Origin of the sequence: Zoogloea sp. (assembly GCF_028689785.1) — a bacterium.
Taxonomy (GTDB): Bacteria; Pseudomonadota; Gammaproteobacteria; order Burkholderiales; family Rhodocyclaceae; genus Zoogloea.
The window spans coordinates 1-56,011 of the sequence record NZ_JAQVCN010000017.1; the positions used below are offsets into that span (position 1 = coordinate 1).

Here is a 56,011-nt window from a genome sequence, read left to right on the forward strand (position 1 = left end):
GGAAGCTGGTGCCTGCCCTGGCCCTGGCCTTCCACCTGGCGGACGGCCACCACGGCCCGGTGGGCTTCGCCTCCACCCTGCGGGCGCTGCATTGGAGCGTGTATCTGCAGACGCACGCCCGGCGCTGCTACGGGGTGGCCCAGTCGGGCGAGGTGGATACGGCCCGGCGGATACTGGAGCGGGTGAGGAAGGGGGATCTGGCTCGGGAGGGGTTCGGGAGCCGGGACGTGTGGCGCCCGGGGTGGTCCGGCCTGGCCGATCAGAAGCGTGTGACCGAAGGGCTTGGGCTGCTGGTGGAGCTGGGACACCTGGAGGAGTGGCAGGAGCCCTCCAGGACGAAGCCCCGCACCCTGTACGTGGTCAATCCCAAGTTGGTGCCGGTGCGGCACTGAGAGGAATTTCTGCCCATGTGCGCCCGGACCGTACTGCCAAAACTGTCTTTTCTTAATTTGGCAGTTTTGGCAGTGACCCCGCGGGGGTGCATCGGGGGATTTCGAGGGGCAGCCTCCCTGCACCGCTATGCTATGGTTCAAGCCATGCACTCACACCGCTTTGACCGCCCGATCATCTTGACCCGTCATGCCCGCCTGCGCATGGACGAACGCAATATCAGCGAAGCCGAATTGCTGTCGGTAATCGATACCGGCGAAACACGCTACAAGGATGCTGTCCACCTGTGGGCTTTCAAGCACATCGCCGAACGTGCCGACAATCTGGTCTGTGCCGTGCTGGTGCTTGAAGACGCGGTAGTGGTCAAGACCGTGATGCATCATTTCAGCCTGGAGGTTTAGCCATGCGAACCACGTATTACGACGACGACGATATTCTTGTGATCCGCCTGAGTGACAAGCCCATTGCCCGCGAGGTGTCGCAAGACTGGAACACCCATGTCAGCTACGCCGCCGACGGCACCGCCGTTGAGGTGGTCGTTCTGGATGCCCGCGCAAGCGGTGCCCTACCGGTTGAGGTTGCGCACGGCCGGGCCGCTTGAAGGCGGCTCACGCTTCTTGTACAGGGCGTAAAGGAAGTGGCCGGCTGATTGCCACCCTTCAGGAGGTGGAGCGATGAACAAACGGACATTGACGGTCACGATCAATCCCGACTGGCGGGCTGCCCTGCGTGCTGCTGGCCGTGGTGCTTTCGCTGCCGATGGCTACCAGGGCGAAACCCTCAACTTCGAAACCCCGGCTGCGTTCTTCTCGCGTCTGACCGAGAAGCGGTGGGCCATGCTTCACGCCCTGCAGGGGGCGGGGGAACTGGCGGTAAGGGAACTAGCCCGCCGGCTGGAACGGGACGTGAAGCGCGTCCATGAGGATGCAGGGTCATTGGTGGAACTGGGGCTGATCGAGCGCACTGAACGGGGCGGCCTGGTGTGCCCCTTTGACGATATTCACGTGGACATGCACTTGAAGCGGGCGGCGTAGCCGAAGCCGTTCTTCAAGACCAGCGCCGGGCATGACCTGGCGTTGTTCTTTCTGGCCGGTGTGAGCTTTCTGAATGGATCAAAACCCTTACCTTTTGAGCCACCCACAGACACCAGGCGGGAGCCTGGCTCAAAAACGTTGATTCTTATTTTGAGCCAGGCTATTCTATGAGCCATATATTTTGAGCCACATAGAGGCCTGCCATGTCTGCCGTCGTTGCCTACACCCGCGTCTCCACCGACGATCAAACTTGTGAGAACCAACGCCGGACCATCTCGGCCCGCTACTCTGTGGGCAAGTGGTTCTCCGACGATGGCGTCTCCGGCACGGTGGCTGCGACACAGCGGGCGGGGCTGGGCGCCCTCCTCGCCTATGTCCGAGAAGGTGATGTCGTTGTGGTGGCGGCCATTGATCGACTCGGGCGGAACACCCTGGACGTGCTGAATACCGTCGAGGCCCTGAAGGCAAAGGGTGTGTCCGTCGTGTCCATGCGGGAAGGCTTCGACCTGGCCACACCAGCGGGCAAGCTGATGCTCACCATGCTGGCCGCGGTGGCCGAGCTGGAGCGGGAGAACATCAAGGCCCGTCAGCTCGCCGGGCTTGAGCGGGCCAAAGCCGAAGGCAAGCACCTCGGGCGGTCGAAGAGCATTGACGACACTGCCGTAGCCGCCTGGCGTGCCGAAAACGCCTCCAGCATCAAGGCAACGGCCGAACACTTCGGAATATCGCAGGCCAGCGTGAAACGTGCCTGCGCGAAGCGGTAGTCCCGAAGGCTGGCGAAAAAGCAGTACCCGCCACATCAAGCAACTAAGCACTGGCTACAATGGAAGCTGAAGGTATAGCTCTGTGTAGCTAGGCGTGTAGCCAGACACACACAAAGCCACCAAACCCCGCGCCGTACAAGGCTCGAAGCACAACAAAGAACAATCCATCCATAAATTCAAATGACCGACACCCCCTTCGCTCGCCCCAGTGGCCGCACGCCCGCTCAACTCCGCCCCGTCCGCATCACCCGCAGCTTTACCCGCCACGCCGAAGGCTCGGTGCTCATCGAATTCGGCGACACGCGGGTGCTGTGCACTGCCAGCGTCGAAGAGAGCGTGCCTCCCTTCCTGCGCGGCAAGGGCCAGGGCTGGTTGACCGCCGAGTACGGCATGCTGCCCCGCTCCACCCACACCCGCAGTGCCCGCGAGGCGGCCAAAGGAAAGCAGAGCGGCCGTACCCAGGAGATCCAGCGCCTGATCGGCCGCAGCCTGCGTGCAGTGGTGGACATGACCGCGCTGGGCGAGCGCCAGATCACCATCGACTGCGACGTGCTGCAGGCCGACGGCGGCACCCGCACCGCCTCCATCACTGGCGCCTGCATTGCTGTCCATGAAGCCCTTGATGGTCTGGTCAAGGCTGGCAAGCTGCCCGCCAACCCGATGCGCGACTTTGTCGCGGCCATCTCCGTGGGCATCTACAAGGGCGTTCCCGTTCTCGACCTCGACTACCCGGAAGACTCCGACTGCGAAACGGACATGAACGTGGTGATGACCGGATCGGGCGGTTTTGTCGAGATCCAGGGCACCGCCGAAGGCGCCCCCTTCTCCCGCACAGAACTGGACAGCCTTCTGGAACTGGCCGGCGCCGGCATTGCCGAACTCGTCGTGGAACAGAAGAAGGCCCTCGGCATTCCAGCCTGAGTGCCACGAAAGCGAGGCCCCCCATGAAACAACTCGTACTGGCCAGCGGCAACGCCGGCAAGCTCAAGGAACTCTCCGCCCTGCTCGCCCCTCTCGGCATCGAAGTGCTGCCCCAGTCGGCCTTCAATGTCACCGAAGCCGAGGAGCCCCACCCGAGCTTCATCGAAAACGCCATCGCCAAAGCCCGCCATGCCGCCCGCAGCACCGGTCTCCCGGCGCTGGCCGATGACTCCGGCCTATGTGTCGAGGCACTTGGCGGCGCACCGGGCGTGATCTCGGCGCGCTTTGCCGGCGAACCCAAATCAGATCAACGCAACAACGCCCTGCTGCTTGAGAAACTCACCGGTCAGGCCGACCGCCGGGCGCGCTTCTACTGCGCGCTGGCCCTCGTCCGCCATCCCGACGACCCACAACCGCTGATCGCCTGCGGCGAATGGCATGGCGAAATCCTTGACGCCCCTCGCGGCACGGCCGGCTTTGGATACGATCCCCTGTTCCTCGTCAGCGAGCTGGAGCAGACCGCCGCCGAGATCCCCGCTGAGCTCAAGAACGTCCTGTCCCACCGGGGCAACGCCTTCCGGCAACTGCTCGACAAGCTTCGCGCCGAACCCGTGTAACCCCCGGCGCCAACCCTGGCGCCGTCAAGCCCCTGCCCCGATGTCCGAACCCCGCATCATCCCGATTGCCCCCCGGGCCAGCCTGCCCCCGACTGCAGCTGGCCAGTGGGAGTCGAAACTCACGACTTCGCCCCCCCTGTCCCTTTACGTCCACTTCCCCTGGTGCGTAAAGAAGTGCCCCTACTGCGACTTCAATTCCCACGGCGTGCGCGATGAAGGCATCCCAGAAGCCGCCTACATCGAGGCTCTGATCGCCGATCTGGAAGGGGCGCTACCTCAGGTGTGGGGCCGGCGCGTGCACAGCATCTTCATCGGCGGAGGTACCCCCAGCCTGATGAGTCCGGACGGGCTGGATGCACTGCTTACCGCCATCCGCATGCGTGTGCAGCTCGACCCCATGGCCGAGATCACCCTCGAGGCCAACCCGGGCACCGTCGATGCGGGCCGTTTCCGGGGCTTCCGGCAAGCCGGCATCAATCGGCTGTCGGTGGGCATCCAGAGTTTCAACGAAGGGCATCTCCAGGCCCTCGGACGCATCCATGGCCGCGCCGATGCCATTGCCGCCGCCGAAGCCGCCCTCACCCACTTCGAGGCCGTCAACCTCGACCTGATGTACGCGCTACCCAACCAGAGCCTGGCCGAAGCCGCGGCCGACCTGGACATGGCCATCGCCCTAGGCCCCCAGCATCTTTCCTGCTATCACCTGACCCTGGAACCGAACACAGCCTTCGCTGCCAACCCGCCGGCCATCCCCGATCCGGACGCCTCGGCCGACATGCAGGACCAAGTGGAGGCACGCCTGGCCGAGGCCGGCTATGGTCATTACGAAACCTCCGCCTTTGCCCGCCCCAACCGGCAATGCCGACACAACCTCAACTACTGGACCTTCGGCGATTACCTGGGGATAGGCGCCGGTGCCCATGGCAAGCTCTCGTCCCATGAGGGCATCCTGCGGGAAACCCGCCCCAAACACCCGGCAGCCTACCTGGCCGCGCGGGAGAGCGGCGCCTTTGTCCAGGAGCGGCGTACCATCGGCAGTGCCGAACTGCCTTTTGAGTTCATGATGAATGCCCTGCGCCTCAACCAGGGCTTCCCGCGCCGGCTCTTTGCCGAGCGCACCGGCCTGCCCTTCGAGGCGGCCGAAGCCGGGCTGCTCAAGGCCACCCGCCAGGGATTGGTCGAAGCCGACGGCGAGATCCTGCGCCCCACCAGGCAGGGACGCCATTTCCTGAACGAACTGCTGATGCTATTTCTACCCGCCTGAACACTCAGCGCAAGGCGAGCGCCCCCATCCCGGCAGGACGCCGGGACGCAAAGGCCCGCCTGCGTTCCCCGGCAAGCCCTCTGAGCAACAGGCGATTGAACAGGCTTGGCCGCAGATCCACAAGCACCGCGCTACGCAGCACCCCATTCGCGAACTGGCGCTTGAGTTCGCCATTTCCGGGGCGATAGTCCAGATAGCGGCAGGTCTGCTCGGCAAAGAGGCGGCGGATCACCTGCAGGTGCAGGATGGTCGCCAGCACGTCGCCACGAAACGCCTCCGCCTCGCCAGCCCCGCCATAGAGGTAGGCATCCCCTGCCACCTGCAGACGCATCCAGGCCACCGGCTGATCCACCGCGAACAGCACGTAGCCCCGGGTCTCGGCAGTGGGCCTGCGGCGCTCCGCGGCCCGGTCAGCACACATCGGGCCGACGCCCTCCACCTGGTCGATCAGGCGCAGGAATTCCGGAAGGGCATCCGCACCCCGATACTCACGCAGATCCAGTGCGCCACCGCAGCGCTCGGCAAACCGGGCCTCGTCCCGCGCAAAGGACTCGCGGCTCTTTATGGAATACCGGCTGGCCAGGAAATCCTCGTAGCTGCCGACCAGCGACAGGTAATGCCAACTATCACGCACCAGCACGCAGGTCACCCGATCATCCCAAACGGAGTATGTCCGCCACCCCGGGTCGGGAACATGGCACCGCACGCGACCAGCACTGCTTGCAGGCAACGTCCGCAGGGGCGCAAGCTCCCGGCCCATCAGGGCATCAGCCAAGGACAGTTCGTGGACGGTAAGCGGCAGACGGACGGAAAACAGGCGTTTCCCGAGTACACAGAAAGGCAAGGCGAGCAGGCGCTCGGATGAGTGGGAAGACATGTCGGGCTTTCGATGATGTACGGCCGCCGGCCCCGGAGTGGCTACGGCGTTTTGAGCAAACTTCAAGCTCAAATGGATATTCTATCCCCAATACATAATACGGATGCGGCATGGCACCCCCATGACAGCGCCGTGCCGCAAAGCCGCCCCCGGAGCCGCCGCCCCAACGCCTCCCTGCTGCGGCATAATCCGGCCACTTTCCGCCCCGCCCGCACCATGCTCCCAGCCCCCGACGTCGCCCCCCCAGCATTGCCGGATCTCACCGCCCTCGGGCAGGTCTTTACCCCAGAACGTGTAGTGCGGGCCATGCTGCGCCTACGCCACAATGCGGGTCGCGTGCTGGAACCCTCCTGTGGCGACGGCGCCTTCCTGCAGCACCTGCACCACGCCGTCGGCATCGAACTGGACCCCCGCCAGTGCCCGCCAGGCGGCAACAACATGGATTTCTTCGCCTACCCGGAAAGCGAGAAGTTCGACACCGTCATCGGCAATCCACCCTATGTGCGCTATCAGGATATTGCCCCGAGCACCCGGGCCCTGCTCCGCCAGGACGGTTTCGACGGCCGCAGCAACCTGTACCTCTTTTTCATCGAGAAATGCGTCCGGCACCTGGCGCCGGGGGGCGAACTGATCTTCATCACCCCGCGGGACTTCCTCAAATCCACCAGTGCCCGCAGCCTCAACCGCTGGCTCCATGAGCGCGGGACCATCACCCACGCCATCGAACTGGGTGACGCCCGGGTCTTCGACGACGCACTACCCAACTGCCTGATCTGGCGCTACGAACTCGACAATCTCTCCCACAACACCGCCTGGGCCCAGATCCGCCAGGGCGATGACCTTAGCCATGGGCTGGACCATCCCCACTGGCAATACCGGCACTTCTCCGAATGCGCGGGGCACCTGCTGTTCAGCCGCGGCGAGTACAGCCTGAGCCTGGCCGCCGTAGCCACGGTGAAAGTTGGTGCCGTATCGGGGGCCGACCAGATCTATACCAGCGATCTTCACGGCAACCAGGATTTCGTCAGCTCGGGCACCATCGGCAGCGGCCAGACCCGCCGCATGATCTGGTGCGGGCCCGGCGAGCCTCCTCCTCCCGCCCTGCTCCCCTACCGGGATCGCCTGCTGGCCCGGCGCATTCGCCCCTTCGACGAAAGCAACTGGTGGCAATGGGGCCGCGGCTATCCGCAAACCGACGCACCCCGGGTCTATGTGAACACCAAGACGCGCCGGCCCCAGCCCTTCTTCATTCACCCCTGCCCGAATTTCGACGGTGCAGTGCTCGGGGTGTTTCCGCATTGGACAGGCGTGGATCTGGCCGCTTTCAGGGATGCACTGAACGCCGTCGACTGGGCCGACCTGGGCTTCGTCTGCGATGGCCGCTACCTGTTCACCCAACGCAGCCTTGAAAACGCGCCCTTGCCCGCCTCCTTTGGGGCATTCCTTCCCCCAGAAGCGTGACGGCGCACCGTCAAGGGGCGTAAACGGCAGATGGTGTAACATCCCGCGAACAATCACAGGCCGCGCAGGTCCACGACGCACTCCCTTCCGTCGTCACCCAACGCAACGCCCACCCGAGAACAGTTCGCGAGGTCCCATGGTTCCCCATCTCACCACCGCGCTCACCGGCCCTTTGCTGGAGCTGGAGCGGCATTTTCTCGACAACGCCTGTGCCATCGAGCGCTGGATGCGCACCCAGTGGCAAGAGCACCTTCCGCCCTTCTACGGCTCCACCGACCTGCGCAACTCCGGCTTCAAGCTGGCCCCGGTCGACCTCAATCTGTTCCCAGGTGGTTTCAACAATCTCAACGACGCCTTCATGCCCCTGTGCGTGCAGGCAGCCCAGGCCGCCATCGAACGCATCTGCGTAGGCGCCGGCTCCATCCTGCTGATCCCCGAGAACCACACCCGCAACCAGTTCTATCTGCAGAACGTGGCCAAGCTGGTGTCCATCCTGCGCCTGACCGGCCTCGAAGTACGTCTCGGCAGCCTGCTGCCCGAGATCACCGAACCGACCGTCGTCGAACTCGCCAACGGCAGCAGCCTGACCCTCGAACCCCTTGAGCGCCACGGCAGCCGCCTTGGCCTGAAGGATTTCAACCCCTGTGCCGTGCTGCTCAACAACGACCTGTCCGCCGGCGTTCCCGACATCCTGCAGAACCTCCACGACCAGTGGGTCATTCCGCCAGTCCATGCCGGCTGGCATTCCCGGCGCAAATCCAACCACGCCGCCGCCTACGACCGCGTGGCCCAGGACTTCGGCACGGCTATCGGCATCGACCCCTGGCGCATCAACCCGGCCTGGGACACCTGTGGCGGCCTGGACTTCCACGCCCGCGCCGGCGAACAGGAGTTGGCCGACAAGGTTGCCGCGATGCTCGACAACATTCGCGCCAAATACAAGGAATACGAAGTCACCGATGAACCCTTCGTAGTGGTCAAGGCCGACGCCGGCACCTACGGCATGGGCGTCATGACGGTCAAGGACGCCGCCGAACTGATCGGCCTGAACCGCAAGCAGCGCAACAAGATGAGCGTGGTGAAGGAAGGCCTGGAGGTCCACGACGTGATCATCCAGGAAGGCGTGCACACCTTCGAAACGGTGAACAACGCCGTGGCCGAACCCGTGGCCTACATGATGGATCACTACGTCGTCGGCGGTTTCTACCGGGTGCACACCCAGCGTGGCCGTGACGAGAACCTCAACGCGCCAGGCATGCACTTCGAACCCCTGGCCTTCGAGGCACCGTGCAGCCTGCCTGACTGCAACCAGGGGCCCGATGCACCGCCCAACCGCTTCTACGCCTACGGCGTGGTGGCGCGCCTGGCCCTGCTTGCCGCAGCCGTTGAGATCGAGGCCACCGAACCGACCGCAGCCCTCGAAGAAGCCGCCGCCTGAGCCCCGCCATGAAACTCGCCTTCATTCTCGACCCCCTCGACCAGCTCAAGGCCTACAAAGACTCCAGCATCGCCATGATGCGGGCCGCCGCCCGCCGGGGGCACCAGATCTTCGCCATCCGTCGGGAAGCCCTGATCTGGGAAGGGGGCGTGGTCTCCGCACGGGCCCTCGCTCTCACCCCCACCGACGACGACCACGCCTGGTACGTGGCCGGCGAGGAGAGCGTGCAGGCCCTCACCGCCTTCGATGCAGTACTGATGCGCCAGGACCCGCCCTTCGACTTCGAATACGTCACGGCCACCTGGCTGCTCGAACGGGCCGGGCAGGCCGGCGCCCGGATCTTCAATCACCCGCGCTCAATCCGGGATCACTCCGAAAAGCTCGCCATCACCGAATTTCCCCAGTTCGCCCCGGCCACCCTGGTGGCCCGCGCCGCCACCGACATCAACGCTTTCATCGACGCCCACGGCGACACCATTCTCAAACCCCTCGACGGCATGGGCGGCAGCCAGATCTTCCGGGTACGAGCCGACGACCCCAACCGCAACGTCATCATCGAGACTCTCACTCAGGACGAGCGCCGCACCATCATGGCCCAGGCCTACCTGCCGGCCATCTCCGGCGGCGACAAGCGGGTGCTGATCATCGGCGGCAAGGTCATCCCTTACTCCCTGGCCCGCATCCCCATGGCCGGAGAAACCCGCGGCAATCTGGCCGCCGGCGGGCGTGGTGTGGCCATGCCCCTGACCGAGGGTGAGCACGCCATCGCCACCCACCTGGCCCCCATTCTGTGGGCCCGGGGGTTGCTCATTGTCGGCCTCGACATGATCGGCGACCGCCTTACCGAAATTAATGTCACCAGCCCCACCTGCATGGTCGAGATCACCGCCCAGATGGGGTTCGACGTGCCCGGTGCGGTGATCGATGCCCTCGAGGAGGCCTGCACCTGAAACACCCCGCGGTCGCCTGGCTGCTTGCAGCCTGCCTCGCCCTGCTGCTTGCCGGCTGCCAGCGGGAACAGCTCCACCAACAGGAATCCTATGTGTTCGGCACCCGGGTGGAGGTGATCACCTGGGGCGCCTCCGAACAGGAAGCCCGCACCGCCACCGCTGCGGTGCTGCAGGAATTCGACCGCCTGCACCGGGCTTACCACGCCTGGGAGCCCTCCGAGCTCACCGCTCTCAACACCGCCATCGCCACCGGTACGCCGCAGATCCCGGTGTCCGCCGAGCTGGCTGCCATGCTCACCGATGCCCGGGCCATCGCCCTCACCGGCGACGAGCTCTTCAACCCGGCCCTCGGCCAGCTGATCGCCCTGTGGGGCTTCCACAGCGACACCTTCACGCCCGCGCGCCCAGCCGCCGACGCCCTTGCCGCGGCCATCGCAGCCCGCCCCCGCATGGCCGACCTGACAATCAACGGCACCACCGTGAGCAGCCGCAACCGGGCTGTCCAGCTCGACCTGGGGGGTTACGCCAAAGGCTATGCCCTCGACCGGGCCGCCACCCTCCTCCGGGAAAGGGGCATCAACAATGCCCTGATCAACATCGGTGGCAACCTCATGGCCCTGGGCAGCAAGGGCGAACACCCCTGGCGGGTCGGCATCCAGCACCCCCGGGAGCCGCGCCCCCTGGCCAGCCTGCCCCTGCGCGACGGCGAGGCCATCGGCACCTCCGGCGACTACCAACGCTTCTTCGAGCTGGATGGCGAGCGCTACTGCCACCTGCTCGACCCCCGCAACGGCATGCCTGCCCGGGGCACCCAGGCCGTCACCCTTCTTGTCACCCCTCGCCCCCATGCCGGCACCCTGTCGGACGCAGCCAGCAAACCCGCCTACCTGGCCGGCGAACGCTGGCGGGAGTACACCCGGCGCTTCGGCATCGAGCACGCCTTGCGGGTAGACGCCCAAGGCCGGATAGAAGTCACCCGAGCCCTGCACAGCCGCCTCCAGTTCGACACCGGCATCACCCCCACCAGCGTTATAGACTGAAGGCATCGACCCGCCTGTTTCCGGGTTTTTCCGGCTTGCCGAGGCAGCCCCATCGGATAGAATGCCCGCCATGATCGGCATCCTCCTCATCACCCACGGCAGCCTCGGCGAATCGCTGATCCAGTGCGCCTGCCACGTGATGAATCGCCGCCCGCCCCAGATCCTGCAGATGGGCGTTTCCGGTCAGGACGACCCCCTTGATGCCCTGCCCCTGGCGCGTCAGCTCCTCGGCCTGGTAGACAGCGGTGACGGCGTGCTGATCCTTACCGACATCCTGGGTGCCACCCCCGCCAACATCGCCGCCAAGCTCCTCGAGCCCGGGCGCATCGAGGGCGTGGCAGGGGCCAACCTGCCCATGTTGCTGCGAACCATCACTTACCGAGAACGCAGCATGGACATTCTGGTCAAGAAAGCAGTAGCCGGCGCCTGCGAAGGCGTCGTGCATATGAAGTAGCAGTACAGGCACGTACGCAGGCGATCACCGGCAAACACCACAAGAACCGGGCTACGCCACAAGCACATCGAGGAAGACAGGAAGAACCGAACCATGCCGCGTCAAGAAGCAGAAATCATCAACAAGCTGGGCCTTCATGCCCGCGCCTCCGCCAAATTGACCCAGACCGCCAGCGCCTACCAGAGCGAGGTCTGGCTGGAGCGCAACGGCAAGCGAGTCAACGCCAAAAGCATAATGGGTGTCATGATGCTGGCCGCCGCCAAGGGCAGCACCATTACCATCGACACCAGCGGAAACGACGCGGACGAAGCCATGAGCGCCCTGGTCGCGCTGATCGCCGACAAGTTCGGGGAAGGGGAATGACCCGGCCGCCCCGCCCGATGGCACGGGAGGGCGAGCGATGAGCTTCACCGTACACGGCCTCGCCGTGTCCCAGGGCATTGCCATCGGCCATGCCCACCTGGTCTCCCACGCCCTGCTCGAAGTTGCCCACTTCACGATCGCCCCCAAGCACGTGGAGGCCGAAGTCGTACGCCTGCACAATGCCGTCACCCGGGTGAAGGCCGAGCTTGCGGGGCTCAAGGCGGCCACCGGCGCCGGCGCGGCCCCCTCCGAGGTGGATGCCTTCGTCGGCATGCACATCATGTTCCTCGAAGATCCAATGCTGGTGGACGCCGCCGAGCAGGTCATCCGCACACGACGGGCCAACGCCGAGTGGGCACTGGTCCAGCAGATGGAGCAGCTGGTCGAGCAGTTCGAAGCCATCGAAGACGCCTACCTGCGCGAACGCAAATCCGATGTGGTGCAGGTGGTCGAGCGGGTCGTCAAGGTTCTCCTCGGCCACCCTGGTCACCTCCCACCCAAGCGCAAGGACGGCCTAGGCACCATCGTCGTCGCCCACGACCTCTCACCCACCGACACCATCGGCTTCAAGGATCACGCCGTCGCCGGCTTCATCACCGACGTGGGCGGCCCCACCGGCCACACCGCCATCGTCGCCCGCAGCCTATCGATCCCAGCTGTCGTCGCCCTGCGCCACATCCGCCATGTGGTGAAGGACGACGAACTGGTCATCATCGACGGCACCCGCGGCGTCGTCATCGTTGATCCGGACGAGCGCGTCCTTGAGGAATACCGCCTGCGCAAGGCGGCCGTGGAACTCGAACGCTCCAAGCTCAAGCGCCTCAAGTCCACCCGGGCCGCCACCCTGGACGGAGAGGAGGTGCAGATCCTCGCCAACATCGAACTCCCCCCCGACGCAGTGCAAGCCAAGGGGGTGGAGGCCGACGGTGTCGGCCTGTTCCGCACCGAGTTTCTGTTCATGAGCCGCGACACCTGGCCCGACGAGGACGAACAGTTCGAGGCCTACAAGTCGGTGGTCAAGACCATGGCCGGCAAGACGGTCACAGTGCGCACCCTCGACGTTGGCGCCGACAAGGAGCTCGACGGCGCCTCCCGGGCCGAGGACAACCCGGCTCTCGGCCTGCGCGCCATCCGCTTCTGCCTGGCCGAGCCCAAGATGTTCCTGACCCAGCTGCGGGCACTGCTGCGGGCCAGCCACTTCGGCAAGCTCAAGATCCTGATCCCCATGCTGGCCAGCAGCAACGAGATCGACCAGACCCTGATTCTCCTCGACAAGGCCAAAGCCCAGTTGCGCGAACGCAAAATCAAGTTCGACGAGGCCGTGCCAGTGGGTGGCATGATCGAAGTCCCTGCTGCAGCCCTGTGCCTGGGCGCCTTCACCCGGCGTCTGCAGTTCCTGTCCATTGGCACCAACGACCTGATCCAGTACACCCTGGCCATCGACCGGGGCAACGAAGCCGTCGCCCACCTCTACAACCCGCTGCACCCCGCCGTGCTGCGCCTGATCCACCAGACCATCCAGGCCGGCATCAAGGCCGGCATTCCAGTGTCGGTGTGTGGCGAGATGGCAGGTGATCCGGAGTGCGCGCGCCTGCTCATCGGCATGGGCCTGCGCCAGTTCTCCATGCACCCGGCACAGATCCTGGAGGTCAAGCAGGCTATCCTGCGGGCCGATGCCTCCGACCTGGCCCCAAAAGTGCAGCGCCTCCTCAAACTGGACGACCCGGACCGGGTGCGCGAAGCGGTGGAAAAACTATAGGCGTCCTTTCCCGCAGAGTTTGACTTGCCACCAAGCCTCGCGCTAATCTTTGGGCTCAGCGCCGATTTGAACCCTTCAGCTTGCGGGCGCTTTACAAGTACGGCTAAAGCGACGGCAGCCCAGTCCGCGACCGTTCGCCGGCTGGGTTTTTCGTTTTCGGGACGAAACTGAGATGAAAGAACAACAATCCGTCGGAATCGTGGTGCCGCAAACGGCCCACTTCAGTGATCCGCTCCCCCTCAAGAGCGGTGGCGTGCTGCCCCAGTACGATCTGGTCTACGAGACCTACGGCACCCTCAACGCCGCCCGCAGCAACGCCGTGCTGGTGTGCCATGCCCTGTCCGGCTCCCACCACGTAGCCGGCAGGTATGCCGAAGGCGGTGGCGAAGGGTGGTGGGACAACCTGGTCGGTCCCGGCAAGCCCCTCGACACCCGGCGCTTCTTCGTCATCGGGGTCAACAACCTGGGCGGCTGTTATGGCAGTTCCGGGCCCAACTGCATCAATCCCGCCACCGGCAAGCCCTGGGGCGCCGACTTCCCCTTCGTCACAGTCGAAGACTGGGTCGACGCCCAGGCCCGACTGGCCGACCGGCTCGGCATCGAGCGCTTTGCCGCCGTGGTGGGCGGCAGCCTGGGTGGCATGCAGGCCCTGTCATGGACACTGCAATACCCCGACCGGGTCGCCCATGCTCTGGTGATCGCCTCGGCCCCCAAGCTCACAGCCCAGAACATTGCCTTCAACGAAGTGGCCCGTCAGGCCATCCTGAAAGACCCGGAATTTCACGGCGGCCACTACTACGAACACGGCGTGGTGCCCACTCGCGGCCTCGCCCTGGCGCGGATGATCGGCCATATCACCTACCTGTCCGACGACGCCATGGGCCAGAAATTCGGCCGCACCCTCCGCCACGACAAGCCGGTGTTCAGCTACGACGTCGAGTTCGAGATCGAGTCCTACCTGCGCTACCAGGGTGACAAGTTCGCCGGCTTTTTCGACGCCAACACCTACCTGCTCATCACCAAGGCTCTGGACTACTACGACCCGGCTTTCGACTATGACGGTGATCTGGTGGCCGCCCTCGGCCGGGCCAAGGCGGACTACCTGGTGGTGTCCTTCAGCACCGACTGGCGCTTTGCCCCGTCGCGCAGCCGGGAGATCGTCTACGCCCTGATGCACAGCGACCGCCGGGTAAGCTACACCGAGATCGACTGCCCCGCCGGCCACGACTCCTTCCTGCTCGACGACCCCCAATACCACGGCGTCCTGCGGGCCTACATCGACAACATCCGGCTGTAAGGGGCCTGCCATGAGCTTCCAGCGCTACGACTACGACGTGATCGCCAACTGGATCGAACCGGGCGAGCGCATCCTCGACCTGGGCTGCGGTGACGGCAGCCTGCTGCGTTATCTCGCCGACGTCCGCCAAGTGCGCGGTTACGGCGTCGAGAAGGACCCCGAGCGGGTCCTGGCCTGCACCCGCAATGGTATCAACGTGATCCAGATCGACATGGAAGAGGGCCTCGCCGGCTTCGACGACGGCTTCTTCGACCACGTCATCATGAGCCTGTCCCTGCAGGCCATGCACAACACCCAGGGCATTCTGAAGGAGATGCTGCGGGTCGGCCGCGAGGCCGTGGTGAGCTTCCCCAACTTTGCCTACTGGCGCCATCGCCAGGCCATCCTCAACGGCCACATGCCGGTGTCGAAGAACCTGCCGCACCAGTGGTACAACACACCCAACATCCGCTTTTTCACCATCGCCGACTTCGACGACCTGTGCGCCCAGGAAGGCATCGCCATTCGCGAGCGGCTGGCCTTTGACGAAGACAAGGTGATTACCGACGAGCCCAACTTTCTGGCCAGCGTCGCCCTCTACCGCCTCGGCCGGAGCGAGACGCCAGCTGGCTGACGGCCACGCGGGGATTGCCCTATCATCTCCGCCGAAGCTTCCACTTTTCCGGAGAGTGTCATGAGTACCCCTCAAGCCGGCATCCTGCTGCCCCTGCCCCCCCTCGCCCGTTACCTCGCCTTCAATCTCGAACCCGGCACCGACGTGGCCGCCGGGTTCGCCGCTCTGCAGCGCATCGTTGATGGAGAGCACACCGTCGCCGGCATCGGCATGGCCCCCCTCGGCGCCCTCGGCCGCAAGGTCACCGGCCTCAAGCCCTTTCCGCCCCTGTCCGGCCCCGGCGTGGATATTCCCTCCACGCCTTTCGCCCTGTGGCTGTGGCTGCGCGGTGACGACCGCGGCGAGCTCCTGCACCGGGCCCGACACATCGAGACGGCGCTGGCCCCGGCATTCACCCTGGCAGACTCTTGGGATGCCTTCAAGCACGACGGCGGGCGCGATCTGAGCGGCTACGAGGACGGCACCGAGAACCCGGAAGGCGACGACGCCACCGCCGCCGCCATCGCCGCAGACGGCTCCAGCTTTGTCGCCGTCCAGCGCTGGACCCACAACTTCAGCCATCTCGAAGCCATGCAGCCCGAAGAGCGCGACCACTGCATCGGCCGCCGTCGCAGCGACAACGAAGAGCTCGACGATGCCCCCGAATCCGCCCACGTCAAACGCACAGCCCAAGAGAGCTTCACCCCCGAAGCCTTCCTCGTCCGCCGCTCCATGCCTTGGGCCGAAGGCCGCAGCGCCGGCCTGATGTTCGTCGCCTTCGGCCACAGCGTCGACGCCTTCCAGGCCCAGATGCGACGCATGCTGGGCCTGGAAGATGGCATTGTGGATGCGCTGTTTCGCTTCACCCGGCCGGTGTCTGGCGCGTACTTCTGGTGCCCGCCGATGGTGGAAGGAAAGCTGCAGTTACCGCGCTAAGGGCCCTTCGAACGGGCGCTGATGGCATTCCCGCCATGTGGCGCCCCACGCTCCCTCATCGCAAGCCTCCTAGCCGACACGCATTTTTCTCGCCCCTGATGCACGGCTGAAGGCTTCAATTGAAGGGTTTGCCGCGCGGAAATCAAAACAATGCCCGACGCGATACCCCAAACCCACCACACGGAGTGGCACATCTGGTTCGACGGGTCCGCCTGCCCAAACCCTGGCCGGATTGGTCTGGGGGTGCTCCTGGTCGCTCCGGATGGGCAGCGCAAGGAGTACTCGTGCATAACGGCCCAGAGCGGCTGTAATAACGAGGCGGAACTGCTGGCGCTGGGCATGGCCCTCGAGATCGCCCGGGAGTCCGGAGCCCGCCGCGTCCTGGTGCAGGGTGACAGCGACTTTGCGGTGCGCCATGTCAATGGGCTGGACACGACGGAAGTCATCCGGCTGCGCGAGATCATCCTGCGCACCCGGGGCCTGATGAGCTGCTTTACCGAATGCCGTCTGGCGTGGATCCCGCGACATCGCAACCAGGACGCCGACCGCCTGTCGCGGGCAGCCCTCGGCCTGCCCGTAAAGCCGGGCCTACACCCCGGCCTGCTGCGGCGCCGGCGCTGACGCCTCCTGAAGCAACCGCGCCGCGATCAGCCCGTTGACCAGCCCGAACGATGTGGCGGCCAGAGCGAAGACCGGGACCAGGTAGAACACCCCATCATGGGGAACGAGCCAGGCCCGTGCCACCAGAAGCTGCCCGCCGATATGGGCGAAGGCGGCCAGGACGCTCTGGCTGACCGGCCCGAAGGCCCGCCCGGGCAGGTGCATGGCGAAGCCCAGCACCGCCAGGCTGGCCAGGCTGCCGGTCAAGCTCAGGAAAAAGCCCGGCGCCAGGAACTGCCCCAGGAGCAGACTGCTAACCAACACCCGCAGCAGCGCCACCCACACGGCCTCGCGCCAGCCCCAGCGAGCCAGCACCACCAGGATGATGATGTTGGCGAGGCCAGGCTTGACCCCGGGCAGGGGCAGCGGAATCGCCGCTTCGGCAACCGTCAGAACGATGGCCGCTGCCGCGTGGCGAGCCACTCGATGGTCTTCAGCCGTCGGCGTGAGGACGATCTCAGTAGTTGATGGAGTCATAATCGGCACGGCGGCCCGAAAGGGCCAGACTGACCTGGTTGGGAGCACAGATCGCCACCGCACCGGCACTGCTCAACCAGCCCTGGCGCACACAGTACTGGCGTGGCCCGGGATCGGCGGCAACCCGGGCGCGGCCAGGCTGGATCTCGATGCGGGTGGCTCCGAGGGGGCCTGGCACCTCGAGGATGCGGGCGGTGTTCAGATCCACCTCGGCAAACACCCGGCCGCCAGCCTTGATGATCGCCTTGTCCGGGCGCCCCCCTTGCCACAGGGCTACGGCCGAGAAGCCGCATGCTGCCAGCGCGCCCGCCAACACAAGCACATCGCCCCATTTAAGATGGGCGGCCCAGGCCGCCAGCCAGCCTCCCAGGGCAGGCCCGGGGATCATTTCAAGGAGCGGTGCCGGACGTGAACCCGGGCTGTTTCGCGAAAGTGCTCGGCGAGTTTTTCGGCAACATACACCGAGCGGTGCTGCCCGCCGGTACAGCCGATGCCGATGGTCAGGTAGCTGCGGTTGTCATTGACATAGGCCGGCAGCCAGGAGGCCACGAAACCGTAGATGTCCTCGACCATCTGCCCCACCTCGGGCAGCTTGGCGAGAAAGTCGATGACCGGACCGTCCTTGCCGGTAAGGGGGCGCAACACAGGATCATAGTGGGGGTTGGGCAGGCAACGCACATCAAACACCAGATCGGCATCCAGCGGAATCCCATGCTTGAAACCGAAGGACTCGAACAGCACCGTGATCTGGCTCCCCGCCTCCAGCCCCATGAAGTCCTTGACCCAATTGCGGAGAGTGTTGGCGGACATGTCGCTGGTATCGATGCGCTGCCCCAGCTCGGCAATCAACGCCAAAGCCTCCCGCTCACGGGCGATGGCCTCGCCCAGGGTGCTGCATTCGTCCCCCAGGGGGTGCTTGCGCCGGGTTTCGGAGAAACGTGCAATCAGGGTGTCGTCACGGGCATCGAGAAACAGGATGCGCAGGTCGTTGACCATGCCGCGCAAGGCTTCGACCTGTCGGGGCAGAGCTGCAATGCTGGCGCCGGAGCGCACGTCCACCGCCACAGCAATACGCTGGTAGCCCGCCCCCCGCAGATGGGAGACGAGTTGTGGCAGCAGGGCCGAGGGCAGGTTATCGACCACGTAGTGGCCACAATCCTCCATGACATTGAGGGCGACGCTCTTTCCGGAACCGGACAGACCGCTGATCAGAACGAGTTGCATGACGTTACCTGTTGAGAGGAAAGCGGCTGATCTACGTGTCAGCCTGCCATCGGAAAGTGACAAATTGTCACCTTCCTCTGAAACAGCATAAACAACTTCCTCGAACCTGGCAGCCTCGTTTTTCATGGAAACCAATACTTTTGTTAATTTATGTCACAACCAACAGACACCCCCTCCGCCGAGCCACACCGGCCCGCTCCAACTCGCTCACCAGCCAGCTCGCCAGGGCATCGGGGCTCAGGCCCAGGAAGCGGCGGTTCGCCTCCCGATACAGGGGCACCTCGGCCAGGTAGGCCGGCAGGGCGTCCAGATCGATGCTCCGCTGCTCAAGCAACGTGAAGGTGACGCACGCACGGATGGCATTGCGGGCCATCCGTGCGCCATCCTGCTCGAAGGCCCGCAGTCGCGAGAAGGCTGCACGCAAGGCGCCATCCACGTCGACGAAGGGCGCCCCATGACCAGGAATGACCAGATCCACCGCCAGGCGGGCGATGGCCTCAAGGGTTTCACGCACGGCCTCGATGCCGCCCCCCGCACCGATGACCTCGGCAAACAGGATGCCAAAACCGTTCTGCCACAGAGCATCGCCGGAGATCAGCAGGCGTGCGTCAGGAGCGTGGAAGATCAGCGCATCCATGTCGTGCCCGGGCGCCGGCAAGACCTGCCACTCGCGCTCTCCCATGACCAGACGTTCGCCGGGAGCAAGCGTGAAGTCGGCCCGGAAGGGCTCGCCCTGCTGGGCTGCAACGCTCAGTAGCAGAGCTTCCTCATCCCAGCGCGCCACCGCGTCGGCCATGCCCTCGGGGACACCGATGCGGCAGCCAAAGGCACGCTGCACGGCGGCGTTGCAGCCGATGTGATCAGAATGGGAGTGGGTGTTGATAAGCCGAGCCAGACGCCGGCCGGCAAGCACTTCCCCCACCAACGCGACGGTCTGGGCCGCATGACTCACATAGCCGCTGTCCACCAGGGTGGCCTCGGGGCCGTCGAACAGCAGCACATTGTTGGCCGACAGCCAGCCCCGCTCGATGACCTCAATGCCGGGCGGAAGCGTCACTGCCCCATGGGCACTCACGGGTCCGGCCTCAATCCGAGGACTCGACCTGCTCGCCAGGCAGGGGATGGATATGGTCCCTCCCTGCCTCACTATCATCGCCTCCCGCCGAATCCGTCTCGCCAAAAATGACCTCGGCGCTACGTCCGCAACCTATGCAGTAGCCGTCCTCGATCTCGCAGATGCCGATGCAGGGGTTATCGTCACTCATCGTCGCCCCTCAATCCTTCACGCACTCGCCGCGCGAACCCAGTTCGACAAGATCGGCAGCCGCCCGGCGCGTGGCCACCTCACCCAGGATGGCCTGCTTGCGGGCGTCGCTGGCACGGCTCCATTCGGTGATTTCGGGGATGCTGCGATAACAGCCTTCGCAGTAAGCGCTGGCTTCGTTCATGCGGCAGACATTGATGCACGGGGACGGAATACTCATGGGAACTCTCGGGGAAAGCGTGCCTGCCGCTACGTGGCGACGGGTCGTGAATGGGAATACCTTAATCCGGTTATCGCAGACCCCGGCCCCTATGGCAAGGGCCGGGCGCTGCGTGGTGCGAACAGGCGCCGCACGAAACGCCACAACACCACGATCAACAGAACGGCAAGAACGCAGAACACGGCCAGGGCAGCCAGGAAGAGCAGGGGTTGATGGATCAGCGTCCACATACCGCCGGCAAACAGTGCGTCTTCCCCCAGGGAGGCCGCCACGTTGCTGACCGGCTCCGGGGAGGTGTTGATTGCCGCCCGGGCCCCCGCTTTGGCCAGGTGCGTGCCCGCGGCCAATGTTCCGCCAAGGAGGCCCATGGCGAGCTGCAGGGCGCCGCCCTGATCGCCCACCACCGCAGCAGCAAGCGCCGCCCCTGCCGGGATGCGGATGAAGGTATGCAGCGCATCCCAGATGGAGTCCAGCCAGGGCAGCTTGTCGGCAAAGAACTCCACCAGCAGGAGCAGACCCGACACCCCGAGGACCAAGGGGTGGGCAAGCATGCCCAGCCCGCCCGGCAGCTGCACGCCGGCAAAGCGCTCCAGCGCACCGAGCACGAACACCAGGGCATACAGACGCAGGCCGCTAGCCCACCCCAGACCCGCGGCCAACGCAGCCAGGGACGCCAGATCCACGGGCACATTGCGCCAGTCGAGCAGCGGCTTGACGCTCCCGGCCAGGGCCTGCAGATCGGCACTGGCGAGCTCCATGAGCTCAGGCCTTCAGGTAGCGGGCGTGGTGGACCAAGTGGTCCGCCATGAAGCTGGAGATGAAGTAGTAGCCGTGGTCATAGCCCTCATGACGACGCAGAGTGAGCGGCTGACCATCGGCACACACCTGCTCGAAGCGATCGGGGTTGAGCTGGCCAGCCAGAAACTGGTCGGCCATGCCTTGATCGATCAGGATGGGCGGGCAACGCCGGCCATCCTCCACCAGGGTGCTGGCATCGTGCTCGCGCCACACCTGGCGGTCTGCCCCCAGGTAGCCGCCAAACGCCTTTTCACCCCACGGGCACAGACTGGGTGCGGCGATGGGTGCGAAGGCCGATACCGAACGGTACAGATCTGGGTGACGCAGGGCCAGGGTGAGGGCGCCGTGCCCGCCCATGGAGTGGCCGAAGATGCCGCAACGGGCCGGATCGGCAGGGAAACGGCTCGCCACCAGTTGGCGCAGCTCGCCGGTGATGTAACTCTCCATGCGCCAATGGCGGGCCCAAGGCTCGCGCACCGCATCCAGGTAGAAGCCGGCCCCCACGCCGAAATCCCAGCTCTCCGCCTCACCGGGCACGTTGGCGCCGCGGGGGCTGGTGTCGGGCGCAACCAGCATCAGCCCCAGTTCGGCGGCCATCCGCTGGGCGCCGGCCTTGATCGGAAAGGTCTCTTCCGTACAAGTCAGCCCGGCCAGGTAGAACAGCACCGGTACCGGGCCGGCAGCCGCCTGGGGCGGTACGAACACCGCGAATTTCATCGGCAGACCGATGACCCGCGAGTCGTGGCGGTAAAAGCCCTGCCGGCCGCCGAAGCAGCCATGCTCGGAGAGGGTCTCGAAGGCGGTGTCGCCCATCTCAGTACAACACCACCGAGCGGATCGACTCGCCCTTCTTCATCAGATCGAAGCCGTCATTGATCTGATCGAGGGTCAGCGTATGGGTGATCAGGTCGTCGATGTTGAGCTTGCCCTCCATGTACCAGTCCACGATCTTGGGCACATCGGTGCGGCCACGGGCGCCACCGAAGGCCGAGCCTTTCCACTCCCGGCCAGTGACCAGCTGGAAGGGCCGCGTGGAGATCTCGGCACCCGCCTCGGCCACGCCGATGATCACTGACTGGCCCCAGCCCTTGTGGGTGCATTCCAGCGCCTGGCGCATCACCTTGGTGTTGCCGATGCACTCGAAGCTGTAGTCGGCGCCGCCGTCGGTCAGCTGGACGATGTGATCGACCACGTTCTCCACGTCGCTGGGATTGATGAAGTGGGTCATGCCGAACTTGCGGGCCATGGCTTCACGGCCGGGGTTGAGGTCCACACCGATGATCTTGTCGGCACCCACCATCTTGGCAGCCTGGATCACGTTGAGGCCGATGCCACCGAGGCCGAACACCACCACGTTGGCACCGGCTTCCACCTTCGCGGTAAACAGCACGGCGCCCACGCCGGTAGTCACGCCGCAGCCGATGTAACAGACCTTGTCAAAAGGCGCGTCATTGCGGATCTTCGCCAGGGCGATCTCGGGCACTACGATGTAGTTGGAGAAGGTGGAGGTACCCATGTAGTGCAGAATGGGCTTGCCATCCAGGCTGAAACGGCTGGTGGCGTCGGGCATCAGGCCACGGCCCTGGGTACTGCGGATCTTCTGGCACAGGTTGGTCTTGCGCGACAGGCAGAACTTGCACTCGCGGCACTCCGGGGTATACAGCGGAATCACGTGGTCGCCGGTGCGCAGAGACTTCACATCCGGACCCACATCGACGACCACACCAGCACCTTCGTGGCCGAGGATGGCCGGGAAAAGGCCTTCCGGGTCAGCGCCCGAGAGCGTGTAGTAATCGGTATGGCAGATGCCGGTGGCCTTGATCTCGACCAGCACTTCGCCAGCCTTGGGACCTTCCAGGTCAACGGTTTCGATACTCAGGGGAGCGCCGGCCTTCCAGGCAACGGCTGCACGGGTCTTCATGGGGAATTCTCCTTGGGGAAGGGCAGATTCAGAGTTGTCTTTCGTCGCGGATGCGCTTGCCCACCGCCGGGGGATGATAGGCCCCCATGGCGCGCAGCAAGGCATACACATTATCTTCAACCAACAGCAGACCGCGGTTCTCGGTCTTCATGAAACCTTCGCCAACGCCCCGGTCCATCATCTGGATCAGGGGCTGGTAGTAAGCTTCACAGTTGAGCAGGGCCACTGGCTTGTTGTGGAAACCCAACTGGGCCCAGGTGAGGATCTCGAACAGCTCCTCAAAAGTGCCCAGACCGCCGGGCAGGGCGATGAAACCATCGGCCAGTTCGGCCATGCGGGCCTTGCGCGAGTGCATGGAGTCCACGACCTCAAGCCGGCTCAAGCCTTCATGGCCGACTTCCCACTCTAGCAGGGCCCGGGGGATCACCCCCACCACCTTGCCGCCGGCGGCCAAGCAGGCGTCAGCGATGATGCCCATCAGCCCCACGTTGCCGCCACCATACACCAACTCGATGCCCCGCTCGGCGAGGGTCTTGCCGAGGGATTCGGCTGCGGCCCGGTAGGCCGGATTGACACCCGGCCGGGAACCACAGAAGACGCAGATCCGGCGCATCTCAGAAGGGGCCCTGGGCCAGCCAGCGTTCGAGCTGGGGCAGGCGATCATTGCCCCAGAAGCCTTCTCCTTCAACAATGAAGAAGGGCGAACCGAACACGCCCCGAGCTTCCGCCAGATCGATCTCGGCCTTCAGGCGGGCCTTGGTGGCCGCATCGGAAAATGCCGCAGCGACGTCGTCCCGGTCGAGCTTGAGGGTATCGGCAATCTCCAGCAACACCGCCGTCTCGGCAATGTTGCGCCCATCAACGAAGTAGGCACGGAACACCGCATGGGCAAAGGCGCGGGCGTCGTCCGGGCTGCGGTCACTGAGCCACTGGAAAGCGCGGGCCGCATGCTCGGTATGCACCGGGTAGGGGGCGGGCTCCTTGAAGGGGATGCCGAAATAGGCTGCCGAGCGCTCCACGTCACGCTTCACGTATTCGGTACGCATCAGCGCGGCGGGGATCTTCATGCCGCCCTGGGGCTGAAAGTGGGCGTCCAGCACGATAGCGTGCCACATCACGGCCCGGCCATGCGTGGCCGCGAGAGCATCGATCTGCTCGGAGGCCAGATAGCCGTAGGGCGAGGAAAAGTCGAAATAAAAATCGATGGGTGCAGACATGGGGTCTCCGGAATTCGGGGGTCGGAAATGCGCAGCCAGCATTATCCATGGCAGTCCGCCCGACAGGGCGGACAACACGGGGCTGGCAGCGGCCCGGCCCCAGGCCTACTCAAAAGCCGCCTTCGGCCAGCCAGCGCTCCAACTGGGGGAGACGGTCAGCCCCCCAGAAAGCCTCGCCATCAACAAACACGAAGGGCGAGCCGAACACTCCACGGGACAAACCGAGATCCACTTCCGCCGCCAGGCGGGCCTTGATTTCGGTGCCGGCCAGCACCGCCGACAGTTCGTCGCGATCGGCACCCTGGGCCGACGCCAGGTCGAGTACGGTGCCCAGATCAGAGATGTTCAGGTCATCCACGAAGTAGGCACGGTAGGCGGCCAAGCCAAAGGCTTTGGCGCGGACCGGGTTGCGATCGTTGAACCATAGAAAGGCCCGTGCGGCATGCTGGGTGGGGATGGGGAAAACACTGGGCTGCCGGAAGGGCAGGCCGAAGTAGCGGGCGGAGCGCTCAATGTCGTGCAGGGAGTAAGCCCCTTTGAGCGGAATCGTCGGCAGAGGCGCCAGGCCCGTGACCTTGAAGGTTACCCCCAGCAGGAAGGGGTGCCAGAGCACCGTGCGCCCATGGCGAGCCGCCAGGGCGTCGATCTTCTCGGCGGCAAAATAGCCATAGGGAGACGAAAAATCGAAGTAGAAGTCGATGGGCGCAGCAGGCTGCACGAGCTCAGTCATGGCGCAGGTCTCCGTAGCCGGCCCCATGGGGCCTAGGGATCGTCCGGGTATGGCAACAGCGGCCCAGCTCAGGCCTCAAGGGCTTCGAGGGCCGCGAAGTAGCGCTGCATGAGATCCTCGCGACGGCTCACGTTGATGCCCAGATCACGGATCAGGCCATCCTTCAGGCCATACACCCAGCCATGCACGGTCAGGCGCTGGCCGCGCTTCCAGGCGTCCTGGACGACGACGGTCTGGCACACGTTGACCACCTGTTCGAGGGCATTGAGTTCGCACAGGCGATCGTGCCGCATCTCGGCGGGCAGCAGATCGACGCGGTCGAGGTGCTTGACGTGCACATCCTGCACATGGCGCAGCCACAGATCCACCAGGCCCACCCGGTCGCGCTGCAGCGCCGCGCGGACGCCACCACAACCGTAGTGGCCCACAACCATGATGTGCTTGACCTTCAGCACGTCCACAGCGAACTGGATCACCGACAGGCAGTTGAGATCGGTGTGCACCACCACGTTGGCCACGTTGCGATGCACGAACACCTCGCCCGGCAGCAGGCCGATGATCTCGTTGGCCGGCACGCGGGAGTCGGAGCAACCGATCCACAGATACTCGGGAGCCTGCAGGGTGGACAGCTTCTCGAAGAAGCCCGGGTCAACCTGGCGCATCTTGCGTGACCAGGCCAGGTTGTAGTCGAACAGGTGAAACAGGTTCTCGTTCTGTACCTCGGTCTCCGACCAGTTCTCCAGATCGAGGGCCAGGAACATGGTGCCCTCAAGGGGAGTCGGGGAATAGGCGGGCGCTTCCTTGAAGCCGAGCTCGCGGTAGAGCTTCACGGCGATGCGCATGGCCGGCAGGGTGTCCAGCATCACCTTGCGGTAGCCAAGGGCCTTTGCTGCCTTGATCGCCGCCAGAGCCAGCTCGCGGCCCACACCGTTGCCCCGCAGCTCCGGCTCGACGTAGAGACGCTTCATCTCACAGATGCCTTCGGTCGCCGGACGGATGCCGATGCAACCGGCAGGTCTCCCATCCAGCTCGGCGAAGAACAGACGCCCCGTCGGCGGCGCATAGGCCCCCGGCAGCGAAGCCATCTCCTCGGCAAAGTTCTGATAGTCCAGATCGACGCCCAGCCAGCCCGCATAGTTGCGGAAGAACTGCCGGACGTGCTCAATCTCGGCGTGGTCATGCTCATCAAGGATGCGAAGGGTTACGGCCATCGATCACTCTTCCTTCAATGGGGAACAGCCCGACACGATACCCTGCCGCGCCATTCGTTTCATCACGAACGTGCACCGCGCGCCCTCTTCAGGCGCCTTTTTCCTTTCGGCCATGCATGACCATGATGGTCTGCTGCATGATGGCGCAGAGCGTCCACTGCTCGGTCTTGATGGCAAAAACCTCGGCCTTGGTGATGATCAGGGTGCGCCCGGAACGGATCACCTCACCCCGTGCCACCAGACGCTCTCCATCGGCCGGGGCGATCAGGTTCAGCTTGTACTCTACGGTCAGCACACTGCTCTCTGCGGAGGTCAGGGTATTGGCGGCGTAACCGGCGGCCGAATCGGCAATCATGCCCACCACGCCACCATGGATGAAACCGTGCTGCTGGGTGATCTCGGCCTTGAAGGGCAGATGGATCTCGGTGTAGCCGGGCTCGACCACCGTCAGTCGCGCACCGATCAGGGCCATGGCCTGCTGGAGATCGAAGCTGGCCCGCACCCTCGCAGCGTAGTCGGGGTCTCGTGGGTGGAAAGGCTCCAGAGGCGGACGGGTCATGACAGGTCTCCACGGGCCTGATCTGCCTCACTTGGCAGATTCAGACTTATAACGTTTACGTAAACGTAACTTTAATGGTAAAAAATCAACTACCCTCACGCAATCGGGCAACCAGCTCGGCCCGGGCTTCAGCAGCGCCTTCAGGATTTTCGGCCAGCAACTCGCGACATTGCTTCTCGAGCATGCCGATCTCGCCGAGAACGGCGATGATGTCCTCGCGCTGCTGTTCGATGGCCCTCCGGCGCTCGGCGAGCACGGACAGGAAGCGGCTCAATTGCTGGGTGGAGTTGCGCACGCCGTCGTACATGCCGAGCAGCTCGCCAATCTCCGCCAGCGACAGGCCCAGCCGCTTGCCGCGCAGGATGAGGCGCAACCGGGTACGGTCACGCTTGGCGTAAATGCGGTTGCGCCCGGCACGAGTCGGCGCCAGGAGGCCCTCGTCCTCGTAAAAACGGATGGCCCGCGGAGTGATGCCGAATTCACGAGCGAGCTCGGTAATGGTGTAGGTTTCTTCCTGGCTCATGGGTCCGGCGAAAAGGTACTGACGCAAACAGAACGAGGGCCAGTAAAGCAGATTTCGCAGCCTCGGGCAACGCGGCCAAGCGAAACGACTATCCGTACAAGACAGGAGAACAGAACGATGACGTCGACACTAGAATACCCATTCGACACCCTCCCCCCCACCGGGGAGACCTGCGAAGTGGCACCCGGCGTGCACTGGATCCGCATGCCACTGCCGTTTGCCCTGAACCACATCAACCTGTGGCTGATCGAGGATGGCGACGGAGTCGTGATCGTCGATACCGGCTACGGTCTCGACGCCAGCCAAGAGGCCTGGAACACCATCCTGGCCGGCCTTGGCCGGCCGGTCACGCGGATCATCGTCACCCACTGCCATCCCGACCATCTGGGCCTGGCCCAATGGCTGTCGGAAAAGACCGGGGCTCCGGTGACCATGACCCTGGGCGAGTTCCTCGGCGGCCACGCCCTCTGGAACCAACTGCCGGGCTACAACACCAGCGCAATGATCACCCAGTTTCGCCAGCACGGCCTCGACGAGGAGCGCTGCATCGCACTGGCCAATCGCGGCAACGCCTACAAGCGTGGCGTCCCCTCGCTACCGGCCTGCTACGACCGGGTCATCGACGGCGACAGCCTGGAGATTGGCCAGCGCAGCTGGAAGGTGATCGTCGGTCACGGCCATTCGCCCGAGCACATGTCATTACATTGCGAATCCGCTGGCCTACTGATTTCCGGCGACATGCTGCTGCCCCGCATCTCCACCAATGTGAGCGTTTTTGCTGCCACACCGGATGACGATCCGCTAGGCCGATTCCTCGATTCGATCCGCACTTTCAAGCAGTTGCCGGTAGCCACGCTCGTGCTACCATCCCACGGGAGCCCGTTCCGCAACATCGGTTTGCGCGTGGATCAGCTCATCGAGCACCACGACGACCGCTGTGCGGAACTTCTCGCCGCCTGTACCGTGCCACGCTGTGCCGGGGAGCTTCTTACAACCCTGTTTCCGCGAGAACTGGACACGCATCAGGTCATGTTTGCCATGGGGGAAGCCATCGCCCACCTGAACCATCTCGCGCGCAAAAGGGAGGTGTGCAGGTCAGTGGAAAGCGATGGGATTGTCCGTTTCATCAAAAGCCATCAATAAAGGAGAACCAGCGAATGGCTGCGCCCGAAAAAGAAGTCGCCAAGTCCGAACTGCCGGACCCCAAAGAAGTCGCCAAGACCTACGCCGAAGTTGCGCAGCGGGCCTCCAAGCTGCTGGCCGACCACATCCAGAAGCAGGTCAAGAAGGGCATCAGCGCCCCTGCCGACGAACTCGGCATCGCCCAGGCCTTCATGGACATGATGGGCAAGCTGCTGGCCAACCCCTATCGCCTCGCCCAGGCCCAGATGAACCTGGTGTGGGACTACTTCTCCCTGTGGCAGCACTCCATGATGCGCCTCACCGGCGTGGGCTCCGGCAGCCCGGTGGCCACGCCTGCCAAGGACGACAAGCGCTTCAAGGACGAAGAATGGCAGGAGCACTTCCTGTTCGACTTCATGAAACAGTCCTATCTCATCGCTGCCCGTCACATTCATGACACCGTCAGCAGCGTTGACGGCCTTGATGACCAGAGCCAGAAAAAAGTCAGTTTCTACACCCGTCAGTACATCGACGCCCTGTCCCCCTCCAACTTCGCCCTGACCAACCCGGAAGTGTTCCGCGAAACGGTCAAGAGCCACGGTCAGAACCTCATCAAGGGTCTGAACAACCTGCTCCGCGACGTGGAAGATGGCGGCGGCAACCTGCGCGTCAAGATGACCGACACCACAGCCTTCGAGCTGGGCAAGAACGTTGCCACCACGCCGGGCAAGGTCGTCTTCCAGAACGACATGATGCAGCTGCTGCAATACACGCCGAGCACGCCCGACGTGTCCAAGCGTCCGCTGATGATCGTGCCGCCGTGGATCAACAAGTTCTACATCCTCGACCTGCGCGAAAAGAATTCCTACATCAAGTGGTGTGTCGATCAAGGCCACACCGTCTTCGTGATCTCCTGGGTCAACCCGGACGAGCGCCAGGCCGAGAAGAGCTTCGACTCCTACCTGCTCGAAGGCACTCTGGCTGCCGTCGACGCCATCGTGGAACAAACCGGCGCCAAGGAAATCAACGCTGCCGGCTACTGTCTGGGCGGCACCCTGCTGGCCACCACCCTGGCCTATATGGCCGGCAAGAAGGACAAGCGGCTGGCCTCCGGCACCTTCTTCACCACCATGACCGACTTTGCCGATCCGGGCGAGCTGGGTGTCTTCATCGACGAAGGTCAGGTTGCCAGCCTCGAGAAGAAGATGTTCGAGCGCGGCTACCTGGAAGGCTCCGAAATGGCCGGCACCTTCAACATGCTGCGCGCCAACGACCTTATCTGGTCCTTCGTGGTCAATAACTACCTGATGGGCAAGGATCCCTTCCCCTTCGATCTCCTGTACTGGAACTCCGATTCCACGCGCATGCCGGCCAAGATGCACAGCTTCTACCTGCGCAACATGTACATGAAGAACCTGCTGAAGGAACCTGGTGGCATCGAGATCGGCGGCGTCGCCATCGACCTCTCCAAGATCAAGGTCCCGACCTACTTCATCTCCACCATCGAAGACCACATCGCCCCGTGGAAGAGCACCTACTCCGGTGCCCGCAACTTTGGCGGCAACGTGCGCTTCGTGCTGGGCGGCTCCGGCCACATCGCTGGTATCGTCAATCCGCCGGCGGCCAACAAGTACGGCTACTGGACCAACACCGCGGCCAAGCTGCCCGCTACCGCCGATGAATTCTTCGCCGGCGCCGAACAGCACCCTGGCTCCTGGTGGACCGACTGGCAAGCCTGGCTGCTCGCCCAGGACGACACCAAGGTGCCGGCCCGCGACCCCGTCGCCGGCAACCTCAAGGTGCTCGAGGATGCCCCGGGCTCCTATGTGAAGGCTCGCCTGGACGCCAAGAAGGCCGCCTGATCGCAGTATCCTTGCAAATGAAAGGGGGCTTCGGCCCCCTTTCCTTTTTTGTCTCTCTGTTTTAGCCAGAACCCGCCGTGGCCACCTACCCGCTCGCTCCTCCCATTCCCCACGGATTTCCGATCATTCTCGACACCAATGTAGTGCTGTCCCTGTGGATGTTCGAAGACCCCGCCCTGGCCCGCCTGCGCAGCGCCGTGGAAGCCACTACCCTTACGCTGTTCACCCGCGAGGACTGCCTGATTGAGCTGAGCCGTGTGCTGGCCTATTCCCAGTTCAAACAGCCCCCCGAGCGCCAGCTGGAAATTGCGGCGGCTTACCGCGCTCGCTGCACCCTTATCAAGGCCACCGAAACACCTGCCTGCGAACTGCCCAACTGCCTGGATCGGGACGACCAGAAGTTCTTGGAAGTTGCGCGGGACAGCGATGCCCACGCCCTGCTGAGCCGGGACAAGCTGGTACTCAAACTGGCTCGGCGGCCGGTGATCGCCAGCCGCTTCGCCATTCTCACGCCGGAGCGCTTCCAGGCCCTGCTGCCTTGACCCACAAGAAGGCCACAAAAATTAACATGGCATGCGATACCCCTTCACCCTGAGCCGTTAGACTGACACCTCCCTTCACCACGGAGTTCCTCCATGGCCATCGACACCAGTAGCCTCGACGTCGGCACGCTCGTCACCACTTACCTGATTCCCCTCGGCTGGAAACTCGCCGGCGCCGTCGCCCTGTGGATCATCGGCGGATGGGTGATCAACCTCATCGGCAACCTATCCAGCCGCGGGATGACCCGCCAGAAAGTCGAGCCCACCCTCGTCCGTTACGTGGAGGCCACCCTGCGTGTGGTCATGCGCATCGTGCTGGTCATCGTCATCCTGTCGGTCTTTGGCATCGAAACCACCAGTTTCGCGGCCCTCATCGCCGCTGCCGGCGTAGCCATCGGTGTGGCCTGGAGCGGCCTGCTGTCCAACTTCGCCGCCGGCGCCTTCCTGATCATCCTGCGCCCCTTCAAGGTCGGCGATTTCATCAACGCCGCCGGCATCACAGGCACCGTGAAGGAAATCGGCCTGTTCGCCACCACCATCGACCAGCCCGACAACGTCCGCACCACCATCGGCAACAACAAGCTGTTCTCCGACAACATCGTCAACTACACCCTCAACCCCTGCCGCCGGGTGGACCTGACCGCCCAGATTGCTCATTCGGTCGATCCCACACAAGCCATGGCGCTGATCCGCGCACGTATCGTGCAGATCCCCAACGTGCACACCGAACCGGCACCCGACGTGGAGATCCTGGAGTTCAACGCCGCCGGCACCAAGCTGGTGGTACGCCCCTATTGCCACAACGACCACTACTGGCAGGTCTATTTCGACACCAACAAGGCCCTGGCCGAAGTCGGTGCGGCCAATGGCTGGCCCATCCCGGCGCCGCATCAGGTGCTGCGTCAGCCCTCCTGAGATAGGCATTTGCGGTCTCAACGCCCACCCCGGTGGGCGTTTTTCATTCTGCAGACAGGCTGCGGCGCAAGGCTGCCAGATGAAGCAGGCCTTCGATTGCCCGGCTGCCATACCAGGACGCCATCTCGCCATCGATCAGGCTTGCCGGCAGCCCCGAAAGCCGCACGACCTCCTCCACGTGCCGCTCGCGGAACCGATAGGGCTCCGACGACAAGAACACCCGCCGCACGTCCAACAGCCATGGAGCATCCCACTCGAAAGCCGGGTAACGGGGCTCGCTGAGCTCAGGGCAGGAGTCCCAGCCCACCGCCGCCAGGGTCGCCGCAATATAAGTCCCCCGGGCCACGGTCATCCAGGGCTCGCGCCAGATCAGGTAGAGCACCTTCTCACGGGGCAGAGCCGCCCCTACCGCTCTGGCTTCCGCCAGAGCGGCTTCGAGCGCCCCCGCCAGGCGTTCGGCTTCGACGTGCCGATTGAAGATTGCCCCCAGCAAGCGATACACCGACAGATTGTCCTCGGGCGCGCAGGGATGGGTCACGATCACGTTCGGCACGAAGCCGGCGATCTCCTCCACACACTCCCGCCGGTTCTCATCCACATTGACGATGATGTGGGTTGGCTCCAGAGCACGCAGGCGCTCGAGATTCACATCCTTGGTGCCCCCCACCTTGGTCACCGCCTGCAACACCGGCCGGGGATGGATGCAGAAGCCGGTGCGCCCCACCAACTGCTGCGCAAGGCCGAGATCGCACACCAGTTCAGTCAGAGAAGGCACCAGGGAAACGATGCGGGCGGGCCCGTCACAGGGATTGTGGTGCCCCCCTGCAGCATCGATCAGCACTTCGTCAGAGGTATCAGTCATCATTGTCAAAGTATCTCAAGACCTGCGCCGTTATTGGAACCAGGCTTACAACCAGCCACTCTGAAAAGCATGGCCCACGCACATGGAGAAGAACATGAAAATCGGCGTTCCCAGGGAAACGAAGAACCACGAATATCGGGTCGGTCTGACGCCCGGGGCTGTCCGGGAAGTCGTGGCCCACGGGCATGAAGTATGGGTCGAATCCGGCGCAGGCCACGGCATCGGCGCCAGCGACAGTGACTACGAACGCGCAGGCGCCCATATTGCCTTGAGTGCCGCCGAAGTCTTCGAGCAGGCCATCATGATCGTCAAGGTCAAGGAACCGCTCCGTGACGAACGTGCACGCCTCCAACCCCACCATCTGCTGTTTACCTACCTGCACCTGGCTCCCGACCCTGGTCAATCCGAGGAACTCATTGCCAGCGGAGTCACCGCGATCGCCTACGAGACGGTCACAGCTCCGGGCGGCAGCCTGCCCTTGCTCGCACCCATGTCTGAAGTGGCTGGGCGGATGAGCATCCAGGCCGGAGCCGCAGCCCTGGAAAAATCCCACGGTGGGCGCGGCGTGCTGCTCGGTGGCGTGCCGGGTGTGGAACCCGGCCGGGTGGTGATCCTGGGCGGGGGCACGGTCGGCAACAACGCCGCTCACACAGCGGTCGGCATCGGCGCAGACGTAACTATCTTCGACAAATCCCTGCCCGTGCTGCGTCACCTCGACGAGGTATACGGCGGGCGGGTCAAGACTCTCTATGCCACTCAGGACGCCATCGAGCGCTTGGTGCTGCAGGCCGACCTGGTCATCGGTGCGGTGCTGATTCCGGGGGCCACCGCCCCAAAGCTGGTCACTCGGACCATGCTTGGCGCCATGAAGCCCGGCGCCGTGATCGTCGACGTAGCCATCGACCAGGGCGGCTGTTTCGAGACCTCCCGGCCGACCACCCATGCCGACCCCACCTATCTTGTGGACGGCATCGTGCATTATTGCGTCTCCAACATGCCAGGCGCCGTCGCCCGCACGGCCACCTACGCCCTCAATGCCGCAACCCTGCCCTACGTGCTGGCCCTGGCCGACAAGGGCTGGAAGGAGGCCCTCAAGGACGACGCCGGCTTGCGGGCCGGTCTCAACATCTGCAATGGCAACGTGACCCACCCCCAGGTGGCCGAGGCGCTGGGCAAGAAATACCTCCCGGCCATCACCCAGCTGGGCTGACGCCTGGCGAGCGGGCTACAGGGGCAAGCCGCGGGGTTTGCGCCCGGCCCGGGCGAAGATCCGGTCAAACACCGGGTTGGGCAGCAGGCGCAGCAGCCGGGCCACCACCCCCATCTGCCAGGGAATCACCGTGTAGCTGACCCCGGCCTCGATGGCACGGGCGAATCGCGCCGCAGCCCGATCAGCCGGCAGCAGAAAAGGCATGGGATAAGAATTGACCGCCGTCATCGGCGTCTCGATGTAGCCCGGCGCAATGGTCACCACCCTGACGCCAGTGCCATGGAGTTCAACCCGCAGACTTTCCAGGTAAGCGATGACTGCCGCCTTGGATGCGCTGTAGGCGCCCGCACCGGGCAGGCCACGGATACCCGCCACCGACGCGATACCTACCAGCCGCCCCCGCCCCGCGCCCCGCAAGGGCGCCACGAAGGGCTGGAAGGTGGCCACCATGCCCAGCACATTGGTCCGCAGGACCCGCTCGAAAGCCGCCAGATCGTCGGCCATCTCGGTCAGGGTACCCACCGACACACCGGCATTGGCGATCACCACGTCGGGTAGCCCGAAGCGGGCCATGAAGTCGGCCGCAGCATCGCCCAACGCGACCGAATCGGCTACATCCAGCCCGTACACGGCATGCTCTCCAGGCAGGCTGGCCGCCAGCGCCTCCAGCACCGTCACCCGTCGACCGACCAGTCCGAGAGTCACTCCCCGGGCAGCGTAATGGCGCGCCAAGGCTTCACCGATGCCACTGGAAGCACCGGTGATGAAGACTCGGGAGACGGGGGGTGAGATTACTTGCGGCCCTGCTCGCTGCGCGCCCGGGCGATCAACTGATCGGCCACCTTCAGCGCAGCTTCATGGGAGCCGGCGATGGAGCCGGAGGTGAAATACTTGCCATCCACTGCCAAGGTGGGCACACCCTGGATCTTGTAGTCACGGCCAAGCTTCTCGACACGCTGCATGCCGACCTGCACACCGAAGGAGCGGTAGGCGTCGGCAAACTTCTTGCCATCGATACCTTTCTTGACCGCCCATTCCTGAGCAGCGGCCTCGGTATTGAGGGGCAGCTTGTCGGTCTGGACTGCATCGAAAACCTGGGGATGCAGCCGCGCCAGATCGCCCGTGGCAGCCAGCGTGAGGTGCAGCTTGGCCAGGCCGGTCAGCTGCGGGTTACCCCAAGTCACCGGAACCTGACGGAAAATCACATCGGCCGGCAGCTTCTTGACCCACAGCTCCAGCAGGGGGTCGAAGGCCTTGCAATGGGGGCAGCCGTAATGGAAAAACTCGAGCACCTCGACCTTGCCCTTGGTTTCCGTGGGCTGGGGCGGGTTGATCGCCTCGAACCCGCCCCCCTGGGCACCGGCGGACAGACCAAGACTGCCGAGGGCGGCAAGGGCAGACAACTGCTTGAGGACATCACGACGCTGCATTACGGTTTCTCCTGGTTCGGCCAAAGGACTCATTGAGCGGCGGTGGCCGGCTTTGGTTCCTTCGGCTTGATCTTGATAATGGCCGCGTTGATACCGCTGGACAACAGCTGCTGCCGGGCTCTGGTCATTTCCTCCTGCCCCAGATAAGGGCCGACCCGCACTCTGTGCACTGTACCCTTTTCGGGCAGCTCCACCTTCTGCACGCTGGCCTCCACCCCCATCAACGCAAGACGCGCCTTCAGGTTGTCCGCTTCGGAAGGATCTTCGAAAGACCCGGCCTGAAGGAAGAAGCGCTCGGGGACAGCCGGCTTGTCGAGCAGGGCCGCCTCGGCTTTGGCACGCTCCGCGTCATCGGGCTTGCTATCTGCCTTGTCAGCCTTCTCGGGCTTGACCGGAGGCTTGACGACTTCCGTCGTTTCCTCGGGTTTGGTAGGCGCCGGCAAGGCATCGGACCCCTTGGGCAGGACGTTATAGAAATCGAAACGAGGCTTTTCCACCGGTTTGTCACCGGCCTTGCCCGGCAGGGCGATGGGCTCACCCCCCTGGGGCTTGGGTGGCGGAGTCAGCGGCCGCTCCTCCTGCTTTGGCTTTTGGAACGGGGATGCCGCCGTGAAATACAGAGCAATCCCCGCCGCCACCAGCGCGCCGAGAATCAGGCCGACAAAAATGCCGACCAGGGTACTGCCGCGGCTGCCCGATTTGGGCTTCTTGGCCTGCAGGCGTGGCTTGAGATCGCGACTCATGAACGACGGGTCCGGGAGTTACATGGAATCGGGAGCGGAAACCCCCAGCAGCCGCAGGCCGTTGCGGATGACCTGACGCACCGCAGCGGCCAACGCCAGGCGGGCAAGCTTGAGCCCCTCGTCGTCCACCAGCATGCGCTCGGCGTTGTAGTAGCTGTGGAACTCACCCGCCAGGTCCTTGAGGTAGAAGGCGATCTGGTGTGGCGCGTAGTCGGCCGCAGCGTTCTGGACGATTTCCGGGAAGGCAGTGAGGCGGGCGCACAGGGCCAGCTCACGCTCGTTGTCGAGACGAGCCAGATCGGCTTCGGCCAGGTCGGCCAGCACGCCGTTCCATTGGTTGAGCACTGAACACAGGCGTGCATGGGCGTACTGGATGTAGTACACCGGATTCTCGTTGCTCTGGCTCTTGGCCAGATCAAGGTCGAAATCGAGATGCTGATCGGCCTTGCGCAGCACATAGAAGAAGCGGCAGGCATCGTTGCCGACCTCTTTGCGCAGCTCGCGCAGGGTCACGAACTCACCGGAGCGGGTGGACATCGCCGCCTTCTGGCCGTCGCGGTACAGCACCGCAAACTGCACCAGTGCCACATCAAGCTTCTCGGGGGGCAGGCCGAGGGCTTCGAGGGCGCCCTTCACGCGGGGGATGTAGCCGTGGTGGTCGGCGCCCCAGATGTCGATGATGCGGTCGAAACCACGCTCGTACTTGTTGGCGTGGTAGGCGATGTCTGACGCAAAGTAGGTAAACAGGCCGTTCTCACGCTGTACGACGCGGTCCTTCTCGTCGCCAAAGGCCGTCGAGCGGAACCACTTGGCGCCGTCCTGCAGGTAGATGTGCCCGGCGGCCTCTAGCGCGCTGACCGCCTTTTCGACAAGCCCGGTGTCAAACAGGGAGCGCTCGGAGAACCACTTGTCAAAGGTGACACCGAACTCGCCGAGATCTTCACGGCCATCACCAAGCTGCTCGGTCAGAGCAAAGCCGTGCACCCAGGCATAGTCGGAATCGAGCAGGTTCTTGGCGTTGGCGATCAGAGTATCCAGGTGGCCTTCCTTGTCGACCTCGACGCTCGGCGCACCCGCCAGCACATCGGCAGCACTCACCTTGGCGAAGCGGTCGCCATGCCCTTCCTTGATCTGGGCGGCCATGCCCTTCACGTAATCGCCCTGATAGGCGTTGGGCGGAAAGGGGATGGTGATGCCGAAAAGATCCAGATAACGCAGCCAGGTGGACAGGGCCAGGATGTCCATCTGTCGGCCGGCGTCGTTGATGTAGTACTCGCGGGTCACCTCGAAGCCGGCAAAGTCGAGCACATCGGACAAGGAGGCACCATAGGCCGCGCCACGCCCGTGGCCGACGTGGAGCGGCCCGGTGGGGTTGGCGGAGACGTATTCCACCTGCACCCGGACGCCCGTCTTGACGCCCCGGCCGTAGGCTTCACCAGTGGCCAGCACGGCGCCGACAACAGCAGTCTTGGCGTCGGCCACCAGGGTGAAGTTGATGAAACCGGCGCCAGCCACTTCGGCCTTGGCGATCAGGCCAGAAGCGGGCAGTTCGGCCAGCAGCAGGTTGGCCAACTCCCGCGGATTGCGCTTCAGGGGCTTGGCCAGCTGCAAGGCCAGGTTGCTTGCGAAGTCTCCGTGACCGGCCTGCTTCGGACGCTCCAGGTTGATCGGAGTTTCCGCCTGCTCGGGCGCCACGCTAAGGAGGGCGGCACGGAGAAGGTCGGCAAGCTGGGTCTTGGAATCGGCGCTCATGGGGAATACTGCGACTAAAAGCACAGGATTATAGCCAAGCGCCGGGCAAACCGGCGGGAAGGCCGACCTTTCGCCGTAACAAAGTACAACTGACATGACAAAATCAGGCGGCCTGCCCTAATCTACCAACCGTGGAACCCCCGGCCACCAACCGAGCCCGAGCGAACCGTGAGCATTTGCCCCCTGCCTGCCGTCGCACTTGCCCTAGGCGTGCTGGCCAGCCTGCCGGTCAGCGCTGAATCACCGACGCTGCACTGGCCCCTTCCCATGCCTGCCGGTCACCCCTGGCGCATCGTCGATCTGCGCGAAGGCAATGGCATCCGTCACGAAGAATACATCCCCCGCGGCCAGGGCATCGAAGACTACCGGGACCGCATCGTCGTGCAGCGCATGGCCTCCCAGAATCTCAATCCGGAAACCTACCTGGCCCACATCTCTGCAGGCCTGCGCGCCCACTGCAGCGAGCTGACCACCAGCGGTCTGTTCGCCTCTGAAAGGGACGGGCTCCCGTCAGCGGCCCTGACCGTCTATTGCGCGCGCTTTGCCTCCCGCAACTATGGCTACGTGGTGGCTCAGAAGGCGGTCCTCGATGGCGAACATCTGTTCGTGGTGGAGCGGGAGTGGCGCCTGCCGGCTTTCAGCATCGATGCCACCGGCCTACCCCAGCTTGACTCGGGGACGACTGGCGACGAAGAGAACGTTGGAAAGGAAATCCGCCTGGCCGTCCGCTGGCTGGTGGAACAAGTACAACCAGGCGCAGAGGTCGTCGCCCCGGCGCTCCCGCCGCCTCCGCCCCTGCGCCCCAAGCGCCGCCCCTGAACCCGGGTGCGCCAGCGCGCCGGCTTTGCTCGCCCTGGCTTTCCGGGCACAATCCGCGTTTTCCTTATCGCCATCCGCCGTGCGCCTCTTCCGACTCGTCAAGATCATCTCCGTCAGCCTGAAATACGGGCTCGACCAGATGATCCTCTCCAACGAGCCGTCCGGCCGGCTGGCCTGGCTGGCGAGGCTGACCCTCTTTCGCCGGACCTTCGACGAACCCTCGGGCGCCCGCCTGCGCCAGGCCCTGGAATCCCTTGGCCCGATCTTCGTCAAGTTCGGGCAGATGCTGTCCACCCGTCGCGACCTGCTGCCCCCGGCCATCGCTGAAGAACTCGCCCGCCTGCAGGACCGCGTCCCCCCCTTCAGCAGCACCGAAGCCCTGGCCCAGCTCCAAGAGGCCTACGGCAAGCCTGCCGACGCGGTGTTCGCCCGCTTCGACCGGGAACCTATCGCCTCCGCCTCCATCGCCCAGGTGCACTTCGCCCAGCTGCCAGACGGTACAGAGGTCGCGGTCAAGATCCTGCGCCCGGGCATCGCCCCGGTCATCGCCCACGACCTGGCCCTGCTCGACGTGGCCGCAACGGTGCTCGAAAAACTGTGGCCCGAAGGTCGCCGCCTGAAGCCTCGAGAGGTAGTGGCCGAGTTCTCCAAATACCTGCGCGACGAGCTCGATCTGATGCGCGAGGCCGCCAACTGCTCCCAGCTGCGGCGCAACTTCAAGGACTCCGAGCTGCTGGTGGTGCCGGAGGTGCACTGGGACTTCTGCACCACCAACGTAATGGTGATGGAGCGCATGAAGGGTGTGCCCATCTCCCAGCTCGATGCACTGAAGGCCCACGGCATCGATCTCAAGGCTCTGTCCCGGGCCGGCGTGGAGATCTTCTTCACCCAGGTGTTCCGCGACGGCTTCTTCCACGCCGACATGCACCCCGGCAACATCTTCGTGGCCACCGACGGCCCCACCCGCGGGCGCTACATCGCCCTCGACTTCGGCATCATCGGCAGCCTCAACGACTCCGACAAAAAGTACCTGGCCACCAACTTCCTGGCCTTCTTCCAGCGTGACTACCGGCGCGTGGCCCTGGCCCACATCGAGGCCGGCTGGGTGCCGGCGCACACCCGGGTGGACGAGTTCGAGGGGGCCATCCGCGCTGTCTGCGAACCCATCTTCGACCGCCCGCTCAAGGACATCTCCTTCGGCAAGACCCTGCTACGCCTGTTCCAGACCGCCCGGCGCTTCGAGATGGAAGTCCAACCCCAGCTCGTACTGCTGCAAAAAACCCTGCTCAACATTGAAGGTCTCGGCCGCCAACTGGACCCGGACCTCGACCTGTGGAAGACCGCCAAGCCCTTCCTCGAACGCTGGATGAACGACCAGATCGGCTGGCGCGCCCTGCTGCGCCACTCTGCCGACGAGGCCCCCGCCTGGGCGGCCACCCTGCCCCAGTTGCCACGACTGATCCATCAGGCCCTGTCCGCCCCCCGGGACGAGGGCACCCGGGCCGAGCTGGCCGAACTGGCCCGCGAGAGCCGGCGCACCCGAGCCTGGCTGATCGCCTGTGCATTCCTTCTCGCCGGCCTCGCGGCCCTGGAAGCCTGGCACTGGCTGCACTGAACAAAGGGCGACATCCCCCGCTCCAACGGAAGTAGGGGTGCCACTCCCGGCACCCATGACCTGTCACCGAAGGAAGACCATGCCCGCCCCGCTCGCGCTCCCCCGCCCGGTCCGTATCGTCGGCGTTGGCTCCTGCCTCGGCGCCCCCGTCTTCGGCCCCGCCGCAGGCCCCCGCGCCCTCAAGGACCTGGGCTTTGACGCCCACTTGCGCCAGCGCGGCATCCCCGCCCGCTGGCAGAAGCTGATGGAGCCCTCGGCCCCCAAGCCGCCCCAGGCCCCCCTGCAGGAACGCCTCGGTACGGTAAGCGCCATGCTCCACGACCTGGCCGATGAAGTGGCCGCCATCTGCCAGGACAATGCCATTCCCCTGGTCCTCGGCGGCGATCACGCCATCGGTGCCGGCACCTGGCGCGGCGTGGCCCGCGCCCTGGCCCCCCGGGGCAAGCTCGGTTTGATCTGGATCGACGCCCACCTGGACGCCCACACGGACCAGAGCACCCACAGCGGCAACATCCACGGCATGCCCCTGGCGGCGCTGCTCGGCATCGGCGACAAGAGCCTGACTGGGCTGCCCGGCCCTCACCTCGATCCGGCCCATGTGGCCATCGTCGGCGCCCGCTCATGGGAGCCCGAAGAAAAGGCCCTGCTCAACCGGCTGGGCGTCAGGATCTTCACCATGGCCGAGGTAAAGAAGCGCGGCCTGCCCCTAGTCCTCCGCGAGGCCATGAGCATCGCCCGCCATGGCACCGCCGGCTTCGGCGTGTCGGTCGATCTCGACTCCATGGATTGCGCCGCCCTGCCCGCCACCACCTGCCTGGTGCCGGACGGGCTCGATCCGCAGACCCTGGTGGACACTCTCCACGGCCTGCGCAGCTGCGCCGACCTGATGGCCCTCGAAATCGTCGAATACGTCCCCGAACGCGATCGCGACGGCAGTGGGGCACGCTGGGTAACCGAACTCGCCGCCGCAGCCCTGGGGCCGGCCACCGCCAACCTGCGCCAGCGGGAAGACACCTTCGGCGCCCGTAACTATGCACCGTTGCCGGTCGTCTTCACCCGCGGCCAGGGTGCGTGGCTGTGGGACGTGGAAGGGCGCCGCTACCTGGACATGATGAGTGCCTACTCGGCGGTCAGCTTCGGCCACAGCCATCCGCGGCTGGTACAGGCCCTGGTGGACCAGGCCGGGCGCCTGGCTCTCACCTCCCGCGCCTATTCCAACGACCGCCTGCCCCTGATGCTCGAGCGCCTGTCGGCCCTGCTCGGCTACGATCGGGCCCTGCCCGTGAACACCGGCCTCGAAGCCGTCGAAACTGCCCTCAAGGCCGCCCGCAAATGGGCCCACACCATCAAGGGCGTGCCCGACGGTCAGGCCGAAATCATCGTCTGCGACAACAACTTCCACGGCCGCTCCACCACCATCATCAGTTTCTCCAGCGAGGCCCAGTACCGAAGCGGCTTCGGCCCCCTGACACCGGGCTTCCTCAGCATCCCCTTCGGCGATGCCGACGCCCTGGCCGCCGCCATCACACCGCGCACCGCAGCCTTCCTGTTCGAACCCATTCAGGGCGAAGGGGGCATCGTCATTCCGCCGCCCGGCTGGCTGGCCCGATGCGCCGAGATCTGCCGCGCCAACCAGGTCCTGCTGATCGCCGACGAGGTCCAGACCGGCCTCGGCCGAACAGGCCGCCTGCTCGCCTGCCAACATGAGGATGTACGCCCCGATGGCGTAATCCTCGGCAAGGCCCTGGGTGGCGGCCTGCTGCCGGTGGCCGCCTTCCTGGCCGACGACGCCCTGATGCAGGTCTTCCAGCCCGGGGATCACGGCTCGACCTTCGGTGGCAATCCCCTCGCCGGTGCCGTCGCTGCCGAAGCACTGGCGGTGCTCGCCGAAGACCGCCTGGCAGAGCGCTCGGCCTCCCTCGGCGCCCGCTTCCTGGCGCGTCTGCAGGCCATCGACAACCCGCTGATTCGTGAGGTCCGCGGGCGCGGACTGATGATCGGCATGGAGCTCGACACCCGTCGCGTGGCGGCCCGGGTTGCTGCAGAATGGATGCTGGCCCGCGGCCTCATGACCAAAGACACCCACGAGAAGGTACTGCGTTTCGCGCCGCCCCTCATCATCTCCGAGGCCGAGCTTGAGTGGGCCGCCACAACCATCGAAGACGCTCTCGCAGACCTCGCTCGACGCTTCCCTGGAGACACCCCATGACCGACAAACTTGACCGCCTCGTCGCCGAAGCCCGGCGTGCCGCCGACAAGCGTGCAGAAGGCTACCGGGAGAAGGCCCTCAAGCTCTACCCGTGGATCTGTGGGCGCTGCGCCCGGGAGTTCACCACAACCAACCTGCGCGAACTGACGGTCCATCACCGCGACCACAACCACGACAACAACCCACCTGACGGCAGCAACTGGGAGCTGCTGTGCCTCTACTGCCACGACAATGAGCACCAGCGGCAGCTTGAAGCCACTCAGGGTCAGGTCTCCGCCAAGCTGCCCGGCAAGGCCGCCACACACTCTCCTTTTTCGGGGCTGGGCGCCCTGCTCAAGAAGAACTGAGCACGCCCGTGCCATTGCGCGCTGAATATGCCCCACGCAATGGCAGATTCCTGCCCTCAAGCCACCCCATAGCGGTATTCCGGTGCTAAGCTCGCAGGCGTGGAAAACCTCCCCGCCCAAGGGCCGGTGCATTCTCCACATTCAAACGGAAAGCCACAGGACAGCGCATCGTCATTGATCTGTCCTGCGTGCTCATCGAAAACAGCTCCCTTTTAGAGCGAGCGTTTTGAGAGGGTTGTCGTGAATAAACTTGCAACGTCCGGCATCGCCATTGCTCTTGCCGGCATGATGATCGGCTGTGCTCCGCGCTACGCGGACGTCCCCGCCCCGACCCGCTTCGAGAACTCGAAGCAGGACAAACTGCAGGCCGCCGAACACTGGCGCAAGATCGCCGAGCACTTCGCCAGCCAGCTCGCGTCCGACCTGCGCGACAAACTGGGCGGCCGTGCCCTGCATGTCCCGAATCCGGGCGACGAGCAGGCCTTCGTCGACGGCTTCCGTGAACTGCTGACCACCGCCTTGGTCGCCCAGGGCCTGCCGGTCAGCACAGACGCCCGCAATGCCCTTACGGTGGACGTACGCTACTCCATCTACCGTTTCCGCCCCGACCGTGCGCAGAACACCTATTACTACGGTGACGCCACCGCCCTGACCGCCGGCCTGTGGGCCATCGGCGCCGTCGCAGCAGCTGACATCTCGCCCAACGCCGGCATTTCGGCAGGGGTCAAGGCGCTGTCCGCGGTCGCAGGCATCGAGGGCTTTGCCTGGCTGTCCCAAGAAGCCATGGGCCGTGGCCAGTACGCCTCCGGCCCCGTTCCACGCTCGGAGATCATCCTGACCGCCGCAGTGGCTGACAACACCCGTCTGGTCAGCCGGCGCACCAACATCTACTACGCCACCGACGAAGACGGCGAGCTGTACTGGAAGAAGCCGCCCCAGGTCGTGAACATTCCGGTCATGGGTGACTGTGGCGAGAGGAGCAAGCTATGCGTCCGCTGATGTTTGCCGCACTGGCTGCTGCCGGCCTGGCGCTGAGCGCCTGCGAAACTGCACCCAAGGTCAGCGCACTGAACGAGCCGACCTACGAGCAAGCCCAGAACAACGCCTTCAACACCGCCAACTACAACGCCGTCAGCGAGCTGATGAAGCGCTTCCCCGTAGCCCCGGCAGTGTCAAGCAACAACTTCAACACGGGCGCGGACGCACCGTTCATCGTTGCCACGCTGGTCAATATCGACCAGTTGGAACAGTCCTCCACGCTGGGCCGCCTGATCTCCGAGCAGGTGGCCTCGCGCATGTCCCAGCTGGGCTACGGCGTGCTCGAACTCAAGGTTCGCAACGGCGTGTACATGAAGCGCAATGAAGGCGAACTGCTGCTGACGCGGGAGATCAAGGAAGTTGCCTCCACTCACAACGCACAGGCCGTCATTGTTGGCACTTATGCCGAGAGTTCGACGATGGTTTATGTGAATCTGAAGGTGGTCAATCCGTCCACCAGCGTGATCCTCGCTGCCTACGACTACGCCCTGCCGCTGGACAAGCAGATCCACAGCCTGATCCGCAAGCGCTGAACCCGCAAGGTCTTTGCAGGTGCAGATCACCCAAGGGGCGTCATGATGGCGCCCCTTTTTTGTTGCCAGCCCGGCCCCTCCGGATTTGGGCTTCGATTCAGCCGCCAGACTTCACCGCAAACGCCCGGATCCGGCGTAGCATTCGCCCCCCGCCATTTTCTGCGTCATCCATGAGCGCCACCCCCGCCCGCGCCTGCGGTATCGACTTCGGCACGTCCAACTCCACCGTGGGCTGGTTGCGCCCGGGTTCACCCACCCTGTTGCCCCTGGAAGCCGATAAGCCCACCCTGCCCTCCGCCGTGTTCTTCAACGCCGACGAGGAAAGCACCCATTTTGGGCGTGACGCCCTCGCCGAGTACCTGGAGGGCTATGAAGGGCGACTGATGCGGGCCCTGAAGAGCCTGCTCGGCAGCAGCCTGATGGACGGAAGTACCGAGGTCGGTGGCCGCGCGCTACCTTTCAAGGATTTGCTGGCCAGCTTCATCGGCGAACTGAAGAGCCGTGCAGAAGCCCAGGCCGGACGCAGCTTTGATCAAGCCGTCTTCGGCCGTCCGGTGCATTTCGTGGACGACAACGAGACAGCCGATCGCCGGGCCCAGGACACCCTCGAAGCGATTGCCCGGCAAGTGGGCTTCAAGGACGTCAGCTTCCAGTTCGAGCCAATCGGTGCAGCGCTCCACTATGAGGCTGGCCTTCACCAAGAAGAGTTGGTGCTGATCGCCGACATCGGCGGCGGCACGGCGGACTTCTCGCTAGTGCGCCTGTCCCCCGAACGGGCCCGCCAGGTAGACCGCCGCGAGGATCTGCTCGGCAATGCCGGCCTCCATGTGGGCGGTACGGATTTCGACCGGGCCCTGAGCCTTGAGTGCGTGATGCCCCTGCTGGGCTACCGGGGCTTGATGAAGAGCGGCGCGGAGATTCCCTCCAATCTCTTCTTCCAGCTCGCCACCTGGCACACCATCAACTTCGCCTACACCCGCCAGGCCTTTGCCGATTTCCAACATATTTACCGGGACGCGGCAGCCCGCCGGGAGTTGGACCGACTGGCCCGCCTGATCGGCCAGCGCGAAGGGCACTGGCTGGCCCTGCAGGTCGAACAGGCCAAGATCGATCTGTCCGCTGCCGATAGCGCCCTCCTTCACCTCGACCGGCTGGAGGCTGGGCTGACCCATGGCATCACCCGGGAAGACTTCACCCTGGCGACCCGTGGCCTGGTGGAGCGCGTCGCCGCCACAGTGGACAGCCTGCTGGACCAGGCCGGCGTGGCGCGGGACAAGGTGGATACGCTCTATTTCACCGGCGGCGCCAGCGGCGTACCGCAGCTCCGGGCCCGCATCGCGGCCGAGCTGCCCCAGGCGCGCAGCGTCGAGGGTGACCTGTTCGGCAGCATCGGGGCCGGACTGGCCGTGGAGGCCTCCCGCCGCTACGGCTGAGGCACGGCAGTGCTGCTATCTGGCGAGGCCAGCACGCAGCGATCGCGCCCGCTGCCCTTGGCCTGATAGAGCGCGATGTCAGCCTGAGCCAGGCTTCCCTCCAGATCTCGTCCGGTGGCGTCGGCGAGGCCAAAACTCACCGTCACCGGCAGAGCACTTCCATCGGGCAGGCGTGGGGGAGTCTCAGCCAGCCGCTGACGCAGACGCCCGATCAGACGTAGAGCCTCCGCAGGCGTGGTCTCCGGAAAGATGAACGCAAACTCCTCCCCACCGTAGCGCCCAACCCGGTCGGTCTGACGGAGCGTCTCGGCTACCAGGTTGGCGAAGCTCTGCAACACATGGTCGCCCACCGCGTGGCCGAAGCGGTCGTTCACCTGCTTGAAATGATCGAGGTCGGCAATGCCCACCGTGATGGGCCGGCCATAGCGCAGTGCCCTGGCCATTTCCTCGGCCGCCTGCCCCAGGAAATGGCGCCGGTTGGGCAGGCCGGTCAGGCTATCCGTCGTCGCCAGGCACTCGAGCTTGAGCCGAACATCCTCGTTCTCCCGCAGAGTGGCGTGAAAACGCACAATGGCCTCCTCCACCGCATGGATCTCGGCCATGGGAGCAGAACTCATGTCGGGCAACGGCTCCCGTGCGTCCAGGCTGCTCAGCACACGGTGGATGCGCTGCAACGGCTGAATGAGATAGTGCCGCAGAATGAACAAGGCACTGGCCAGGAAAACCCCCACCAGCACCAGGTTGAGGACGAGCTTGTAACGGGTCTGCTCCACCGCTTCAGTCATCCTGTCCAGCTCGGTGCTGACTCGCTGCCCTCCTTCTACCGACAGATCATCGGCGAGCAGACGCAAGCGCGCGGAGATAGCCTCCCAGGCCTTGATGTCCACCGCACCGGGGGAGGTTGTCGACCGCTGGGCGAGAAAGCTCTCAACCTCCGCCGCCAGGGCAGCGGTACGGGGGTCTTCCCCCATGCTCGGGTGAGCCGCCAGGACACGAACCAAAAACAAGGCGTCGTCACGGGCCGTCACATCGGGGGCCGTGAGCACTCGCTGCCCGCCGAGACGCAGCTCTTCCAGGTTTCGTGCCAGACGCTGGCGCTCAAGGGTCCACGGAACCATCTCGTCATGCAGGCGGGCCACCACGTCGGTTACCAGACGTTGATCCACCGCCAGCAGCAGCACCAGGCTCACGGCGACCAGCGCGAACACGCTCCCCAGTACGGCCAGCACGGTTCCTGCCGGCCAGCGCCTGACAGCATCAGCTGCCAGGATATGTCGCCCTGCCGATCGCTGGTCGTCCTTGTTCACTGCAGGCGGAAGGGGATGAAACGGCTGTTGATTCGATCGAAGCGACCATCACGCTTGATCCGGTCAATGGCGTCATTAAGCCTTGCATGCAGTTCAGGCGTTCGAGGGTTGACGCTCAGACACACATCGCCGGCCAGCTGAGGGTCCCGTAGCAAGGTTGAGGCGAGCCCCAGCGGACGGATGAGCGGATCCTGCCGCAGGGCGACGGCGGTGGCCATGGGCAGCAGAGCCGCCTCGACCGTACCGCTCAACAGGGCGGTGATGATCTCATCGCGCCTCTCGAACTGGGTGGTCTTCCAGCCGTGGGCTTGGGCGTAGCGCGCCTGCACGCCTCCACGCACGACCCCGGTACTCACCTCTCCAGGCGCAATGCCCGGCCGGGCAAACCAAACGCTGATCGAACGGTAATAGGGTTTGCTCATGAGCACCCGGGCACGCCGCTCCGGGGTAGAAAGCAGGCTGACCGCGGCAAAATCGAACTCTCCGGCCGCCACCGCATCCACCACCCGTTCGAGGGTTACGGGAACAGGCTCGCACTTCACCCCCATTGCCTCGCACAGGGCGTACATGACTTCCACATTGAAACCCGTGAGCCTCCCGGCCTCGTCCGTATAAGACATGGGTGGCGAATGATTGAGCACGGCCACCCGCAAAACCTTCTCGGCAGCCTGCCCGGGAAGGAGGTAGACAAGCAGCGCCAGCGCGACGACCCAGCGGGGGAAATTCATCTTTTACGTTACGGGATTCCAGATACTGCCGATTTTCTTGATTTTACCCTCCCCTCGGCCAGAATGAGGCACCTATCACCACGACCCGACATTCCCGCACCTCGGTGCATACTCGAAAAAAAGGGGCCGTCCAAGGACGACCCCACTCCCTCGACAGGAACCCGCCACACGGACGAGTCTCCCTCCCCATCGAACGAAACCTGTCGGCTACAGCACGGCGGGAGTCGCCTGGCTGCAGCCCGTGCTGATTATTCGAACTCGATGATGATCTCGTCCACCGACAAACTGCTCCCCGCGCTGGCGGTGATCTTCTTCACCTTGCAGTCCTGCTCGGCCTTCAGGATGTTCTCCATCTTCATGGCTTCGATGATGGCCAGCTTCTCGCCCGCCTTCACTTCCTGGCCAACCTGCACAGACACCTCGCGGAGGAGACCGGGCATGGGGGAGAGCAGGAACTTGGACAGATCGGGCGGCAGCTTCTCGGGCATCAGGGCCAGCAACTCGGCAGCGCGGGCGCTCATCACCATGAAGTCGGCGCGCGTGCCCCAGTGGAACAGGCTGTAGCGGGTCTTGTGACGCTCCACCTGCAGGGTGAAGGGCTCACCATTGACGGTGCCGTTGAACAGGGACTCGCCGAGCTTCCAGTCGGACTTGATCTCGTAGTTCTTGCCTGCGTACTCCACGTGGTAGCCGCCGGCCACCGGACGGGCCACCACCGGGTGGTGCTCGTTGCCTTCCTTGTTCAGACGCACGACCATCCAGCTATTGCCCACCAGGCGCTCGTGGCCCTGAAGCTGGCCGGAGATGGAGGCAGAACGGTCGGTGAAGGCGCGGTAGACGTAGGCCGCCACGGAAACCAGCAAGGCCGGATCATCGTGGGGCACCATCGAAGCGTCAAAGCCGGTCGGGTAGTGCTTGGGGATGAAACCGGTGTCGAAGATGCCGGAGTGGAACACCGGGTGCTGCATCAGCGCCGCCTGGAACGGGATGTTCGAGGAAATGCCACGGATCACGAAGCCGTTAAGGGCGTCGCGCATGCGGGCGATGGCCTGGGCACGGGTCGGTGCGTGCACGATGAGCTTGGCGATCATCGAGTCGTAGAACATGGAGATCTCGCCACCGTCGTACACACCGGTGTCGACGCGGGTGGTGCCCTTGTCGTCGGTAGTCTCCTTGGGCGGCAGGAACTTCACCAACCGGCCAGTGGAGGGCAGGAAACCGCGGAAAGGGTCTTCGGCATTGATCCGGCACTCCATGGACCAGCCGTTGATCTTCACGTCGGCCTGAGCCAGCGGCAGCTTCTCGCCGTAGGCGACGCGGATCATCTGCTCTACCAGGTCGAGGCCGGTGATGAGTTCGGTGACGGGGTGCTCCACCTGGAGACGGGTGTTCATCTCGAGGAAGTAGAACTCCTTGGTTGCACCGGAGACCACGAATTCGACGGTACCGGCGGATTCGTAGTTAACGGCACGGGCCAGGGCCACGGCCTGCTCGCCCATGGCCTTGCGCATCTCGGCGTCGACGAAGGGGGACGGAGCTTCTTCGATGACCTTCTGGTGACGGCGCTGGATGGAGCAGTCACGCTCGTTGAGATACACGTAATTGCCGTGGGAGTCGCCCAGCACCTGGATCTCGATGTGGCGCGGCTCAAGCACATACTTCTCGATGAAGACACGGTCGTCGCCAAAAGAGTTGCGGGCTTCATTGACGCAGGAGGAGAAGCCTTCATGGGCTTCTGCGTCGTTGTAGGCCACGCGCAGCCCCTTGCCGCCGCCACCAGCGGAGGCCTTGATCATCACCGGATAGCCGATCTTCTTGGCGATCTCGACCGCTTCGTCGGGGCCAGCGATGGCATCGTTATAGCCCGGGATGGTGTTGACGCCGGCTTCAATGGCGAGCTTCTTGGACTCAATCTTGTCGCCCATCTTGGCGATGGAGTAGTGCTTCGGGCCAATGAACTTGACGCCTTCTTCTTCCAGGCGGCGGGAGAACTCGGCGTTCTCGGACAGGAAGCCGTAGCCCGGATGGACAGCCTGAGCGCCAGTCTGCTTGCAGGCAGCGATGATCTTGTCAGCGACCAGATAGGACTCCTTGGAGGCCGCCGGGCCGATACACACGGCCTCGTCGGCCAGCTCGACGAACAGGGCGTCCTTGTCGGCCTCGGAATACACGGCGACGGTGGCGATGCCCATCTTGCGGGCAGTCTTGATAACGCGGCAGGCGATCTCGCCGCGGTTTGCAATCAGGATCTTGGTAAACATGTCTTGGCGTCCTCGGCGATCACAGCGGAATGTTGCCGTGCTTGCGCCACGGGTTGTCGAGCTGCTTGTCCTTGAGCATGGCCAGGGAGCGGGCGATGCGCTTGCGGGTGGCGTGGGGCATGATCACGTCATCGATGAAGCCCCGGGCGCCTGCCACGAAGGGATTGGCGAACTTGGCCTTGTACTCGGCTTCGCGCTCGGCCAGCTTGGCGGGGTCGTTCTTTTCTTCGCGGAAGATGATCTCCACAGCCCCCTTCGGGCCCATCACGGCGATTTCTGCCGACGGCCAGGCGAGGTTCACGTCGCCACGCAGGTGCTTGGACGACATCACGTCGTAGGCGCCGCCGTAGGCCTTGCGGGTGATGACGGTGACCTTCGGCACGGTGCACTCGGCGTAGGCGTAGAGCAGCTTGGCGCCGTGCTTGATGATGCCGCCGTATTCCTGGGTGGTACCGGGCATGAAGCCGGGCACGTCCACGAAGGTGACGACCGGAATGTTGAAGGCGTCGCAGAAGCGCACGAAGCGGGCAGCCTTGATGGACGACTTGATGTCCAGGCAGCCGGCCAGCACCAGGGGCTGGTTGGCGACGATGCCCACCGGGCTGCCGTCGATGCGGCCAAAACCGATGATGATGTTCTTGGCGTAGTCAGGCTGGAGCTCGAAGAAGTCGCTGTCGTCGACAACCTTGACGATCAGCTCCTTCATGTCATACGGCTTGTTGGCGTTGTCCGGCACCAGGGTGTCGAGGGAGTAGTCGAAACGGTCGGCCGGGTCGTTGGTCGGCGTGACGGGCGGCTGCTCACGGTTGTTGGCCGGCAGGAAGTTCATGAAACGGCGCAGCATGGACAGCGCCTCCACGTCGTTCTCGAAGGCCAGATCGGCCACACCGGACTTGGTGGTGTGGGTGACGGCGCCACCGAGTTCCTCGGCAGTCACGTCTTCGTGGGTCACGGTCTTCACCACTTCCGGACCGGTCACGAACATGTAGGAGGAGTCCTTCACCATGAAGATGAAGTCGGTCATGGACGGCGAATACACCGCGCCGCCGGCACAGGGGCCCATGATCATGGAGATCTGCGGCACGACGCCGGAGGCCATCACATTGCGCTGGAACACGTCGGCATAGCCACCCAGGGAGGCCACACCTTCCTGGATGCGGGCGCCGCCCGAATCGTTGAGGCCGATCACCGGGGCGCCGACCTTCATGGCCTGGTCCATCACCTTGCAGATCTTCTCGGCATGGGTCTCGGACAGGGAACCGCCGAACACGGTGAAATCCTGGGAGAACACGAAGACCAGGCGGCCGTTGATGGTGCCATAGCCGACCACAACACCGTCACCCGGGGTCTTCTCGGCTTCGTTCATGCCGAAGTCGACGCAACGGTGCTCCTTGAACATGTCCCATTCTTCGAAGGAGTCCGGGTCGAGCAGCAGCTCGATACGTTCACGGGCCGTCAGCTTGCCCTTCTTGTGCTGGCTGTCGATACGCTTCTGACCGCCACCCAGGCGGGCCGCTTCGCGCTTCTTTTCCAGCTGGTGGATGATGTCGTGCATTTACAACCTCCAGTCAATGATCCTGTTGTATGTCGTTTTCTTGTTCAGCCCAGATAGCCCAACAGCCGCAGGGCTGCGGCGGAGGGCGTGGTCTGCCCGGCTTCGACAGCCGCCTGCAGACCGGGCAGGTCCTGCTGTACCCGGGCATGACCGGCAAATCGGGCCCGCAGACCCTGGTCGATCAGTTCCCACATCCAGGCCCGCGCCTGATGGCGGCGACGGGCATCGAACTCACCGCTCTGCTGCATCGCAGAACGGTAATCTCGGATGGTATTCCAGAACTCGGCAATCCCCTGCTTTTGCAACGCCGACATCATCAGCACCGGCGGCGTCCAGTTTGGCGAAGCATGCCGCAGCATGCCCAGCGCGCTCTTGATCTGGGAGCGGGCCACGTTGGCCGCCTGGGGGTTGATGTCGGCCTTGTTGATGACGATCAGGTCGGCGATCTCCATGATCCCCTTCTTGATCGCCTGCAGATCATCACCGGCATTGGGCAGTTGCAGCAGGCAGAAGATGTCTGTCATGCCAGCCACTGCGGTTTCCGACTGACCCACACCGACGGTCTCGATGATGATCACGTCAAAGCCGGCGGCCTCGCAGACCAGCATGGCCTCTCGGGTTTTCTCGGCGACACCACCCAGGCTGCCGGCGGACGGACTGGGGCGGATAAAGGCCTCGGGCCGCTGGGACAGCAGCTCCATGCGGGTCTTGTCGCCGAGGATGGAGCCTCCCGTGACGCTGGAGGATGGGTCCACCGCGAGCACCGCAACCTTGTGTCCCTGTTCGATGAGGTAGAGCCCGAGGGCCTCGATGAAGGTGGACTTGCCAACCCCAGGCACCCCGGAGATCCCTACCCGCATGGATCTGCCGGTGTGGGGCAGCAGGCCTTCAAGCACGTTACGTGCACGCTGCTTGTGATCCAGCCGCTGGGATTCGATCAGGGTGATCGTCTTGGCAAGTGGACGCAACTGATGCGCCAGCACGCCGTCGACCAGAGCCTGATCGGCGGCGTCCCGTTGCAGAAGGTCGGCGGGCATGTTCATGGGCTCAATCGTAGGCGGCGCGCAGGCCGGGCCGGCGCGCCGTGGGTCGGGTGAGGACGGATCAGGCCTTGCGGGCCGCGCGGATCTGCTTGAGCACTTCCCGTGCAGAGGTCTGGATCGGCGTGCCCGGCCCGAAGATGCCCTTGGCACCCGCTGCGTAGAGCGCGTCGTAATCCTGAGCCGGGATCACGCCCCCCACAAAGGTGATGATGTCATCGGCCCCCTGAGCCTTGAGGGCGTTGATGATGGCCGGCACAAGGGTTTTGTGACCAGCGGCGAGGCTGGAACAGCCCACGGCATGAACGTCGTTCTCGATGGCGTGGCGGGCCGCTTCTTCCGGCGTCTGGAAGAGCGGGCCGATATCGATATCGAAGCCCAGGTCGGCAAAGGCAGAAGCCACCACCTTGGAGCCGCGGTCATGACCATCCTGGCCGAGCTTCGCGATCATGATGCGCGGACGGCGGCCTTCCTCGGCCACAAAGGCCTCAATGTCGGACTTCAGGGACTGCCAGTCATCGTCGCCTTCAACCACCGCGTTGTAGATGCCGGTGACGGCCTGGGGATTGGCACGGTAGCGACCGAAGACAGCTTCCAGCGCGTCGGAGATCTCACCCACGGTGGCACGCAGACGCACAGCCTTGACGGCCAGGTCGAGCAGGTTGCCCTCACCGGTCTTCGCAGCCTCGGTCAAGGCGGCCAGCGCCGCGGTAACGGCAGCACCGTCACGGGTGGCGCGGATGTTGGCGAGACGGGCAACCTGGGCCTCACGCACGGCGTGGTTGTCGATGTCGAGAATCTCGATCGGATCTTCCTTGGCCAGCTTGTATTTGTTCACCCCAACGATCACGTCCTTGCCGGAGTCGATGCGGGCCTGCTTGTCGGCGGCGCACTCCTCGACCTTCATCTTGGCCCAGCCGGACTCGACCGCCTTGGTCATGCCACCCATGGCCTCGATCTCCTCGATCAGGGCCCAGGCCTTGTCGGCCATGTCCTGGGTGAGCTTTTCCATCATGTAGGAGCCGGCCCACGGATCCACCACGCTGGTGATGTGGGTCTCTTCCTGGATGATGATCTGGGTGTTGCGGGCGATACGGGCCGAGAACTCGGTGGGCAGCGCGATGGCTTCGTCGAGGGCGTTGGTGTGCAGGGACTGGGTGCCACCGAACACAGCCGCCATGGCCTCGATGGTGGTGCGCACGACGTTGTTGTAAGGGTCTTGCTCGGTGAGCGACCAGCCGGAAGTCTGGCTGTGGGTGCGCAGCATCATGGACTTCTGGCTCTTCGGCTCGAACTGCTTCATCAGGCGCCACCACAGCATGCGCGCGGCACGCATCTTGGCGATCTCGAGGTAGAAGTTCATGCCCACCGCCCAGAAGAAGGACAGACGGCCGGCGAAGGTATCCACGTCCATGCCGGACTTGATGCCGGTGCGCACGTACTCGACACCGTCGGCCAGGGTGAAGGCCAGCTCGATGGCCTGGTTGGCGCCGGCTTCCTGGATGTGATAACCCGAAATCGAGATCGAGTTGAACTTCGGCATGTGGGTCGACGTGTAATTGAAGATATCAGCGATGATCTTCATCGACGGCGTCGGCGGATAGATGTAGGTGTTGCGGACCATGAACTCCTTGAGGATGTCGTTCTGGATGGTCCCGGACAGTTTGTCCTGCGACACGCCCTGCTCTTCGGCGGCCACGATGTAGCCGGCCAGGATCGGCAGCACGGCGCCGTTCATGGTCATGGACACCGACACCTTGTCGAGGGGGATCTGATCGAACAGGATCTTCATGTCCTCGACGGAATCAATGGCCACACCAGCCTTGCCCACGTCACCAACCACGCGCGGGTTGTCCGAATCATAGCCACGGTGGGTGGCCAGATCGAAGGCCACGGAAACGCCCTGACCGCCAGCGGCGAGCGCCTTGCGGTAGAAAGCATTGGAAGCTTCGGCAGTGGAGAAGCCCGCGTACTGGCGGATGGTCCACGGGCGGGCGGCGTACATGGTGGCCTGGGGGCCGCGCAGGAAGGGCTCAAAGCCCGGCAGGGTGTTGGAGTATTTGAGACCTTCCAGGTCTGCCGCGGTATATAGCGGCTTGACTGTGATGCCCTCGGGCGTCACCCAGTTCAGCTTGGCGACATCGCCACCGGGGGCCGACTTGGCGGCGGCCTTGTTCCAGGCAGCCAGATCGGGTTGGGGAAAGGTCGGTTCGGTATTGTTCGCCATGGCTTTTCTACCCTCACGTAGCGCGGGCCGCTCGGCAGCCCTTGGTAATTAGTGACGCCAGTACCGGCCGTGACCCCTGGCCACGGCCGGCTGCCGTGCCCCGCGCAGGGCAGTTTTCTCCCTCCCTCTATTTTTGTGGTCTGGCGGCTATATTGCCGCCTAACCGACATAAGGGTTACATCCTGCGCAGGAACTTGACTTGCTATCTTGTAGATAATACTTTATCCATAATTATGGATGCAACAGCTGAAGACGACACTTTTTCGACCTTGTCACTCAAAACCATGAACGCAGGCCGGATCGCCCCTCTCGCCCTCTATCAGGAAGTCGCGGAACGTCTGCGCCAGCGCATTTTTTCCCATGAGCTGCCCCCGGGCACCTGGGTGGATGAGCAGGCCCTGGCCACCCAATACGGCATTTCCCGCACCCCCCTCCGAGAGGCGCTGAAAGTGCTCGCAGCCGAAGGCCTGGTCACCCTCAAGCCTCGCCGGGGCTGCTACGTCACTGAAATCTCCGAGCGCGACCTGGACGAGATCTTCACGGTCATGGCCCTGCTCGAAGGCCAGTGCGCAGCAGACACCGCCCGCAAGGCCAGCGACGCAGACCTGAAGCGCCTGCTCGACATTCACGCCGAACTCGAACAGGCGGCCCGCACCAACGACATCGACGGTTTCTTCGAGGCCAACCAGGCTTTCCACCAGGAAGTCCAGTTGATCGCCGACAACCGCTGGCTGACCCAGGCCATCACCGACCTGCGCAAGGTCATCAAGCTGTCGCGTCACCATTCCTTGTTCATCGATGGACGCATCGAGCAGTCCCTTGCCGAACACCGCCTCATTCTCGAAGCCCTTGGCAGGCGTGACATCGGCGCCACCGAACTGGCCATGCGCGAGCACATCTCCAGTGGCCGTCGCGCCCTGGCCAAGATCGCCGCCAAGCGCGAAGCGACCGCCTGAGGCATACCGGGCCTACCGGTCACTGCGAAACCAGAAAAAACCCCCGATCGGGCCAGCCCGTCGGGGGTTTTTCTTTCAGCCCGGCGCCCTCTCGGGCGCCACGATATCAGTGAGCGCTGGCTTCAGCGGCACCAAAGCCGGTCTGGGCACGCACGTACTGATCGTCAAAGGCAGCACGCTCGGCCTGAGCCTCGGCGCTGTTGTCGAGCTTGGAGACGATGAAGGTCACCAGGAAGGCCAGCGGCATGGAGAACAAGGCCGGCTGATCGTAGGGGAACAGGGCCTGGGCGTTACCCAGCACCGTCACCCACACCGACTTGGAGAACACCACGAACAGCACCGCGGCGATCAGGCCGACGTAGCCGCCCACCACGGCACCACGGGTGGTCAGCCCCTTCCAGTACATGGAGAGGATCAGCACCGGGAAATTGGCCGAGGCGGCGATACCAAAAGCCAGCGCCACCATGAAGGCCACGTTCATCTTCTCGAAGACGATGCCCAGCAGGATCGCCACCAAGCCGAGGCCGACCGACGCAAAACGCGA

The 56,011-nt window shown here is 64.4% G+C and carries 60 protein-coding genes (1 of these 60 cut by a window edge); 32 read left to right on the forward strand and 28 right to left on the reverse strand.

Going from position 1 to position 56,011, the window contains the following annotated elements; genetic code table 11:
- The 8 genes from PHI64_RS09660 to hemW all read left to right on the forward strand — a co-directional run.
- The coding region (locus tag PHI64_RS09660) for a hypothetical protein (RefSeq protein ID WP_299882049.1) at positions 1–392 on the forward strand (392 nt) is incomplete at its 5' end.
- Between the two features lie 144 nt (positions 393–536).
- Positions 537–791 (forward strand): DUF4258 domain-containing protein, encoded by a 255-nt coding sequence (locus tag PHI64_RS09665; RefSeq protein WP_299882050.1) that lies wholly within the window; start codon positions 537–539, stop codon positions 789–791.
- A 2-nt stretch (positions 792–793) separates the two neighbouring features.
- Complete coding sequence (locus tag PHI64_RS09670; RefSeq protein ID WP_296412054.1) at positions 794–991, forward strand: DUF2283 domain-containing protein; 198 nt, start codon at positions 794–796, stop codon at positions 989–991.
- A gap of 73 nt (positions 992–1,064) precedes the next feature.
- Positions 1,065–1,424 carry a hypothetical protein gene (locus PHI64_RS09675; protein WP_299882053.1) on the forward strand — a complete coding sequence of 120 codons (360 nt, stop codon included), beginning with the start codon at positions 1,065–1,067 and terminating at the stop codon, positions 1,422–1,424.
- A 203-nt stretch (positions 1,425–1,627) separates the two neighbouring features.
- A complete protein-coding gene (locus tag PHI64_RS09680; RefSeq protein WP_299882055.1) occupies positions 1,628–2,188 on the forward strand; it encodes a recombinase family protein in 561 nt (186 codons plus the stop codon).
- Between the two features lie 180 nt (positions 2,189–2,368).
- A complete protein-coding gene (rph, locus tag PHI64_RS09685; RefSeq protein WP_299882057.1) occupies positions 2,369–3,109 on the forward strand; it encodes a ribonuclease PH in 741 nt (246 codons plus the stop codon).
- Positions 3,110–3,132: 23 nt separating this feature from the next.
- Complete coding sequence (gene rdgB, locus PHI64_RS09690) at positions 3,133–3,726, forward strand: RdgB/HAM1 family non-canonical purine NTP pyrophosphatase (protein ID WP_299882059.1); 594 nt, start codon at positions 3,133–3,135, stop codon at positions 3,724–3,726.
- A gap of 40 nt (positions 3,727–3,766) precedes the next feature.
- A complete protein-coding gene (hemW, locus tag PHI64_RS09695) occupies positions 3,767–4,990 on the forward strand; it encodes a radical SAM family heme chaperone HemW (protein WP_299882060.1) in 1,224 nt (407 codons plus the stop codon).
- A 4-nt stretch (positions 4,991–4,994) separates the two neighbouring features.
- On the opposite strand, the gene PHI64_RS09700 is transcribed toward hemW, so the two are convergent.
- The gene (locus PHI64_RS09700; protein WP_299882062.1) at positions 4,995–5,867 is read right to left on the reverse strand and encodes a hypothetical protein; all 873 of its coding nucleotides are present in this window, start codon (positions 5,865–5,867) and stop codon (positions 4,995–4,997) included.
- Between the two features lie 216 nt (positions 5,868–6,083).
- Here PHI64_RS09700 and PHI64_RS09705 point away from each other — a divergent pair, with 216 nt between their 5' ends.
- From PHI64_RS09705 to PHI64_RS09755, 11 genes are all read left to right on the forward strand, one after another.
- Complete coding sequence (locus PHI64_RS09705; protein WP_299882186.1) at positions 6,084–7,328, forward strand: class I SAM-dependent methyltransferase; 1,245 nt, start codon at positions 6,084–6,086, stop codon at positions 7,326–7,328.
- A gap of 136 nt (positions 7,329–7,464) precedes the next feature.
- A complete protein-coding gene (gene gshA, locus PHI64_RS09710; protein WP_299882064.1) occupies positions 7,465–8,766 on the forward strand; it encodes a glutamate--cysteine ligase in 1,302 nt (433 codons plus the stop codon).
- Positions 8,763–9,716, forward strand: a complete 954-nt coding sequence (gene gshB / locus PHI64_RS09715; RefSeq protein WP_299882188.1) for a glutathione synthase — start codon at positions 8,763–8,765, stop codon at positions 9,714–9,716. The genes gshA and gshB overlap by 4 nt, the downstream gene beginning before the upstream one ends.
- A complete protein-coding gene (locus tag PHI64_RS09720) occupies positions 9,707–10,756 on the forward strand; it encodes an FAD:protein FMN transferase (protein ID WP_299882190.1) in 1,050 nt (349 codons plus the stop codon). The genes gshB and PHI64_RS09720 overlap by 10 nt, the downstream gene beginning before the upstream one ends.
- 70 nt (positions 10,757–10,826) lie before the next feature.
- Positions 10,827–11,210: a PTS fructose transporter subunit IIA gene (locus tag PHI64_RS09725; protein ID WP_299882192.1), complete on the forward strand. Its 384-nt coding sequence runs from the start codon at positions 10,827–10,829 to the stop codon at positions 11,208–11,210.
- A 93-nt stretch (positions 11,211–11,303) separates the two neighbouring features.
- Positions 11,304–11,573: an HPr family phosphocarrier protein gene (locus tag PHI64_RS09730; RefSeq protein WP_296566361.1), complete on the forward strand. Its 270-nt coding sequence runs from the start codon at positions 11,304–11,306 to the stop codon at positions 11,571–11,573.
- A 37-nt stretch (positions 11,574–11,610) separates the two neighbouring features.
- Positions 11,611–13,332, forward strand: coding sequence for a phosphoenolpyruvate--protein phosphotransferase (ptsP, locus tag PHI64_RS09735; RefSeq protein ID WP_299882067.1), 1,722 nt, complete (start codon positions 11,611–11,613; stop codon positions 13,330–13,332).
- Positions 13,333–13,504: 172 nt separating this feature from the next.
- On the forward strand, positions 13,505–14,629 hold the full coding sequence (locus tag PHI64_RS09740; protein WP_299882069.1) for a homoserine O-acetyltransferase: 1,125 nt from the start codon (positions 13,505–13,507) through the stop codon (positions 14,627–14,629).
- 10 nt (positions 14,630–14,639) lie between these two features.
- Positions 14,640–15,242 carry a methionine biosynthesis protein MetW gene (metW, locus tag PHI64_RS09745; RefSeq protein WP_299882071.1) on the forward strand — a complete coding sequence of 201 codons (603 nt, stop codon included), beginning with the start codon at positions 14,640–14,642 and terminating at the stop codon, positions 15,240–15,242.
- A gap of 60 nt (positions 15,243–15,302) precedes the next feature.
- Complete coding sequence (locus tag PHI64_RS09750) at positions 15,303–16,157, forward strand: Dyp-type peroxidase (protein ID WP_299882073.1); 855 nt, start codon at positions 15,303–15,305, stop codon at positions 16,155–16,157.
- A 150-nt stretch (positions 16,158–16,307) separates the two neighbouring features.
- Positions 16,308–16,778 (forward strand): ribonuclease HI family protein, encoded by a 471-nt coding sequence (locus tag PHI64_RS09755; RefSeq protein WP_299882075.1) that lies wholly within the window; start codon positions 16,308–16,310, stop codon positions 16,776–16,778.
- Here PHI64_RS09755 and PHI64_RS09760 read toward each other — a convergent pair.
- The 15 genes from PHI64_RS09760 to PHI64_RS09825 all read right to left on the reverse strand — a co-directional run bounded on the left by PHI64_RS09760 (position 16,746) and on the right by PHI64_RS09825 (position 26,961).
- Positions 16,746–17,294: a Gx transporter family protein gene (locus tag PHI64_RS09760; RefSeq protein WP_299882077.1), complete on the reverse strand. Its 549-nt coding sequence runs from the start codon at positions 17,292–17,294 to the stop codon at positions 16,746–16,748. The genes PHI64_RS09755 and PHI64_RS09760 overlap by 33 nt on opposite strands.
- Positions 17,275–17,682: a NusG domain II-containing protein gene (locus PHI64_RS09765; RefSeq protein WP_299882079.1), complete on the reverse strand. Its 408-nt coding sequence runs from the start codon at positions 17,680–17,682 to the stop codon at positions 17,275–17,277. Before PHI64_RS09765 ends, PHI64_RS09760 begins: the two co-directional genes overlap by 20 nt.
- A complete protein-coding gene (gene rapZ, locus PHI64_RS09770) occupies positions 17,679–18,518 on the reverse strand; it encodes an RNase adapter RapZ (protein ID WP_299882081.1) in 840 nt (279 codons plus the stop codon). The genes PHI64_RS09765 and rapZ overlap by 4 nt, the downstream gene beginning before the upstream one ends.
- A 148-nt stretch (positions 18,519–18,666) precedes the next feature.
- Entirely contained in the window at positions 18,667–19,593 is a 927-nt protein-coding gene (locus PHI64_RS09775; RefSeq protein WP_299882083.1) for an MBL fold metallo-hydrolase, read from the reverse strand.
- Between the two features lie 10 nt (positions 19,594–19,603).
- Positions 19,604–19,783, reverse strand: coding sequence for a DUF1289 domain-containing protein (locus PHI64_RS23595; RefSeq protein ID WP_366945172.1), 180 nt, complete (start codon positions 19,781–19,783; stop codon positions 19,604–19,606).
- Positions 19,784–19,792: 9 nt separating this feature from the next.
- On the reverse strand, positions 19,793–20,002 hold the full coding sequence (locus PHI64_RS09780) for a DUF1289 domain-containing protein (protein ID WP_299882085.1): 210 nt from the start codon (positions 20,000–20,002) through the stop codon (positions 19,793–19,795).
- 89 nt (positions 20,003–20,091) lie between these two features.
- The gene (locus tag PHI64_RS09785; RefSeq protein WP_299882087.1) at positions 20,092–20,760 is read right to left on the reverse strand and encodes a DUF4126 domain-containing protein; all 669 of its coding nucleotides are present in this window, start codon (positions 20,758–20,760) and stop codon (positions 20,092–20,094) included.
- 4 nt (positions 20,761–20,764) lie between these two features.
- The gene (gene fghA, locus PHI64_RS09790; protein ID WP_299882089.1) at positions 20,765–21,613 is read right to left on the reverse strand and encodes an S-formylglutathione hydrolase; all 849 of its coding nucleotides are present in this window, start codon (positions 21,611–21,613) and stop codon (positions 20,765–20,767) included.
- 1 nt (position 21,614) lies between these two features.
- Entirely contained in the window at positions 21,615–22,721 is a 1,107-nt protein-coding gene (locus PHI64_RS09795; RefSeq protein ID WP_299882091.1) for an S-(hydroxymethyl)glutathione dehydrogenase/class III alcohol dehydrogenase, read from the reverse strand.
- A 28-nt stretch (positions 22,722–22,749) separates the two neighbouring features.
- Positions 22,750–23,334: a TIGR00730 family Rossman fold protein gene (locus PHI64_RS09800; protein WP_299882093.1), complete on the reverse strand. Its 585-nt coding sequence runs from the start codon at positions 23,332–23,334 to the stop codon at positions 22,750–22,752.
- Position 23,335: 1 nt separating this feature from the next.
- Positions 23,336–23,938 (reverse strand): 2-hydroxychromene-2-carboxylate isomerase, encoded by a 603-nt coding sequence (locus PHI64_RS09805; RefSeq protein WP_299882095.1) that lies wholly within the window; start codon positions 23,936–23,938, stop codon positions 23,336–23,338.
- A 109-nt stretch (positions 23,939–24,047) separates the two neighbouring features.
- Positions 24,048–24,668 (reverse strand): 2-hydroxychromene-2-carboxylate isomerase, encoded by a 621-nt coding sequence (locus PHI64_RS09810; protein WP_299882097.1) that lies wholly within the window; start codon positions 24,666–24,668, stop codon positions 24,048–24,050.
- A gap of 68 nt (positions 24,669–24,736) precedes the next feature.
- The gene (gene can / locus PHI64_RS09815; RefSeq protein ID WP_299882099.1) at positions 24,737–25,879 is read right to left on the reverse strand and encodes a carbonate dehydratase; all 1,143 of its coding nucleotides are present in this window, start codon (positions 25,877–25,879) and stop codon (positions 24,737–24,739) included.
- Between the two features lie 88 nt (positions 25,880–25,967).
- Positions 25,968–26,438, reverse strand: coding sequence for a PaaI family thioesterase (locus PHI64_RS09820; protein WP_299882101.1), 471 nt, complete (start codon positions 26,436–26,438; stop codon positions 25,968–25,970).
- Positions 26,439–26,523: 85 nt separating this feature from the next.
- Entirely contained in the window at positions 26,524–26,961 is a 438-nt protein-coding gene (locus PHI64_RS09825) for a MerR family DNA-binding transcriptional regulator (protein ID WP_299882103.1), read from the reverse strand.
- Between the two features lie 117 nt (positions 26,962–27,078).
- On the opposite strand from PHI64_RS09825, the gene PHI64_RS09830 reads away from it, so the two are divergent.
- The 4 genes from PHI64_RS09830 to PHI64_RS09845 all read left to right on the forward strand — a co-directional run bounded on the left by PHI64_RS09830 (position 27,079) and on the right by PHI64_RS09845 (position 31,402).
- On the forward strand, positions 27,079–28,104 hold the full coding sequence (locus PHI64_RS09830; protein WP_299882106.1) for an MBL fold metallo-hydrolase: 1,026 nt from the start codon (positions 27,079–27,081) through the stop codon (positions 28,102–28,104).
- Between the two features lie 14 nt (positions 28,105–28,118).
- Positions 28,119–29,945, forward strand: coding sequence for a class I poly(R)-hydroxyalkanoic acid synthase (gene phaC / locus PHI64_RS09835; RefSeq protein WP_299882108.1), 1,827 nt, complete (start codon positions 28,119–28,121; stop codon positions 29,943–29,945).
- A 77-nt stretch (positions 29,946–30,022) separates the two neighbouring features.
- Positions 30,023–30,487 (forward strand): putative toxin-antitoxin system toxin component, PIN family, encoded by a 465-nt coding sequence (locus tag PHI64_RS09840; protein WP_299882110.1) that lies wholly within the window; start codon positions 30,023–30,025, stop codon positions 30,485–30,487.
- 93 nt (positions 30,488–30,580) lie between these two features.
- Positions 30,581–31,402, forward strand: a complete 822-nt coding sequence (locus PHI64_RS09845) for a mechanosensitive ion channel family protein (RefSeq protein ID WP_299882111.1) — start codon at positions 30,581–30,583, stop codon at positions 31,400–31,402.
- A 43-nt stretch (positions 31,403–31,445) separates the two neighbouring features.
- On the opposite strand, the gene PHI64_RS09850 is transcribed toward PHI64_RS09845, so the two are convergent.
- A complete protein-coding gene (locus tag PHI64_RS09850; protein WP_299882113.1) occupies positions 31,446–32,264 on the reverse strand; it encodes a helical backbone metal receptor in 819 nt (272 codons plus the stop codon).
- A 94-nt stretch (positions 32,265–32,358) separates the two neighbouring features.
- Here PHI64_RS09850 and ald point away from each other — a divergent pair, with 94 nt between their 5' ends.
- The gene (gene ald, locus PHI64_RS09855; protein WP_299882115.1) at positions 32,359–33,474 is read left to right on the forward strand and encodes an alanine dehydrogenase; all 1,116 of its coding nucleotides are present in this window, start codon (positions 32,359–32,361) and stop codon (positions 33,472–33,474) included.
- A gap of 15 nt (positions 33,475–33,489) precedes the next feature.
- Here the strand turns inward: ald and PHI64_RS09860 are convergent, their stop codons facing one another.
- Genes PHI64_RS09860 through argS form a run of 4 tightly spaced genes read right to left on the reverse strand, consistent with a single transcriptional unit; the run spans position 33,490 to position 37,399 of the window.
- Positions 33,490–34,266, reverse strand: a complete 777-nt coding sequence (locus PHI64_RS09860) for an SDR family oxidoreductase (RefSeq protein ID WP_299882194.1) — start codon at positions 34,264–34,266, stop codon at positions 33,490–33,492.
- Positions 34,266–34,904 carry a thiol:disulfide interchange protein DsbA/DsbL gene (locus PHI64_RS09865; RefSeq protein WP_299882117.1) on the reverse strand — a complete coding sequence of 213 codons (639 nt, stop codon included), beginning with the start codon at positions 34,902–34,904 and terminating at the stop codon, positions 34,266–34,268. Before PHI64_RS09865 ends, PHI64_RS09860 begins: the two co-directional genes overlap by 1 nt.
- A gap of 29 nt (positions 34,905–34,933) precedes the next feature.
- Positions 34,934–35,647 carry an SPOR domain-containing protein gene (locus PHI64_RS09870; RefSeq protein ID WP_299882119.1) on the reverse strand — a complete coding sequence of 238 codons (714 nt, stop codon included), beginning with the start codon at positions 35,645–35,647 and terminating at the stop codon, positions 34,934–34,936.
- A gap of 18 nt (positions 35,648–35,665) precedes the next feature.
- Positions 35,666–37,399 carry an arginine--tRNA ligase gene (gene argS, locus PHI64_RS09875; RefSeq protein ID WP_299882121.1) on the reverse strand — a complete coding sequence of 578 codons (1,734 nt, stop codon included), beginning with the start codon at positions 37,397–37,399 and terminating at the stop codon, positions 35,666–35,668.
- Positions 37,400–37,567: 168 nt separating this feature from the next.
- Between argS and PHI64_RS09880 the strand changes: the two genes are divergently transcribed.
- From PHI64_RS09880 to PHI64_RS09910, 7 genes are all read left to right on the forward strand, one after another.
- On the forward strand, positions 37,568–38,218 hold the full coding sequence (locus PHI64_RS09880) for a hypothetical protein (protein WP_299882123.1): 651 nt from the start codon (positions 37,568–37,570) through the stop codon (positions 38,216–38,218).
- A gap of 79 nt (positions 38,219–38,297) precedes the next feature.
- Positions 38,298–39,833, forward strand: coding sequence for a ubiquinone biosynthesis regulatory protein kinase UbiB (gene ubiB / locus PHI64_RS09885; RefSeq protein ID WP_299882125.1), 1,536 nt, complete (start codon positions 38,298–38,300; stop codon positions 39,831–39,833).
- 79 nt (positions 39,834–39,912) lie between these two features.
- Positions 39,913–42,042, forward strand: coding sequence for an ornithine--oxo-acid transaminase (gene rocD, locus PHI64_RS09890; RefSeq protein ID WP_299882127.1), 2,130 nt, complete (start codon positions 39,913–39,915; stop codon positions 42,040–42,042).
- A complete protein-coding gene (locus PHI64_RS09895; RefSeq protein WP_299882129.1) occupies positions 42,039–42,389 on the forward strand; it encodes a YajD family HNH nuclease in 351 nt (116 codons plus the stop codon). Before rocD ends, PHI64_RS09895 begins: the two co-directional genes overlap by 4 nt.
- Positions 42,390–42,629: 240 nt before the next feature.
- A complete protein-coding gene (locus PHI64_RS09900; protein WP_299882131.1) occupies positions 42,630–43,388 on the forward strand; it encodes a hypothetical protein in 759 nt (252 codons plus the stop codon).
- Positions 43,376–43,960 carry a FlgO family outer membrane protein gene (locus tag PHI64_RS09905; RefSeq protein ID WP_299882133.1) on the forward strand — a complete coding sequence of 195 codons (585 nt, stop codon included), beginning with the start codon at positions 43,376–43,378 and terminating at the stop codon, positions 43,958–43,960. The genes PHI64_RS09900 and PHI64_RS09905 overlap by 13 nt, the downstream gene beginning before the upstream one ends.
- Positions 43,961–44,130: 170 nt before the next feature.
- Positions 44,131–45,393, forward strand: a complete 1,263-nt coding sequence (locus PHI64_RS09910) for an Hsp70 family protein (RefSeq protein ID WP_299882135.1) — start codon at positions 44,131–44,133, stop codon at positions 45,391–45,393.
- On the opposite strand, the gene PHI64_RS09915 is transcribed toward PHI64_RS09910, so the two are convergent.
- The 6 genes from PHI64_RS09915 to scpA all read right to left on the reverse strand — a co-directional run bounded on the left by PHI64_RS09915 (position 45,384) and on the right by scpA (position 54,511).
- Positions 45,384–46,622 carry a diguanylate cyclase gene (locus PHI64_RS09915; RefSeq protein ID WP_299882137.1) on the reverse strand — a complete coding sequence of 413 codons (1,239 nt, stop codon included), beginning with the start codon at positions 46,620–46,622 and terminating at the stop codon, positions 45,384–45,386. The two genes, PHI64_RS09910 and PHI64_RS09915, sit on opposite strands and share 10 nt — an antisense overlap.
- Positions 46,623–46,696: 74 nt before the next feature.
- A complete protein-coding gene (locus tag PHI64_RS09920) occupies positions 46,697–47,428 on the reverse strand; it encodes an ABC transporter substrate-binding protein (protein WP_299882138.1) in 732 nt (243 codons plus the stop codon).
- A 248-nt stretch (positions 47,429–47,676) separates the two neighbouring features.
- Entirely contained in the window at positions 47,677–49,689 is a 2,013-nt protein-coding gene (locus PHI64_RS09925; protein ID WP_299882139.1) for an acetyl/propionyl/methylcrotonyl-CoA carboxylase subunit alpha, read from the reverse strand.
- Positions 49,690–49,708: 19 nt separating this feature from the next.
- A complete protein-coding gene (locus PHI64_RS09930; protein ID WP_299882141.1) occupies positions 49,709–51,244 on the reverse strand; it encodes an acyl-CoA carboxylase subunit beta in 1,536 nt (511 codons plus the stop codon).
- Positions 51,245–51,288: 44 nt separating this feature from the next.
- Positions 51,289–52,281, reverse strand: coding sequence for a methylmalonyl Co-A mutase-associated GTPase MeaB (meaB, locus tag PHI64_RS09935; RefSeq protein WP_299882196.1), 993 nt, complete (start codon positions 52,279–52,281; stop codon positions 51,289–51,291).
- A 67-nt stretch (positions 52,282–52,348) separates the two neighbouring features.
- The gene (gene scpA / locus PHI64_RS09940) at positions 52,349–54,511 is read right to left on the reverse strand and encodes a methylmalonyl-CoA mutase (RefSeq protein ID WP_299882143.1); all 2,163 of its coding nucleotides are present in this window, start codon (positions 54,509–54,511) and stop codon (positions 52,349–52,351) included.
- Positions 54,512–54,795: 284 nt separating this feature from the next.
- Here scpA and PHI64_RS09945 point away from each other — a divergent pair, with 284 nt between their 5' ends.
- Positions 54,796–55,467 carry a GntR family transcriptional regulator gene (locus PHI64_RS09945; protein WP_299882198.1) on the forward strand — a complete coding sequence of 224 codons (672 nt, stop codon included), beginning with the start codon at positions 54,796–54,798 and terminating at the stop codon, positions 55,465–55,467.
- Positions 55,468–55,573: 106 nt separating this feature from the next.
- On the opposite strand, the gene PHI64_RS09950 is transcribed toward PHI64_RS09945, so the two are convergent.
- Positions 55,574–56,011 carry the end of a cation acetate symporter gene (locus PHI64_RS09950; protein ID WP_299882145.1) on the reverse strand. The gene runs 1,227 nt beyond the window's last position, so only the last 438 of its 1,665 coding nucleotides appear in the window; its start codon lies beyond the right edge, outside the window; its stop codon occupies positions 55,574–55,576.

Bases quoted from the DNA above. Each gene is read 5' to 3' on its own strand.
- PHI64_RS09665 (WP_299882050.1), top strand. From the start codon at position 537: ATGCACTCACACCGCTTTGACCGCCCGATCATCTTGACCCGTCATGCC.
- PHI64_RS09670 (WP_296412054.1), top strand. From the start codon at position 794: ATGCGAACCACGTATTACGACGACGACGATATTCTTGTGATCCGCCTG.
- PHI64_RS09675 (WP_299882053.1), top strand. From the start codon at position 1,065: ATGAACAAACGGACATTGACGGTCACGATCAATCCCGACTGGCGGGCT.
- PHI64_RS09680 (WP_299882055.1), top strand. From the start codon at position 1,628: ATGTCTGCCGTCGTTGCCTACACCCGCGTCTCCACCGACGATCAAACT.
- rph (WP_299882057.1), top strand. From the start codon at position 2,369: ATGACCGACACCCCCTTCGCTCGCCCCAGTGGCCGCACGCCCGCTCAA.
- rdgB (WP_299882059.1), top strand. From the start codon at position 3,133: ATGAAACAACTCGTACTGGCCAGCGGCAACGCCGGCAAGCTCAAGGAA.
- hemW (WP_299882060.1), top strand. From the start codon at position 3,767: ATGTCCGAACCCCGCATCATCCCGATTGCCCCCCGGGCCAGCCTGCCC.
- PHI64_RS09700 (WP_299882062.1), bottom strand. From the start codon at position 5,867: ATGTCTTCCCACTCATCCGAGCGCCTGCTCGCCTTGCCTTTCTGTGTA.
- PHI64_RS09705 (WP_299882186.1), top strand. From the start codon at position 6,084: ATGCTCCCAGCCCCCGACGTCGCCCCCCCAGCATTGCCGGATCTCACC.
- gshA (WP_299882064.1), top strand. From the start codon at position 7,465: ATGGTTCCCCATCTCACCACCGCGCTCACCGGCCCTTTGCTGGAGCTG.
- PHI64_RS09725 (WP_299882192.1), top strand. From the start codon at position 10,827: ATGATCGGCATCCTCCTCATCACCCACGGCAGCCTCGGCGAATCGCTG.
- PHI64_RS09730 (WP_296566361.1), top strand. From the start codon at position 11,304: ATGCCGCGTCAAGAAGCAGAAATCATCAACAAGCTGGGCCTTCATGCC.
- ptsP (WP_299882067.1), top strand. From the start codon at position 11,611: ATGAGCTTCACCGTACACGGCCTCGCCGTGTCCCAGGGCATTGCCATC.
- PHI64_RS09740 (WP_299882069.1), top strand. From the start codon at position 13,505: ATGAAAGAACAACAATCCGTCGGAATCGTGGTGCCGCAAACGGCCCAC.
- metW (WP_299882071.1), top strand. From the start codon at position 14,640: ATGAGCTTCCAGCGCTACGACTACGACGTGATCGCCAACTGGATCGAA.
- PHI64_RS09750 (WP_299882073.1), top strand. From the start codon at position 15,303: ATGAGTACCCCTCAAGCCGGCATCCTGCTGCCCCTGCCCCCCCTCGCC.
- PHI64_RS09755 (WP_299882075.1), top strand. From the start codon at position 16,308: ATGCCCGACGCGATACCCCAAACCCACCACACGGAGTGGCACATCTGG.
- PHI64_RS09760 (WP_299882077.1), bottom strand. From the start codon at position 17,294: ATGACTCCATCAACTACTGAGATCGTCCTCACGCCGACGGCTGAAGAC.
- PHI64_RS09765 (WP_299882079.1), bottom strand. From the start codon at position 17,682: ATGATCCCCGGGCCTGCCCTGGGAGGCTGGCTGGCGGCCTGGGCCGCC.
- rapZ (WP_299882081.1), bottom strand. From the start codon at position 18,518: ATGCAACTCGTTCTGATCAGCGGTCTGTCCGGTTCCGGAAAGAGCGTC.
- PHI64_RS23595 (WP_366945172.1), bottom strand. From the start codon at position 19,783: ATGAGTGACGATAACCCCTGCATCGGCATCTGCGAGATCGAGGACGGC.
- PHI64_RS09780 (WP_299882085.1), bottom strand. From the start codon at position 20,002: ATGAGTATTCCGTCCCCGTGCATCAATGTCTGCCGCATGAACGAAGCC.
- PHI64_RS09785 (WP_299882087.1), bottom strand. From the start codon at position 20,760: ATGGAGCTCGCCAGTGCCGATCTGCAGGCCCTGGCCGGGAGCGTCAAG.
- fghA (WP_299882089.1), bottom strand. From the start codon at position 21,613: ATGGGCGACACCGCCTTCGAGACCCTCTCCGAGCATGGCTGCTTCGGC.
- PHI64_RS09795 (WP_299882091.1), bottom strand. From the start codon at position 22,721: ATGAAGACCCGTGCAGCCGTTGCCTGGAAGGCCGGCGCTCCCCTGAGT.
- PHI64_RS09800 (WP_299882093.1), bottom strand. From the start codon at position 23,334: ATGCGCCGGATCTGCGTCTTCTGTGGTTCCCGGCCGGGTGTCAATCCG.
- PHI64_RS09805 (WP_299882095.1), bottom strand. From the start codon at position 23,938: ATGTCTGCACCCATCGATTTTTATTTCGACTTTTCCTCGCCCTACGGC.
- PHI64_RS09810 (WP_299882097.1), bottom strand. From the start codon at position 24,668: ATGACTGAGCTCGTGCAGCCTGCTGCGCCCATCGACTTCTACTTCGAT.
- can (WP_299882099.1), bottom strand. From the start codon at position 25,879: ATGGCCGTAACCCTTCGCATCCTTGATGAGCATGACCACGCCGAGATT.
- PHI64_RS09820 (WP_299882101.1), bottom strand. From the start codon at position 26,438: ATGACCCGTCCGCCTCTGGAGCCTTTCCACCCACGAGACCCCGACTAC.
- PHI64_RS09825 (WP_299882103.1), bottom strand. From the start codon at position 26,961: ATGAGCCAGGAAGAAACCTACACCATTACCGAGCTCGCTCGTGAATTC.
- PHI64_RS09830 (WP_299882106.1), top strand. From the start codon at position 27,079: ATGACGTCGACACTAGAATACCCATTCGACACCCTCCCCCCCACCGGG.
- phaC (WP_299882108.1), top strand. From the start codon at position 28,119: ATGGCTGCGCCCGAAAAAGAAGTCGCCAAGTCCGAACTGCCGGACCCC.
- PHI64_RS09845 (WP_299882111.1), top strand. From the start codon at position 30,581: ATGGCCATCGACACCAGTAGCCTCGACGTCGGCACGCTCGTCACCACT.
- PHI64_RS09850 (WP_299882113.1), bottom strand. From the start codon at position 32,264: ATGACTGATACCTCTGACGAAGTGCTGATCGATGCTGCAGGGGGGCAC.
- ald (WP_299882115.1), top strand. From the start codon at position 32,359: ATGAAAATCGGCGTTCCCAGGGAAACGAAGAACCACGAATATCGGGTC.
- PHI64_RS09865 (WP_299882117.1), bottom strand. From the start codon at position 34,904: ATGCAGCGTCGTGATGTCCTCAAGCAGTTGTCTGCCCTTGCCGCCCTC.
- PHI64_RS09870 (WP_299882119.1), bottom strand. From the start codon at position 35,647: ATGAGTCGCGATCTCAAGCCACGCCTGCAGGCCAAGAAGCCCAAATCG.
- argS (WP_299882121.1), bottom strand. From the start codon at position 37,399: ATGAGCGCCGATTCCAAGACCCAGCTTGCCGACCTTCTCCGTGCCGCC.
- rocD (WP_299882127.1), top strand. From the start codon at position 39,913: ATGCCCGCCCCGCTCGCGCTCCCCCGCCCGGTCCGTATCGTCGGCGTT.
- PHI64_RS09895 (WP_299882129.1), top strand. From the start codon at position 42,039: ATGACCGACAAACTTGACCGCCTCGTCGCCGAAGCCCGGCGTGCCGCC.
- PHI64_RS09905 (WP_299882133.1), top strand. From the start codon at position 43,376: ATGCGTCCGCTGATGTTTGCCGCACTGGCTGCTGCCGGCCTGGCGCTG.
- PHI64_RS09910 (WP_299882135.1), top strand. From the start codon at position 44,131: ATGAGCGCCACCCCCGCCCGCGCCTGCGGTATCGACTTCGGCACGTCC.
- PHI64_RS09920 (WP_299882138.1), bottom strand. From the start codon at position 47,428: ATGAATTTCCCCCGCTGGGTCGTCGCGCTGGCGCTGCTTGTCTACCTC.
- PHI64_RS09925 (WP_299882139.1), bottom strand. From the start codon at position 49,689: ATGTTTACCAAGATCCTGATTGCAAACCGCGGCGAGATCGCCTGCCGC.
- PHI64_RS09930 (WP_299882141.1), bottom strand. From the start codon at position 51,244: ATGCACGACATCATCCACCAGCTGGAAAAGAAGCGCGAAGCGGCCCGC.
- meaB (WP_299882196.1), bottom strand. From the start codon at position 52,281: ATGCCCGCCGACCTTCTGCAACGGGACGCCGCCGATCAGGCTCTGGTC.
- scpA (WP_299882143.1), bottom strand. From the start codon at position 54,511: ATGGCGAACAATACCGAACCGACCTTTCCCCAACCCGATCTGGCTGCC.
- PHI64_RS09945 (WP_299882198.1), top strand. From the start codon at position 54,796: ATGAACGCAGGCCGGATCGCCCCTCTCGCCCTCTATCAGGAAGTCGCG.